General features: G+C 59.8%; 49 protein-coding genes, 1 tRNA gene and 7 pseudogenes. 35 read left to right on the top strand and 22 right to left on the bottom strand.

The genetic code is table 11. From position 1 onward, the window contains the following. The 3 genes from J6497_RS31610 to J6497_RS31600 form a co-directional block, all read left to right on the top strand. Window positions 1–976: TraB/TrbI/VirB10 family type IV secretion system protein (locus tag J6497_RS31610; protein ID WP_225708134.1), on the top strand; the 976-nt coding region annotated here is incomplete at its 5' end. Between the two features lie 5 nt (window positions 977–981). Beyond that, window positions 982–1,215: a DUF2274 domain-containing protein gene (locus J6497_RS31605; RefSeq protein ID WP_225708133.1), complete on the top strand. Its 234-nt coding sequence runs from the start codon at window positions 982–984 to the stop codon at window positions 1,213–1,215. A gap of 530 nt (window positions 1,216–1,745) precedes the next feature. Beyond that, window positions 1,746–1,955 carry a helix-turn-helix domain-containing protein gene (locus J6497_RS31600; protein WP_225708132.1) on the top strand — a complete coding sequence of 70 codons (210 nt, stop codon included), beginning with the start codon at window positions 1,746–1,748 and terminating at the stop codon, window positions 1,953–1,955. Between the two features lie 515 nt (window positions 1,956–2,470). Here the strand turns inward: J6497_RS31600 and J6497_RS31595 are convergent. The 3 genes and pseudogenes from J6497_RS31595 to J6497_RS31585 all read right to left on the bottom strand — a co-directional run. Beyond that, entirely contained in the window at window positions 2,471–3,487 is a 1,017-nt protein-coding gene (locus J6497_RS31595) for an integrase core domain-containing protein (protein WP_225708131.1), read from the bottom strand. Between the two features lie 241 nt (window positions 3,488–3,728). Continuing rightward, window positions 3,729–4,007, bottom strand: a complete 279-nt coding sequence (locus tag J6497_RS31590) for a hypothetical protein (protein ID WP_225708130.1) — start codon at window positions 4,005–4,007, stop codon at window positions 3,729–3,731. 299 nt (window positions 4,008–4,306) lie between these two features. Next, window positions 4,307–5,131 (bottom strand): annotated as a pseudogene (locus J6497_RS31585) (transposase); the annotation flags it as partial. Window positions 5,132–5,472: 341 nt separating this feature from the next. Here J6497_RS31585 and J6497_RS31580 point away from each other — a divergent pair. The 3 genes from J6497_RS31580 (at window position 5,473) to J6497_RS31570 (ending at window position 7,892) form a co-directional block, all read left to right on the top strand. Continuing rightward, on the top strand, window positions 5,473–6,285 hold the full coding sequence (locus J6497_RS31580; RefSeq protein ID WP_225708129.1) for a nickel-binding protein: 813 nt from the start codon (window positions 5,473–5,475) through the stop codon (window positions 6,283–6,285). An 820-nt stretch (window positions 6,286–7,105) separates the two neighbouring features. Next, window positions 7,106–7,543, top strand: coding sequence for a hypothetical protein (locus tag J6497_RS31575; protein ID WP_225708128.1), 438 nt, complete (start codon window positions 7,106–7,108; stop codon window positions 7,541–7,543). Window positions 7,544–7,565: 22 nt separating this feature from the next. Further along, window positions 7,566–7,892, top strand: a complete 327-nt coding sequence (locus J6497_RS31570) for a hypothetical protein (RefSeq protein WP_225708127.1) — start codon at window positions 7,566–7,568, stop codon at window positions 7,890–7,892. A gap of 103 nt (window positions 7,893–7,995) precedes the next feature. Here the strand turns inward: J6497_RS31570 and J6497_RS42205 are convergent, their stop codons facing one another. The 6 genes from J6497_RS42205 to J6497_RS31540 all read right to left on the bottom strand — a co-directional run bounded on the left by J6497_RS42205 (window position 7,996) and on the right by J6497_RS31540 (window position 11,069). After that, the gene (locus J6497_RS42205; RefSeq protein ID WP_225708126.1) at window positions 7,996–8,280 is read right to left on the bottom strand and encodes an integrase core domain-containing protein; all 285 of its coding nucleotides are present in this window, start codon (window positions 8,278–8,280) and stop codon (window positions 7,996–7,998) included. 69 nt (window positions 8,281–8,349) lie between these two features. Next, window positions 8,350–8,583, bottom strand: a complete 234-nt coding sequence (locus J6497_RS31560) for a hypothetical protein (protein ID WP_225708125.1) — start codon at window positions 8,581–8,583, stop codon at window positions 8,350–8,352. A 353-nt stretch (window positions 8,584–8,936) separates the two neighbouring features. Beyond that, window positions 8,937–9,116: a hypothetical protein gene (locus tag J6497_RS31555; RefSeq protein WP_225708124.1), complete on the bottom strand. Its 180-nt coding sequence runs from the start codon at window positions 9,114–9,116 to the stop codon at window positions 8,937–8,939. Between the two features lie 76 nt (window positions 9,117–9,192). Beyond that, complete coding sequence (locus J6497_RS31550; protein WP_225708123.1) at window positions 9,193–9,459, bottom strand: hypothetical protein; 267 nt, start codon at window positions 9,457–9,459, stop codon at window positions 9,193–9,195. 303 nt (window positions 9,460–9,762) lie between these two features. Continuing rightward, the gene (locus J6497_RS31545) at window positions 9,763–10,257 is read right to left on the bottom strand and encodes a DUF3455 domain-containing protein (protein ID WP_225708122.1); all 495 of its coding nucleotides are present in this window, start codon (window positions 10,255–10,257) and stop codon (window positions 9,763–9,765) included. 194 nt (window positions 10,258–10,451) lie between these two features. After that, the gene (locus J6497_RS31540; RefSeq protein ID WP_225708121.1) at window positions 10,452–11,069 is read right to left on the bottom strand and encodes a hypothetical protein; all 618 of its coding nucleotides are present in this window, start codon (window positions 11,067–11,069) and stop codon (window positions 10,452–10,454) included. Here J6497_RS31540 and J6497_RS31535 point away from each other — a divergent pair. The 4 genes from J6497_RS31535 (at window position 11,068) to J6497_RS31520 (ending at window position 13,208) form a co-directional block, all read left to right on the top strand. Then, on the top strand, window positions 11,068–11,502 hold the full coding sequence (locus J6497_RS31535) for a hypothetical protein (RefSeq protein WP_225708120.1): 435 nt from the start codon (window positions 11,068–11,070) through the stop codon (window positions 11,500–11,502). The genes J6497_RS31540 and J6497_RS31535 overlap by 2 nt on opposite strands. A 79-nt stretch (window positions 11,503–11,581) precedes the next feature. Continuing rightward, window positions 11,582–12,073 carry a cupin domain-containing protein gene (locus J6497_RS31530; RefSeq protein ID WP_225708119.1) on the top strand — a complete coding sequence of 164 codons (492 nt, stop codon included), beginning with the start codon at window positions 11,582–11,584 and terminating at the stop codon, window positions 12,071–12,073. A 153-nt stretch (window positions 12,074–12,226) separates the two neighbouring features. Further along, entirely contained in the window at window positions 12,227–12,601 is a 375-nt protein-coding gene (locus tag J6497_RS31525; protein ID WP_225708118.1) for a hypothetical protein, read from the top strand. Then, entirely contained in the window at window positions 12,579–13,208 is a 630-nt protein-coding gene (locus J6497_RS31520; RefSeq protein WP_225708117.1) for an amidohydrolase family protein, read from the top strand. Before J6497_RS31525 ends, J6497_RS31520 begins: the two co-directional genes overlap by 23 nt. 371 nt (window positions 13,209–13,579) lie before the next feature. Here the strand turns inward: J6497_RS31520 and J6497_RS31515 are convergent, their stop codons facing one another. Further along, complete coding sequence (locus J6497_RS31515; RefSeq protein ID WP_225708116.1) at window positions 13,580–14,215, bottom strand: NrsF family protein; 636 nt, start codon at window positions 14,213–14,215, stop codon at window positions 13,580–13,582. Continuing rightward, window positions 14,199–14,807 carry a sigma-70 family RNA polymerase sigma factor gene (locus tag J6497_RS31510; protein ID WP_225708115.1) on the bottom strand — a complete coding sequence of 203 codons (609 nt, stop codon included), beginning with the start codon at window positions 14,805–14,807 and terminating at the stop codon, window positions 14,199–14,201. Before J6497_RS31510 ends, J6497_RS31515 begins: the two co-directional genes overlap by 17 nt. A gap of 375 nt (window positions 14,808–15,182) precedes the next feature. Between J6497_RS31510 and J6497_RS31505 the strand changes: the two genes are divergently transcribed. The 6 genes and pseudogenes from J6497_RS31505 to J6497_RS31480 all read left to right on the top strand — a co-directional run bounded on the left by J6497_RS31505 (window position 15,183) and on the right by J6497_RS31480 (window position 21,422). Continuing rightward, window positions 15,183–16,256: a type III polyketide synthase gene (locus tag J6497_RS31505; RefSeq protein WP_225708114.1), complete on the top strand. Its 1,074-nt coding sequence runs from the start codon at window positions 15,183–15,185 to the stop codon at window positions 16,254–16,256. A 4-nt stretch (window positions 16,257–16,260) separates the two neighbouring features. Beyond that, window positions 16,261–16,998 carry a methyltransferase domain-containing protein gene (locus J6497_RS31500; protein WP_225708113.1) on the top strand — a complete coding sequence of 246 codons (738 nt, stop codon included), beginning with the start codon at window positions 16,261–16,263 and terminating at the stop codon, window positions 16,996–16,998. Next, entirely contained in the window at window positions 16,995–18,113 is a 1,119-nt protein-coding gene (locus J6497_RS31495; protein ID WP_225708112.1) for an NAD(P)/FAD-dependent oxidoreductase, read from the top strand. Before J6497_RS31500 ends, J6497_RS31495 begins: the two co-directional genes overlap by 4 nt. Before the next feature lie 86 nt (window positions 18,114–18,199). Further along, the gene (locus J6497_RS31490) at window positions 18,200–19,759 is read left to right on the top strand and encodes a DHA2 family efflux MFS transporter permease subunit (RefSeq protein ID WP_376708300.1); all 1,560 of its coding nucleotides are present in this window, start codon (window positions 18,200–18,202) and stop codon (window positions 19,757–19,759) included. A 161-nt stretch (window positions 19,760–19,920) separates the two neighbouring features. Beyond that, window positions 19,921–20,346: pseudogene (locus J6497_RS31485) on the top strand (alpha/beta fold hydrolase); the annotation flags it as partial. Between the two features lie 578 nt (window positions 20,347–20,924). Further along, on the top strand, window positions 20,925–21,422 hold the full coding sequence (locus J6497_RS31480) for an integrase core domain-containing protein (RefSeq protein ID WP_225708111.1): 498 nt from the start codon (window positions 20,925–20,927) through the stop codon (window positions 21,420–21,422). Between the two features lie 242 nt (window positions 21,423–21,664). On the opposite strand, the gene J6497_RS31475 is transcribed toward J6497_RS31480, so the two are convergent. Continuing rightward, complete coding sequence (locus J6497_RS31475) at window positions 21,665–23,497, bottom strand: tetratricopeptide repeat protein (RefSeq protein ID WP_225708110.1); 1,833 nt, start codon at window positions 23,495–23,497, stop codon at window positions 21,665–21,667. A 571-nt stretch (window positions 23,498–24,068) separates the two neighbouring features. On the opposite strand from J6497_RS31475, the pseudogene J6497_RS31470 reads away from it, so the two are divergent. From J6497_RS31470 to J6497_RS31435, 7 genes and pseudogenes are all read left to right on the top strand, one after another. Continuing rightward, window positions 24,069–24,356: pseudogene (locus J6497_RS31470) on the top strand (SDR family oxidoreductase); the annotation flags it as partial. Between the two features lie 986 nt (window positions 24,357–25,342). After that, a complete protein-coding gene (locus J6497_RS31460) occupies window positions 25,343–25,852 on the top strand; it encodes a MarR family winged helix-turn-helix transcriptional regulator (RefSeq protein ID WP_225708108.1) in 510 nt (169 codons plus the stop codon). Window positions 25,853–26,135: 283 nt separating this feature from the next. Beyond that, entirely contained in the window at window positions 26,136–27,143 is a 1,008-nt protein-coding gene (locus tag J6497_RS31455) for an HlyD family secretion protein (protein WP_225708107.1), read from the top strand. Between the two features lie 19 nt (window positions 27,144–27,162). Continuing rightward, window positions 27,163–28,704, top strand: coding sequence for a DHA2 family efflux MFS transporter permease subunit (locus J6497_RS31450; RefSeq protein WP_225708106.1), 1,542 nt, complete (start codon window positions 27,163–27,165; stop codon window positions 28,702–28,704). A 62-nt stretch (window positions 28,705–28,766) separates the two neighbouring features. Then, window positions 28,767–28,994 (top strand): hypothetical protein, encoded by a 228-nt coding sequence (locus J6497_RS31445; RefSeq protein ID WP_225708105.1) that lies wholly within the window; start codon window positions 28,767–28,769, stop codon window positions 28,992–28,994. A gap of 54 nt (window positions 28,995–29,048) precedes the next feature. Beyond that, a complete protein-coding gene (locus tag J6497_RS31440) occupies window positions 29,049–29,264 on the top strand; it encodes a hypothetical protein (protein WP_225708104.1) in 216 nt (71 codons plus the stop codon). A gap of 121 nt (window positions 29,265–29,385) precedes the next feature. Further along, window positions 29,386–29,460 (top strand) — tRNA-Gln (locus tag J6497_RS31435). Window positions 29,461–29,756: 296 nt separating this feature from the next. On the opposite strand, the gene proA is transcribed toward J6497_RS31435, so the two are convergent. Beyond that, the gene (gene proA / locus J6497_RS31430) at window positions 29,757–35,717 is read right to left on the bottom strand and encodes an anti-phage protein ProA (RefSeq protein WP_225708103.1); all 5,961 of its coding nucleotides are present in this window, start codon (window positions 35,715–35,717) and stop codon (window positions 29,757–29,759) included. Between the two features lie 160 nt (window positions 35,718–35,877). Here proA and J6497_RS31425 point away from each other — a divergent pair, with 160 nt between their 5' ends. The 6 genes and pseudogenes from J6497_RS31425 to J6497_RS31400 all read left to right on the top strand — a co-directional run. Next, window positions 35,878–37,104: a metallophosphoesterase family protein gene (locus tag J6497_RS31425; protein WP_225708136.1), complete on the top strand. Its 1,227-nt coding sequence runs from the start codon at window positions 35,878–35,880 to the stop codon at window positions 37,102–37,104. After that, window positions 37,101–40,559, top strand: coding sequence for a YhaN family protein (locus J6497_RS31420; protein ID WP_225708102.1), 3,459 nt, complete (start codon window positions 37,101–37,103; stop codon window positions 40,557–40,559). Before J6497_RS31425 ends, J6497_RS31420 begins: the two co-directional genes overlap by 4 nt. Window positions 40,560–40,777: 218 nt before the next feature. Further along, complete coding sequence (locus tag J6497_RS31415) at window positions 40,778–40,993, top strand: hypothetical protein (RefSeq protein WP_225708101.1); 216 nt, start codon at window positions 40,778–40,780, stop codon at window positions 40,991–40,993. Continuing rightward, window positions 40,990–43,491, top strand: coding sequence for an AAA family ATPase (locus J6497_RS31410; protein ID WP_225708100.1), 2,502 nt, complete (start codon window positions 40,990–40,992; stop codon window positions 43,489–43,491). Before J6497_RS31415 ends, J6497_RS31410 begins: the two co-directional genes overlap by 4 nt. 179 nt (window positions 43,492–43,670) lie before the next feature. After that, on the top strand, window positions 43,671–43,940 hold the full coding sequence (locus tag J6497_RS31405) for a thermonuclease family protein (protein WP_312010395.1): 270 nt from the start codon (window positions 43,671–43,673) through the stop codon (window positions 43,938–43,940). 9 nt (window positions 43,941–43,949) lie between these two features. Beyond that, window positions 43,950–44,172, top strand: a pseudogene (locus J6497_RS31400) (SOS response-associated peptidase); the annotation flags it as partial. 245 nt (window positions 44,173–44,417) lie between these two features. On the opposite strand, the gene J6497_RS41365 reads toward J6497_RS31400, so the two are convergent. Beyond that, window positions 44,418–45,995 carry a winged helix-turn-helix domain-containing tetratricopeptide repeat protein gene (locus J6497_RS41365; RefSeq protein ID WP_283845428.1) on the bottom strand — a complete coding sequence of 526 codons (1,578 nt, stop codon included), beginning with the start codon at window positions 45,993–45,995 and terminating at the stop codon, window positions 44,418–44,420. A 194-nt stretch (window positions 45,996–46,189) separates the two neighbouring features. Between J6497_RS41365 and J6497_RS31385 the strand changes: the two genes are divergently transcribed. Both J6497_RS31385 and J6497_RS31380 read left to right on the top strand, forming a co-directional pair. Beyond that, a complete protein-coding gene (locus tag J6497_RS31385) occupies window positions 46,190–47,413 on the top strand; it encodes an MBL fold metallo-hydrolase (RefSeq protein ID WP_225708099.1) in 1,224 nt (407 codons plus the stop codon). A gap of 180 nt (window positions 47,414–47,593) precedes the next feature. After that, window positions 47,594–48,838, top strand: coding sequence for an ABC transporter substrate-binding protein (locus tag J6497_RS31380; protein WP_225708098.1), 1,245 nt, complete (start codon window positions 47,594–47,596; stop codon window positions 48,836–48,838). Window positions 48,839–49,074: 236 nt separating this feature from the next. Here J6497_RS31380 and J6497_RS31375 read toward each other — a convergent pair. From J6497_RS31375 to J6497_RS31365, 3 genes and pseudogenes are all read right to left on the bottom strand, one after another. Then, window positions 49,075–49,440: pseudogene (locus J6497_RS31375) on the bottom strand (potassium channel family protein); the annotation flags it as partial. A 229-nt stretch (window positions 49,441–49,669) separates the two neighbouring features. Further along, window positions 49,670–49,876: pseudogene (locus J6497_RS42200) on the bottom strand (hypothetical protein); the annotation flags it as partial. A gap of 943 nt (window positions 49,877–50,819) precedes the next feature. Then, window positions 50,820–50,969: a hypothetical protein gene (locus tag J6497_RS31365; RefSeq protein WP_225708097.1), complete on the bottom strand. Its 150-nt coding sequence runs from the start codon at window positions 50,967–50,969 to the stop codon at window positions 50,820–50,822. 146 nt (window positions 50,970–51,115) lie between these two features. Here J6497_RS31365 and J6497_RS31360 point away from each other — a divergent pair, with 146 nt between their 5' ends. Beyond that, window positions 51,116–51,469, top strand: coding sequence for a hypothetical protein (locus tag J6497_RS31360; RefSeq protein WP_225708096.1), 354 nt, complete (start codon window positions 51,116–51,118; stop codon window positions 51,467–51,469). A 527-nt stretch (window positions 51,470–51,996) separates the two neighbouring features. Here the strand turns inward: J6497_RS31360 and J6497_RS31355 are convergent. From J6497_RS31355 to J6497_RS31340, 4 genes and pseudogenes are all read right to left on the bottom strand, one after another. After that, window positions 51,997–52,170, bottom strand: a complete 174-nt coding sequence (locus tag J6497_RS31355; RefSeq protein WP_225708095.1) for a PRC-barrel domain containing protein — start codon at window positions 52,168–52,170, stop codon at window positions 51,997–51,999. A 733-nt stretch (window positions 52,171–52,903) separates the two neighbouring features. After that, window positions 52,904–53,101, bottom strand: coding sequence for a hypothetical protein (locus J6497_RS31350; RefSeq protein WP_225708094.1), 198 nt, complete (start codon window positions 53,099–53,101; stop codon window positions 52,904–52,906). Then, complete coding sequence (locus tag J6497_RS31345; RefSeq protein WP_225708093.1) at window positions 53,098–53,304, bottom strand: hypothetical protein; 207 nt, start codon at window positions 53,302–53,304, stop codon at window positions 53,098–53,100. Before J6497_RS31345 ends, J6497_RS31350 begins: the two co-directional genes overlap by 4 nt. A 784-nt stretch (window positions 53,305–54,088) precedes the next feature. Then, window positions 54,089–54,367 (bottom strand): annotated as a pseudogene (locus tag J6497_RS31340) (hypothetical protein); the annotation flags it as partial. A gap of 410 nt (window positions 54,368–54,777) precedes the next feature. Here J6497_RS31340 and J6497_RS42195 point away from each other — a divergent pair. From J6497_RS42195 to J6497_RS31325, 3 genes are all read left to right on the top strand, one after another. Further along, window positions 54,778–54,981 carry a hypothetical protein gene (locus J6497_RS42195; RefSeq protein WP_376708299.1) on the top strand — a complete coding sequence of 68 codons (204 nt, stop codon included), beginning with the start codon at window positions 54,778–54,780 and terminating at the stop codon, window positions 54,979–54,981. A gap of 101 nt (window positions 54,982–55,082) precedes the next feature. Further along, window positions 55,083–55,235, top strand: a complete 153-nt coding sequence (locus tag J6497_RS31330) for a hypothetical protein (RefSeq protein WP_225708091.1) — start codon at window positions 55,083–55,085, stop codon at window positions 55,233–55,235. A gap of 797 nt (window positions 55,236–56,032) precedes the next feature. Next, window positions 56,033–56,278 carry a DUF1330 domain-containing protein gene (locus J6497_RS31325; protein ID WP_225708090.1) on the top strand — a complete coding sequence of 82 codons (246 nt, stop codon included), beginning with the start codon at window positions 56,033–56,035 and terminating at the stop codon, window positions 56,276–56,278. 758 nt (window positions 56,279–57,036) lie between these two features. Here the strand turns inward: J6497_RS31325 and J6497_RS31320 are convergent. Then, the coding region (locus tag J6497_RS31320; RefSeq protein ID WP_225708089.1) for an MFS transporter at window positions 57,037–57,339 on the bottom strand (303 nt) is incomplete at its 5' end.

Raw genomic sequence — 57,339 nt, 5'->3', positions numbered from 1 at the left:
CGAGAACGAGAAGAAGGCGGGGGTGGCTGGCGCGTCTGAGGCCGGCTTCCGCACCAATCCGGAAGAGGATGCCGAGCGGGCAGAGCGGATCCGGCAAGCGCGCATCGCCCAACAGGCAAAGGAGTCGGGGTTGTTTTTCCGGCTTTCGGAGAAGCAGGAGAAGCGGAAACAGGCAAGTACGGCGGACGTTGCGGCCAACCCAGCGTCTGCCTTCCGTCCGCCGGCTGCCGATGCATCGTCGTCTGCTGCCGAGTTGGCACAGACGACGCGGGCAATGGTTGACCGCTCCGGCGAGATCGTTCCCTCATCTCAGGCGCGGAAGCTAGCCTTTGTCGGAGCGAAGGCCGACACCGAGACCACCAATCCTCATGCTCTTGTGCCGGCACCGTCCACCTACGCGGTGATGGCGGGATCGATCATTCCGGCGAGTCTTGTGACGGGTCTGAATTCAGACTTGCCCGGCGCCACCATCGCTCAGGTCACGGAAAACGTCTATGACACGGTGACGGGCGAGCATCTGCTGATCCCCCAAGGAACGCGGCTCGTCGGCAAGTACGACAGCGTCGTGGCTTTCGGCCAGAAACGGGCACTTGTGGTTTGGTCACGATTGATCCTACCGAACGGCAACTCGATCGTGATCGAGAACCTGCCGGCCACCGATGTCGCTGGTTATGCCGGCCTTGAGGACGAGGTTGATTTCCACACCTGGCAGTTGCTCAAGGGCGTGGCCCTGGCGACCCTGATAGGGGTGGGGACCCAGCTTTCGATCGGCAACGACGAGAGCGATCTGGTCAAGGCGCTGCGGGAGAGCACGCAGCAGACGACCAATCGCGCCGGGCAACGGCTGGTCGAGCGAGAGCTGGACGTGCAGCCGACGATCACGGTGCGGCCCGGATGGCCGCTGCGGGTGATTGTTTCGAAGGACCTGATGTTGAAGCCCTATCAGGAGGTTCAAACCGCGGCGAAGGGAAAGTGAGTGACATGAAGCTTGCGAAGCTTCCCGATCGGACGCCGGTCAGGATGAATATTGTACTGACGCCCAGCCTTGCGAAGCGGCTGCGCGAGTATGCTGATTTCTATGCTGAGACGTACGGCAGCCGGGAGGAGGTCGCGGAGCTGATACCGTTCATGCTGGAAGCATTTCTTGATAGTGACGTGGGGTTTAAGAAAGGGAAGAAAAGAGCTGACGATGCAAAGTCTCCGGCAAACGATTGATGGGATTCGATACGACGGTACTGAGCTAAGCCCCGGTGCACGCCTGCGCGAGTGCGGTTCTCACGTATTCGATGGCTGACTCCAGTGATCTCAAGAGCCCATGCAGTTCGCTTGTCGATGCTTCCTCTAGTCGAAGGTTATCCGGGCGAACTGTCTCTGAAACCAAACGATCTATTGAGGTGACCGAACGCGATCTCAACAAAGCCAATCCAGATGAGCCGACGATTTGAGACACTATTTCGCCGGATGGACTAACTGTGCTGACTAAGTCTAGGCCGGATGCGATTTCCTGCTCAAGTACATGAACGGGAAGTTCAACACATGCCAAAACGTAGTCCATCCCTTTAGCCCGATAACCAATGCGAAAGGACTGCCCGTCAGGGGAAGCATGGCTTAGGGAAACGCGGTCGACGAACGGTTCAACCGACGGAGCTTGCTCATTGACCATCCGAAACACCACACATCAAGTGCCCCTACAATACCTAGTATACTAGGTGGAGATCAAGTGACGTTTAGTGCCGTCATGCCGCATGAAGTTGCGGCGGGTGGTAGCCAATAACATTCGGACTCTACGACGGAAAGGCGGCCTTTCCCAGGAGGAATTGGCTGATCGCGCTGGTCTGAATCGCAACTATATCGGAATGATCGAGCGCGAGGAAAATTCGCCGACAGTTGACGCTCTCGAACAAATTTCGGACGCGCTTGGGATTGACCCTGTTGTCCTATTCCAGAACCGCTAGCAAAAGCAGAGCCTCCTCCTCCCCTTGCAGGGCGGCGTCACGTCAATATTCCCGCGTGTCAACTTTCCACGCCGCTACTGACACTTTGTCCGGTGGGACAGCGTCCATCTGATATTCAAATCCTGCCCGATGTCCGAATGCCGTCAACGGGCTTTGATGAAAGAACGGGCGGCGCAGCACCCGACTCCGAAAAGTCCCTCGGTTTATCTCCGTGTCTGTCAGCAAACGCGGGATGGTCCCGGAGGTCGGTCGCTCAAACGTATAGAGAACAACTGTCGAGTTCGAAACGAGCGCTTAGCGCGATGCCACCCTATGCTGGGCTTCTCCTGATATCGAGAACGTTGGGAGAACAGAGCGCGGTTCCAAGATGCCTAAAACTTTAGCGATCTCATCTATATATAGCGGTTCGAAATAAAATGTGCAGCACATCTTGCGCCTTCGAAGTTGCCACCCATGTCAATAGATGTGCGCCCATCCGACCTTCAATCGAGGGTGAGGGTGTGTATACCGAAAACCTAAACACGGGCGTAGCGGTGGTGAAGTCCGCCCAGGATGGCGCGTGAATCGATCACACCGGTTCGCTGAACCAGGCGGCAGACCGGCGAATCCTTGTCCAAGGATCGATGCGTTCTGACACGCTTGTAATAGTCCGCATAGCTTCGCAGGATTCGGCGCAGATGCGCCTCGCCTAAGACAATGATGTGGTCCACACACTCACGCCGGATCGATCCGATCAGCCGTTCGGCAAACCCATTCTGCCAGGGCGCGGCTGGTGCGGTAGGCTTGTCCCGGATGCCCATGGCTCGCAATCGGCGCGTGACGACGCTGCCATAGATCCGGTCGCGATCGCGGATGAGGTAGTGCGGAGCCTCATCCCAAGGAAATGCCTCCGTGATTTGATGTGCCACCCATTCGGCCGTCGGATTTGCGGTGACGTTGATCCAGACGAGATCTCTGCGGCCGAGCCGGACGATGACGAAGACATAGAGCAGGTCGAAACCGATCGTTGGAACAACAAACAGGTCCATGGCGGCAATGTCCGGCGCGTGGTTACGCAAGAACGTCCGCCATCCCGGGCTTGGTGGGCAGCGTCGTTTGACCATGTACTTCGCGACGCTCGACTGCGCGACCTCAAACCCGAGCTTGAGCAGTTCGCCATGAACACGCGGAGCTCCCCAAAGCGGATTCTCCATACTCATCTGCCGGATCAATACGCGCAGCTCGGTGTCGATCTGCGGCCGCCCTCCCAGTGAGCGCGACTTCCAACGCCAGTAGCGGCGAAAGCCGGCCCGATGCCAACGCACGAGCGTCTCAGGCCGAATGATGGTGAGGACGTGCAGGATTGACGGAAACCAGCGATACAGCTGAATGAAGAACCAGCGATCCTGGTTCGTGAGCCGGACGCGACCATGCAACCTCCGCCGCAAGACAATCAATTGATGTCGCAGCACCGCGTTCTCCGCTTCGAGCCGCAACTTCGACTTGAACGGCGAGGCGAGGACGGCCAGAACGAAACAAAGCAGCCCGATCATTCCGCCAGCTTAGGCGATTCCAATACGTCATCAACACGGATTAGGTTTTCGGTACACCCAGGCGAGGTGCAGCGCGGCTATTAGGCTCCAACGGACAGTCCGCACGCCGGGCGTGATAAAGATCTGACGGGTGAGCGAGCAAAGAAGTTTTCTCATGAATGTACGGTCATTCGCGTCAGCAGCAAAAAGGCCCGGCACACATTACGTTGCCGAGCCATTCCTTTTGCCTCGAAGATAGAGCTTACTTCTTCTTAGTCGCGGTGGAAGTACCGGTTGTTGTCTGATGGCCCGGCGCGTATTCAGAGGCACCCGGTCCGGTAGATTTCGCTCCGGCCTTCTTGGCGCTCTTCATCTTGTGGCCCGGTGTATATTCCGAAGCGCCCGGACCCGTGGACTGCTGGCCGGTTTCCTGTGCTTTCTGCATCTGCTCGCCGGGAGCGCTCTTCGTGGTCGGCGACTGCGCGAACGCAGACGAAGCGAACAATATGGTGCCGGCGACGATCAAGGATTTCTTTAACATCCGATTTCTCCGCAGTGGTGGATGGGCGCCAGTCAACGTTTCAAGAATTCCACACGTTCCATTAAAAGGAGAACAGGTACCTGAACAGCCGTTCAGGTAGGCGTCGCGGGCCCACGAACCAGCTCGGGCGGCGGCTCGTGGCAAAGCGCCTAACTCCTTGCGATGTCCCCAGTTGGCCCGAATGCGAAGTCCGGGCTGTTTACGAGAATGTCTGGTTGGCAGGGATTCCGTTGAAAAAAGCCGACAGTAGTTTCGTCGCGACCACTGGCTGTTCCGCGGACGAGTTGGCTTGCTGGGCCTCACGCGGGCGTCAGCGCAGGCATCGGGATCAGCTTGGCTATCTTACGAAGGTTCTGAGCGGTGGCAGCGAGGATGAACTCGTCACGCGCGCCGTTCGGACCCCTTAGTCGCAGCCGATCGAGCTTGAGAATGCGTTTGAGATGCGCGAACAGCATCTCGATCTTCTTCCGAAGCCGGCGCGAAGTGCGGCCCTCCCATGATCTTGCGATCTCGCGCGCCATGTCGCGAGCACCCTCGTAGATCGAGCGCGGCACTTTCCGGGCGGGAGTGTTGGGGCAACACCTGCTTCTCAGAGTGCATGCTTGACAATCGTGCTTGCTCGCACGGTAGAGGATCGTCGCATCATCGTTTACCGGCGTTCCTGTGGTGGTGAGGATTTTGCCAGCGGGGCAACGATAGACGTCCTCGGCATGGTCATAGGTGAAGTCCCCGCGCGAGAAGGTCCCATCGGCGCGGGCCGACTTGTCGAAGACGGTCACGTGCGGCTCGATCCCATGCTCGTAGAGCAGCCACCCGAGCATCTCGGCCGAGCCATAGGCGCTGTCGCCGAGAATCCGGCCCGGATAAAGGTCGAACCGTTCGAGCGAGCGTTGGATCATGCGCTTGGCGGCCAACACTTCCGCCTGGCGGATCGCCGTAGTCGCCTCGACATCGACAATGATGGCGTTCTCGACGTCGACCAAGTAGTTCGTCGAATACGCAAAGTAGGCTTGTCAGCCATGCGCGCCCGTCCAGCGCGCCGCCGGATCGGAGGGCGACACGAACTTCGGCGTGACCTCGGTCGCAGCACCGAACGCGGCATCGTCAAGAACGGCAAGGTACTCCGAGAACTCATAGAACAACGCAGCCTATTCGACTTGCCGATGCCCCATCATGACCTTCAGTCCTGCCAATTAGACAGACTGAATCACTGATATCTCTGCGTCGCAATAGCCGCCCTTTTCAACAAAATCCAGGTAGACCGGACATCGTGCCGCGGCGGCTGCGACAGCCGGTTTTGGACCCAAAGCGGCCATTACGCGCAGGAACTGTCCCGGCTTGGGCTTGCGACTGCCCCTCCAAAGCTTTCGCCCAAGCTGTTATGTTAAATGGCGCTCTCGGCGAAACACCAGACTTGGCGCAGATTTCAATCGCGTCCGTCTGAAGAACGGGTGGAGCAACGGCAGTGCCAATTTTTCTCGACCGACACGATCTCTCCGGCCTGACAGCTTCCGATATCGCGGAGGCACACCGAAAAGACTTGGAAGTGCAGGGGCAATACGGAGTTCGTTTCTTGACGTATTGGTTTGATGAATCGCGCGGTACGGGCTTCTGTCTCATTGACGCACCAGATATCGAAACTGCGATGCGGGTTCATGACGAAGCTCACGGCGACGTGGCCAAAGATGTGATCGAAGTGGACCTCTCAGCCGTCCAGGCGTTCTTGGGGAGAGTGTCTGATCCAGAACCGAGCGGCGAGGCAAATAACGTCACATTCGATTCGGCCCTGCGGGCCATTATGTTCACCGACATCGTCGGCTCTACCAGCATGACAGAGCGTCTTGGCGATGCACGGTCTGTGGAGATGGTTCGGGCACATGACGCGCTGGTTCGCCGCGCATTAAAGGACAAAGGTGGGCGTGTGGTGAAGCACACAGGTGACGGCATCATGGCATGCTTTTCGGACGCGACGGCCTCCGTGCAATGCGCCCGCGCCATCCAGCAAGCGTTTGAAGCCTTCAACTTAGCAAGTAAGGAGAAGCTTCGAGTGCGAATTGGTATTGACCTCGGAGAACCGATTGCGGACAGCAACGATCTTTTTGGTGCGACCGTTCAACTGGCTGCTCGTTTATGTCAGTTGGCCGAGCCCGATGCCATTCTTGTATCAAGTGCCGTTCAGGATCGGATCCGAGATCGTTTGCATGTCATAAACATTGGTCTTTGCCATCTCAAAGGCTTCCCGCAGCCCGTTGATGTATACGGAATCGAATGGCGTTAAACCCTGCGCTGCGATGAGATATCGAATGGCCCAACTCGGAGTGCACCAGGAAAGCTGGCAAAGAATAGGAGGTGAAAGTCCCCCACGAGGAAGGTTTAGCCAACCGCCCCGACCCCGAGTGATGCGCGGCGTCCCGCGAGGGCCGACGTGAAGCGTTCACAGGGGAGACCACGGGCCAAATATTGAGCTGCGAAACGGGTCTAATTCCGAGGTGCCGATCTTATTCTGAGAAAGAGAAGGCAACATCGTCCCATGGCGAATGGCTTGCATGGGACGAACCTCGCGCAGTCGGAGACCTTGTGCACGTGGAGAAGTTCTTTGCACGGAACCTGGGAGGTCTCATCCATGCCCGGCCTTGTGTGCCGGGCCGGCTCGGGAAGGCGACAAGCCGCACGCCGAGCATGTACGTGGATGAGAAGTCGGATGAGGCCATAGTACCTGCGAAGCGACTGAACAAGGGGAGGCAACTCTCGGCGGAAGTCGTGGAGGGAAGGGCCTCACCCAAGGGGAACAGCCGTCAGGCGGCCGCGGTTCGGACACTGAGCCGAAATGCCGCGTCGATCCGAATGATGGCTGCGCGTCGGGCGACGAGCGTGACTAAATCGTTCATCGCACGACGTCTGACCCGAGGGAGGAGCCCGGTGCGTTAGCAGCGCACGCCGGGATCTGTGCGGGGGGCGAGGAGAAATCCTCGTCCCTACCGCGACCCTCTATTGAGGTCTGCTATTGCGCCGCTATCAGGACCTCATACGCCCTGATCTGCGGCGCGAGGTTGGCGCCGAGAATGACCTCAGGGCGGTAGGCCGAGATCTCGACTAGCTTGCTGTCGCAGGCTATGCAGATCCGCCAGAGTCCCGCCCATGGTCACGGCATCGTGCGGGAAAAGCTGCCGGCACTGGAATCGTGGTGGAAGAAAACCTATGGCTACGGATTTGAAGGATTCACCGACAGCGAAGCCAAATACCTCGCCCGATTCAACTCGGTTGATGCCGTCCGAGATCGAATCGCTCCGGCAGGAGGTGCACAGGAGGGACGCTCAAATGCGCGCGATCATAGCGGCCCGGAAAAAGCAAAAGGCGGCGGAGTAGACGCCTCCCACATCGATGATGGTGATCAGCGGCCACTCGGGGTGGCTGTACTCGCGGCGCTTCATGGGCGTAGCTTTCGGTTGCGGCGGTCGAGGACGGTGCAGGCGTTGTTGATCTGGTCGAGGTACTTGGTATGTGTACCGAAAACCTTATCCGAGTTGATGAGGTGACGGAATCGCCTAAGCTGGAAGAATGATCGGGCTGCTCTGTTTCGTTCTGGCCGTCCTGGCCTCGCCATTCAAGTCGAAGTTGCGGCTTGAAGCTGAGAACGCGGTGCTTCGACATCAGTTGATTGTCTTGAGGCGGAGGTTGCATGGTCGCGTCCGGCTCACGAACCAGGATCGCTGGTTCTTCATTCAGCTGTATCGCTGGTTTCCGTCAATCCTGCACGTCTTCACCATCATCCGGCCCGAGACACTCGTGCGGTGGCACCGGGGGCCGGCTTTCGCCGCTACTGGCGTTGGAAGTCGTGCCCACGGGGAGGGCGACCGCAGATCGATACTGAATTACGGGCGCTGATCCGGCAAATGAGCATCGATAATTCGCTTTGGGGAGCGCCGCGCATCCACGGCGAACTGCTCAAGCTCGGGTTCGAGGTCGCGCTGTGTGTACCGAAAACCAGCTACACCCGAACGTAGTGGTGGTGAAGACCGCCGAGGATGGTGTGTGATTTGATACTTCCGGTCCGCTGAATCGGGCGAACAAGCGGCGCGTCTTTGTCCAACGACCGGTGCGTTCTTACGTCATTATAATAGACGGCGTAGCATTGCAGGATCCGACGCAAATGCATCTCGCCCAAAACAATGACGTGGTCCACACACTCACGCCGGATCGATCCGATCAGCCGTTTTGCAAAGCCATTCTGCCAGGGTGAGGCCGGCGAGATAGGCTTGTCCCGGATGCCCATGGCACGCAGTCGGCGTCTGACGACCGCACCATAGATCCGATCACGGTCCGGAATCATGTAGCGCGGAGCCTAGTTCCAGGGGAATGCCTTCGTTATTTGACGCGCGACCCATTCGGCGTTCGGATTTGTTGTGACGTTGATCCAGACAACGTCCCTGCGGTCCAGCCGGACGATGACGAAGACATAGAGCAGGTCGAAACGGATCGTTGGAACCGCGAACAGGTCCAGGGCGGCAATGTCCGGCGCGTGATTGCGCAGGAAGGTCTGCCATCCCTGGCTGGGCAGTCCCCGCCGCTTGACCATGGCATGATTCGAGGCTCCCGGTTGGGAGCTTGGATCACGGCCCTACTACCGACCTCAACACGGCCTGCTTGTTGCTTGTCGCCAGCCCGGCCTCGAACGTCCGCTTTCGGGACCACGCGGAAGTTGGCCAGGACAAAAACGTGCTGACTCGGTCGAAAATGACCCACAAGAGACATACACGAGGCGCAGCATTGTCTAGCAGTGCGGATTGGTATGCTCTCGTATATGACCGCCCGCGGCAAGTGCGACCGGGCCGGAGCAGAGCTGCGGTGATGGCTCTCTCACACAGAGGAGTCCGGTCTTGCCGCTGACAACGGCGAGCCAGATTAGCGCTTCACCGAGACGGGTCATCGCTAATCGATCGGCATCGGAGTGATCGCGACACCGTAGGCGAAGATCAGGGCTAGCACTACGGCTGCGGCGTATTCCCACCATCGCAGCGGCCTCTCTCTCACGCACCGTATGGCTGCCACGATAACGCCGCAGACAATGATGCAGGCCACAATCAGGGTGATGAAGTCTGTGAGTCTCATCAACGCTTCCAGCAGCCACTTACGAACAGCAGGAGACCGATGATCGCGGTGGCCATCAGGAATGGGGTGAGTGCGATCATCGCAGCTTCCCCTTTGCCAAATCGTATTGGTCGAACACGATCTCCAAGCTCGTTTCGCCCTCGATAATGATGTCGCTGTCGAGGGCAGGGATCGCGCAGCCAGCGCGCTCGACTTCGATGCGAGCGGGGTTGAAGTCTTCCTCTAAAAAGTCGGCGGCCATGTGCATGGCGTCGATCATGTCCGAAGCGTTGAACATGAAGAGCAGTTGGCGTTCGTCTTCGATGACGTACCAAATCCTGTAAGCAAAACGTTCGCTGGCCATTGTTGCCTCCGGAGTTGTTCGCCTGATGCCATGCGCGCGTTGCAAGACAGCGGCTAGGTCTGCGGGAACCACCAGGGTCGGCCCTGGGAGGTGAGTTTGCCTGCGGTTGCCCAGTAGCCGACTGAGCCGCTAACGTTCGCTTCCAGATGTACAGCGAACCGAGTGTCGGGTAGGCCGTAACGTCAGCTTATGACTGCATTCTCCGGCGATCCTTGAGAATGGCGAATATGTCCACCTCTCAATAATGCATGGGCGCTGGTTCTCGCCTGGCCGCGCAGCGCCGAGCCGCTACTGCGAACATAATCACTTGTAGAAGATGTAGTCAGCCGTGTAACCGACCCGCCGCTCAGTTCCGGGCCTCGGACACGCGCCGGTTGGGCCGACGCCTCCGGAGGTGTTGACCCGTTGCACGAAATGCGCGCCGGCAAGCACGCCCGATCCTGAGGATTCTGTCGACAATAGCAGCCAGGAGATTGCGTCCGCCTTCGGAGCGGGCTCGCTTGCTAAAATCTTGCCGACGATCTTCGAGCCATCGGGAGCTTCCCAGGTCGGACCGGCATAGTGCTTGGCGAACCATCTACCCTGCGCGTCGATAAGCTCGGCCTCAGGAGCCTTGAAGCCCCATTCGTTTGCACCCCCTTTGGCGCCGCAGACGTATATCTGAACGCCCTTCGCGGCGTACTTTCCGATCAGCAGGCTTTCCTGCGGAGGCACAAGTTTGGCCGGAATGTCCTGAGCGACCGCAGAACCCGCGAAAAGCGCAAGAACAGCAAAGGAGCATAGCGAGCGGGTGAGCATGGAGTTGTCCTCCTCGCAAGTGCAAGGTGTTCGATGTTGCGGGCTGTCGTCCCCTTCGGTTCCTACTCACGTCGGCGACGATGGCCGTCCGACCCGGCCAGATGGTTCCGCCTTACTGAGACGATGCACCGAATAAGGTCGCCTCCAGCTGCGGCGGCATTCCGTAGACACTTTGACTGGTTAGCGAATGCGGCTCACATCGGCGGCGTGATGCCGTCACGACCGGCCAGAACGCGTTTAGACAACAGAGTGCCATCGCTCTGCTTTGCGACGAACGCAATGATCCTGACGCCAGCCTTCAGTTCGCTCCTGGTGCCATCCACAAAATCGACGATCGGCGTATCTGGTGAAACGACGACTTTCTTTTCGCCGTTCTTGTATTTGACCGTGAGGGACTTGCCATCGTTGGCATCGACTTCCTGTGCGACGGTCGCATTGGTCATCGTGCTGTTCGGGCGCAAGTCATACTGCCGAAAGCCCTCGGCGGTGCCACGCGCTGATTCAGGAAAAATATGGATAGCGATCGCCTTCTGGCTACCATCGGCCAGGGGCATTCCGGTGACGCCGATGTAGGAGCCGGGCTTCACGTCGGCGAGCGTGGTCTTGACGAGACCGGTGACGACCACGTCGTTCGCCAGGCCGATCTTCTGTGTTGTGCCGTCGCGCGCAGTGACGGTGAGGTTGTTGCCCTCGACGCGTTCGATGGTTCCACGGATCCGGGATGGTCCTTGCTGCTGCGCGGCGGCAGGAACAACGTTCAGTAGAGCGCACGAGATAGTGGCAACGAGTAGCTTTGCAGTGATGTTGCGCATGGATGTCTTTCCGCTGGGCTGGGAAGGCGGCGCCTGTTCAACCCCTGCTTTGAAGATCGGGTTTGATCGTGTTGTCGAGTTTGGACACCGCGTACCAGGGCGGCTTCAAGTGTCACGCATTCGCAGTAGTTCGCCTGGCGAAAATCGCTGCGACAGTGGATCCCTGTTCAACGTAGAGGGCCGCTGCCTTTTTGCGGCCGATGCCATCGTCAAACAATTGAGCAAAGAGTCCGCTTGCGGGCGATGCTGCGACTATCCCGGCTTCTTCATCGATCAAACTCCGTGGTTGATTTCGGCTGGAACGTTACCTTCCCTAGAACAGTTCGGCCGAAGGGTACGCAGCGCAACACCGTCACGGATTAGTGACACGGCCTCATGCAGAAAAAAACTACCGCGTACCTGTATGGATTCGTTTAATGACAACGAAGTGTAGGATGTGAACTAGCGAGAATATATCTGGTCGGACGCTATGCGTGCCGAGCGTCAGTAGCGGAACAGGTAGGTAGAACGAGATGAATCAAAAAGATCGTCCGAACAACTTTTCAAACAGTCCGCGTGAGGACGAGTGGTCGGAGGTTACGCGCGGAGAACGCTATCTCATCCGCACAAGTTCAGAAGACACGGACGGTGCCTATTCGATGCTAGAGATTGTCGCGGACCCCCGAAACGGTGTGCCCATGCACGTTCACGATAATGAGGAGGAGCACTTCATTATTCTGGAGGGTAGAGCATTCATCGCGAATGGAGACAGTCGAGTGGAAGTCGGTGTCGGTTCGTCCATCACCATCGGCAGAGGCGTACCTCACGCCTGGTGCAATCTTTCGGAAGACGTTCCGCTGCGCATGCTGGTGCTCTTCAGCCCCGGAGGACTCGAAGAACTGTTTCGAAGGAACGCAGGGACTGAGCCCGCCGACATGATCGCCCTGGCCGAAAAATTCGGCACCCGGATCACGGGCTCTGCGCTGTTCGACAACCTTTACACGATCTCGTCGCCCCGTCCGTGAGGGCGGCGTCAAGTTCGGTAACGCTTGCTTCAATGAAGGTCCCACCCTAGTCGACCGGCCCTGCGGGCGTACTTATGCACGTCCAATGGATCCGCGTGAGATCGCGCCTCGTACCAGGTCGATATTGGCATGGCAATGCTCTGGAAAAGCTACATGACAAGCGAATTCGGCCGTCATCAGTCCGGTAGCTGCACCTGCTGTTATTTGTCGCGGCGGGGCTTCGTCGGCGGCGCCGCCGCGCTTGGGTTGACGACCGCCTTGTCCGCGAAGCTATCAGCAGCCGCACCGACCGCAACGCTGATCGACACCCATCACCACTTCTTTCCACCGGCCTACCAGAGGGCGTGGCTCGAATGGGAAGATGCACGCAAAGTTCCGCACTTCCTCTCTCAGGTTGCGTGGTCCAAAAGCAAGGCGATCGAACAGATGGACGAGGCGGGCATCCGAACTGCGGTGTTGTCGATCGCTTCGACCCCCGGGCGTCTGGTTCGATCTCGATGCCGAGATGGCCAGCCAAATGGCCCGTGACTGCAATGACTATGCCGCCGAATGGATGCGCGAGAAACCCGGCCGCTTTGGACTGTTCGCGACTCTGTCGATGATCGACATCGACCGAACGCTCAAGGAAATTGAATATGCGTTCGACACATTGAAGGCAGACGGCATCGGCCTCCAGTCGCGCTACGGTGACAAGTGGCTGGGGAATCGCAAATACGAGCCGGTGTTCGATCAACTCAATCGGCGGGGCGCCGTCGTATACGTTCATCCCCTCGTTGCCAACTGTTGCGGCAACCTTAGCGTCGGCACATTTCCTGCGGTCATTGAAGTTCCACACGACACGACGCGATGCGTCACCAGCCTCCTGCTCGCCGGCAGCTTTGCACGCTGGCGCCAAATCCGGTGGCTATTCTCGCACGCCGGCGGAACAATCCCGATGATGGCGGGTCGTATTGACGCCTTCTATGGGAAACGCCCGAATTCGAAGGAGTTCGCGCCCGAGGGAATCATCGGCGAACTGCGGCGGCTCAATTACGATACAGCCAACGCGACCAGCGCGCCGACGATGGCGGCTCTGACCAAGCTCGTGCCCACGTCTCAAATCACCTACGGGACCGATTATCCCTATTTGGATTAGGTCAATTCAAGGATTTGGAAGAGGTTGATCTGTCCGTGACCGAATTGGGGTCCATCGGCAGCGGCAATGCCACGCGCCTCATTCCGCGACTTCAAAACTAAGCGCACGGAACAACTGCAACTCCTGGGCGCGCACTTCCGATGCTATCCGCTGTCCGCCTGCGGCTGCTCGGCCGGGCGGTCAGGCCTTTAATTTCCGACGCCGGACCCTCGGCAAACTGCTCTGGCTGCTTATCCCCGAGGGATGGGAAACTGGCGCACTCAGTCGGACAGAAGCCCGGCAATGCTGCGGTGCTCGAAGATCAAGCGAATCGCTGCGCCCGCGGAGCAGTTCGGACCCAAGTTGTAGCGACACCGACTCAGCGCCCCATCTCACCAACGCAGGACACGGTGCCCCGCGACGGCGCCAATGGCCGCCATGATGGCGCAGGCCACTGCGTACCAGATCGCGACGAAAGCCATGCCGTCATTCTTGCAGGCGACCGTATAGGCCAGGGCGCCGACAGACGCGGCAAGCACTCCAATGACTGCTCCCGCAAAGAGAGGCTGCGTCGGCGCGCCTCTCCGCATGACGACGAGGAAGGTCAGGATCATGGCTGGCAGCGAAAGAAAAAGAATGGAGCCCACGCAGAGGGCAACGGCAGTGTTGGTCCTTCCCATGATCGGAGAAGCGGTTGGATCGAATATGACGCCCAAAGCCAGCAAAATGACCGCTGGCAATATAGTGTATAGCGCGGTCGCTGACGCGCCGGGCGTCGCGGCATAGAGCGCCACGACGGACGACCCGACCACCAATGCGACCGTGTAGGCAAGCTTGAACGCGAACGGCAGGCGGACCGCCATATCGGCGAAGTCTTGGCGGATGCCGATGACCGAAAAGACAAGAACGAGCGCGCAGGCAAGTGACGCGGCGCCGGTGATTGCAAGGACGGCCTGGAGGGAAGCGCTGCTCCGCGGCCTGCCAGCCGCGCTCGCAAGGGAACGAATGAGATCATCGGTTCTTGTCATGCTCGTCTCTTGAGGGTGGTTCGATCGCCGGACCAGGTTCTGCAGCGCCCAGAAGGCGCCTGATCGCGCGGTGCAGCGTCATCCGAACTGCGCCCTCGCTGGTCGCAAGGCCCCGGGCGACATTGCGGACGGATGCGCCTTCGATCGCGATCGCGCGGACGATCTTGCGTTGACTGACGGGCAACACGGCAAGATGCCGATCCACTTCCCACGTTGAGCAATTGGCCTCGTCGGCGGGCGACTCGACCATTTCGAGCCAATCCACAAGGGGCAGATCGACACGCCGCCGCGTGTCACGTCGGCGCTGGCGCATGAAGTCGATGAGCTTGTAGCGAGCGATCGCGTGCAACCATGGCAGGAACGAGCGCGCCGGATCCCACGTATCCCGCTTGCTGTGCAAGCCGATAAGTATCTCCTGGACCAAATCTTCAGCCTCATGCCCGCCGAGTCCCACGCGAGCGAGACGCGGCGCAAGCGACCGACGCAGCGCAGTCGCAACCTCTTTGAGCATGCGCTCATATGCGACGGCTTCGCCGCGCCGCTCGGCGCGCATGGCCTCCGCCCAGCGCTGCTCGCGCTCTTCTACGGTCATCTATTCGGCTCTCGCCATCCCACTCTTACAGACTCCACAGGTATTATTTCGCCCGCGAAATTCGGGTCACAGCTGCGTGAGATAGTTGCGGAAGCCACAATTCGCTCGAATGCCTCATAGGAGCGCAATGGTGCAATGGTTCGGCCTGCTTGGCCGTTTAACGCCTATGGAGCAGCCAAATAACTAGGCAATTTTGTGAGCCCACGTCGGGCTACTGATCCGCCCCGGGCGCGGTGGCTTTCTAACGGTTCAAGGAACCGGATCGCAATCGTGACAAGACGGGTCTCATCGCCAGGCGCAATGATCCCATCGGCTGGTGTTTCTCATCCGCGCGGCGCTCACCCATCGCGGCGGTCTCGAACGGAGAACTGCACCTTGCACACAGCATACGTCAATCGCGTCGCGACGGCGGTGCCGCCCCATGACGTTCATGATGCCTTTCGCAGGTTCGCACAGTCGCTGCTTGACGACGACCGACGCAATTCGCGCCTCTTTCAGCGCATGGCCGATAAGTCGGGAATTGAGCACCGGTATTCGTGTCTCGCGTCCAGCGAGTTGACGGAAGATGACCGCGTCCGTAGCAAAGGCTTCTATCCGCGCAGCAATTTCCCCGACACGGCAGTGCGGATGCGGCGGTTCGAACAGCACGCGCCGGCGCTGGCGGAAGCCGCGGTCGATCGTTTGCAGCTTGGAGCGGAGCGCGACCGCATTACCCATCTGCTGATAACCTGTTGCACCGGCTTCTCCGCACCTGGCCTCGATCTCGAACTCATCGAGCGCTGTCGGCTTCCGAGCACGGTCGAACGTACGACAATCGGATTCATGGGCTGCTACGCCGCCATCAATGCGCTCAAGCTCGCGCGTCACATCGTTCGCTCGGAGGCATCCGCGCGAGTGCTGATCGTCAACCTTGAGCTTTGCACCCTGCACTTAAAGGACACGACCGACCTGGAGCAAATGCTATCGTTCCTTCTGTTCGGCGACGGGTGCGCGGCATCTATCGTGAGTGCGGATCCCATCGGCGCCGTCCTCGACAGCTTCCACGCCGTGCTGGTGCCCGGCACCCGCGGGCTGATCACCTGGAATATCCGCGAAGCCGGTTTCGACATGGTGTTGTCGGGAGCCGTCCCTGCCGCAATCCATGACGGCTTACGCGAATACGGAAGCGAAATTCTTGCCGGGGCATCCGTCGCTTCGATCGATCTTTGGGCCGTGCATCCCGGTGGCCGCACCGTACTCGACGCGGTCGAGCGCGCTCTCGGCCTGGCGCCGGCGGCGTTGACGTCGTCGCGCGATATCTTGCGCCGCTATGGCAACATGTCCTCTGCAACCGTCATGTTCGTCCTCGATAACCTGCTCCGCTCGGGCGCGCGGGGCCGTACCGGCTGCGCGATGTCGTTCGGACCCGGATTGATCGCGGAGACTATGCTGTTTCGGACTGCGGCCTGATCCCATGAACACGTTCCCCAAAACAAAGGCGGCCCCGCGCGATCTGTCTCGACGCAGCGCCGAGTCTGAATGGCTCGACGGTGCCGATGCAAGCGCCCAAGAGTTGGCACTGGTGCTGCGCGATCTCGCCCGTTTCAATAGGGTGATGCTTGGGCATTGGCCGGTGATCGATTGGTTGCGCCGCGCCACCAAGGACGCAGGCAGGGAAAGAGCGCTGACCCTCGTTGATGTCGGCTGCGGCTATGGCGATCTGCTGCGGGCAATCCGGCGCTGGGCGCGCAAGCGCGGCTTGACGATCAGGCTCATCGGCCTCGACCTCAACCGCGAGACCGTCCGCATCGCGCAAGCGGTCACCGACGATGCCGACGAAATCGACTATTGCGTAGTGGACGTATTCGATTTCGCGCCACCTGCGCCGATCGACTTGGTGGTTAGCAGCCTGGTCACGCACCATATGTCCGACGACCTGATCGTGAAATTTCTACGCTGGATGGAGGGGACGGCGCGCAAGGGTTGGCTGATCTACGATCTGCAACGCCACCCGGTGCCTTATTATTTCATCGGCGTCATGGGTAAGCTGACGCGACTGCACCCAATGGTGATTCATGACGGCCGCATTTCCGTGGCCCGTTCGCTAACCCGAACGGAATGGCTTATGCGAATTGACGAAGCCGACATCGCACGCAATGCGGTGCGGTTGCGCTGGTTCCTGTTCCGCTTTGCCATCGGGCGGCTGCGATGACACGGACCGAAATCGTCATCATCGGGGGCGGCCCAGCAGGTAGCGCAACGGCCTCTGGTCTGGCTGCATTGGGTCGCGACGTCGTGCTGATCGAGCGCACGGCTAAGCCGCACAACAAAGTATGCGGCGAATTCCTCAGCGTTGAGACGCAGGTGCAGTTGCGGCGGTTAGGCCTCGATCCGTCGGCGCTCGGCGCGGTGCCGATCGAGCAGGTGGCGGTCTATTCTTCCAGCCGCAGCGTGACTTCAGCGCTGCCATTCCGCGCACTATCCCTATCGCGCTATCGGCTCGACCATGCCCTGCTGCAAGGCGCGCAAGACAGCGGCGCAAGATTGAAACGCAACGCGGCGGCGAAGTCGGTGACGCCGGCTGGCTGCGGATGGAATGTACTTTGCGATGACGGTGAGACGATCTATGGCCGCCATATCGTGTTGGCGACCGGGAAGCTGGGTCTGCGCGGTGTCGACGACTCGCGCGACGGCTCCCTGGTCGGCCTAAAGATGCATCTGCGGCTGTCGCCCGTAGCCCGCCGCGTGATCGAGGGCCAGGTGGAACTCTTTTTCCTCGACGACAGCTATATCGGTCTCGAACTGATCGAAGACGGCATCGCCAACCTTTGCCTCGTGCTGCCATGCGCCACCGTGGCCTGGCTTGGGCCCGGCTGGCCGGCCCTGCACGTCTATTTGGCCTCGGTGCTCCCCAGCTTGCGCGAGCGGCTGGCGGGCGCCGAACCGCTCTGGGACAAGCCGCTCGCCGTGGTCTGTCCCGCCGGCGGGCATCTTCATCGGGAACGGGGACTCGCTATCTATCGCGTCGGCGACCAGCTCGCCCATATCCCGCCATTCACTGGCGACGGCCTCGCCATCGCGCTCGCGTCCGCGGCGCTGGCGGTCGACCACATTCGGCTCGGCCGTCCGCCCGACGTCTATCTGGCAGCGGCGCGGCGACTCACGGCCGTTCCCATCCGGTTGGCAAGCATCATCTCCGGCCTCGCCAGGAGCAGCGGAGGGCGCAATTTGATGTTGGCGGCGGCGGCCTGCGCGCCCGGCCTGATCGGGACCATCATCCGGCGAACCCGGTTGACGCTCCCGCAGAGGGACTTTGAGGCTGACTGAATGAGCGCACATCGCGACTTGGCAATTCGTCCCTCTTCATGTCGACAACCATGCCCGTTGGCGCTCGCCACGCCGTGCGGAAAGCTATGACGGTGGCGCGCACCGAATTGGCCCTGACGGCGATCAGAACATGGGTCGGCTTTGGTTTGATGTGCCTTGGCATGTTCATGGCGATCCTCGACGTCCAGGTCGTCGCAACGTCGCTGCCGACCATCCAGAACGCCCTTGCGATCTCTCCTGAGGCGATGAGCTGGATCCAGACGTCCTATCTGATCGCTGAGGTGATCGCCATTCCGCTCACTGGCTGGCTCACGCGTACGCTTTCGATGCGCTGGCTATTCGCCGCCGCCATCGCTTTTTTCACATTGGCATCGATCGGGTGTGCTGCAAGCGATAGTTTCGCGATGCTGGTTTCGTTTCGGGTGGTGCAGGGATTCGCCGGCGGAACGCTGATTCCGTCAGTATTTGCCGCAGTATTCATCTTGTTCCGGCCGCGCACGCAGGGCATCGCAACGACGATTGCTGGAATCATGGCGGTGCTCGCGCCCACGGGCGGACCTGTCGTCGGGGGCTGGATTACGCAGGTGTATTCCTGGCATTGGCTGTTTCTGATCAACGTCGTTCCGGGGCTGATTGCTTGCGTCGTGGCGCCAACCCTCCTGCCTCGGGAAGATACAAACTTCGAAGGAGCCACACTCGACGGCTTATCTCTGTTTCTAATGGCGGCCGCGCTTGCATGCCTCGAGGTCGGGCTCAAGCAAGCGCCGCGAGATGGATGGTTCTCCTCCATCTGCATAAGCTTGTTTTCCCTTAGCGCTCTCACCGGCGGGTTCTTTGTTTGGCGAACGTTACGAGCCGCCCATCCCATTGTGCAGCTATCCACATTCAAGGATCGTTCTTTCGCAATCGGTTGCGTGTTGAGCTTTTGCTTGGGAGTCGGTCTGTTCGGTTCCGTGTATCTCATGCCGGTTTTCCTCGCGTTCGTCCGGGGACACGATGCATTGGAAATCGGTTCGACCATGCTCGTCACCGGCGTCGCTCAGCTTGCGATCGCGCCACTTGCAGTGGCGCTGGAGCGCCGAATTGACGCAAGAGTGCTGACCGGTCTGGGCTTTGCTCTGTTTGCACTTGCATTGGGCCTGAGCACATTCGAGACACGAGACACAGACTTCAGCGAGATGTTCTGGCCGCAGGTCATTCGAGGCGTTGCAATCATGTTTTGCCTGTTGCCGCCGACGCGTTTGGCGCTGGGAGCGCTGTCCGAAGCGGAAGTGCCGGATGCGAGCGGTCTATTCAATCTTATGCGTAATCTGGGTGGCGCGATTGGTATCGCACTGATCGACACGATTCTGTACGGACGAACAAGCATCCACGCGGACGCCCTCCGAGGCCGGCTCTTAGCGGGAGACATGACCACCGCAAAAGCAATTGGATTGGACCCAAGATTGTTCGCGAGCGGACTATCCGGTTCGCTAACGCCAAACGCAGAGGCCTACGTGCGGCCAATGATCGAAAAGGCTGCTTTTGTCTTGAGCGTCAATGATGCATGGGCGATGTTGGCAGCGTTCGCGTTGCTGGGCGTATTGCTTGTGCCGTTGGCGTGGAGAGCAGAGCAGGCGTCAGCAATAGCGATAAAAGCAAACTGAAAGAAAGAGAACTCGAAAGCATAGTCTCAGAGATAATCTGGCCAAAGCCATCCAAATTTATAGCTCCACAATCTCATATCTGCCCGGCACGGACTCATTTTCCACGTCGCCAACCCAAGCCCTCCCATTCGCCAGCTCGCGACTACGCAAAGGGAACTTCCATGAATAGCCAAGATGACCTTGAGCAGAGGTATCCAATCAATCGACGTACTTTCGTGAGCATGGTGGCTGCCGGGGCGGCAAGCGCACTTGTCCAGGGCACCACAGCCGCCGCGCAGCCCGCCCCGAAAGCCCGAAACGTCGTCCTGGTGCACGGACTATTCGCCGACGGGTCAAGCTGGTAGGTGATTGCACGATTGCAGGCAGCGGGACTCAATGCCACGGCCGTGCAAAACCCACTGACAACGCTGCCTGAAGCAGTAGCCTCGGCCGAGCGTGCGCTGGCGCGACAGGATGGTCCGACCGTCCTGGTTGGACATTCCTTCTCTGGAATGATCGTGACCGAGGCTGGAGTTCATCCGAACGTGTCGGCTCTGGTCTATGTGGCGGCGCGGGCGCCGGATGCGGGCGAGGATTACACCGCCCTTGTCCCTATCGTAAATCCAATCCGCTGGCAGTTGTTCGAGAATCGGGCGATGCTGCTGCTCGATGTTTGATTTGTGCAAACTGATCGTTGGGACAGTGATCGATCTGCTGCGGTCGCGCGCAATGCTCGAGGCGGAAATTTTGATGCTGAGGCAGCAAATCAATGTGCTGCGGCGTGCCAATCCCAAGAGGCTTCGATTTGCGTCGATTGACCGGCTGATATTGGGAGGTATCTGCCGGCTGTTTCCCAAGATGTATGATACACTTGCAATTGTCCGACCCGATACCGTGATCCGCTGGCACCGCGCCGGTTTCAGATCGTATTGGCGCTGGAGATCGCGACGCTGTTGCGGTCGACCAACGGTGTCGATGGAGATTCGCCGGCTGATCCGCGAGATGAGCCTCGCCAACCCATTGTGGGGAGCACCGAGAATCCATGGCGAGCTTCTCAAGCTCGGCATCGACATTGGCCAGACCAGCGCAGCCAAGTATATGGCGCGGAGGAGGGGCCCTCCCTCGCAGGGGTGGAAGACGTTCCTTCGCAACCATGCGGATGGCATTGTCGCCATGGACCTCTTTGGTGCCGATAATCTCGTTCCGGCTGCTCTATGGATTGCTGATCATGGGCCACGGCCGGCGGCAGATCCTGTGGGTTGCAGTAACCACGCACCCGACGGCCGAATGGATCGCCAATCAGCTGACGGAGGCGTGTGGCTGGGAGCAAAGCCCGCGTTACCTGATCCGGGACCGCGATGGCGCCTACGGCGAGATATTCCTGCGTCGGGTTAGATCCATCGGTATTCGAGACCGCCCGACGTCTCCGCGTTCACCCTGGCAAAACGCCTACGCCGAACGGCTGATCGGCTCGATCCGCAGGGAATGCATTGATCATGTCGTGGTGTTCGGAGAACGCCATCTGCGCCATGTCCTGCTGTGCTACATGGACTATCATAATCGCACGCGCACTCACTTGGCGTTGAACAAGGACGCGCCGATATCACGCGCCGTCGCGACAGCCGGACGCATTATCTGCCATCCGATCCTGGGCGGACTGCATCATCAATATGGCAGGATTTGATTTGCGGTAGGCACAGGTCTCATCGAGGACCCCGCTCACGTCCGGTTCGTCAATGCCCTCATCGTTAGTCTGGTTGCACTCGCATGGCACGCCGGCGCCGCACTGACATCGCCGGATGTGAATCGGCGTGGGGTCCGGGTGCCGATCGGCGTTACAAGCGGTTGATCGACTTAGATTCTGTCGGTCAATGTTCGGCGCCGTTTCACACTTCAGGGCTCAGACCGTGATACCGATGCGGAGCTTCAGAGATTTGAAATCTGCAAAAGCCTGCGGTCGCCGATCCAGGTTCTGGTAAGATCAGCCTCGGCCTTGCGCACCGCGGTCGTGTTGCCGCGTGACTTATACAGCTCCGCCAGTCCGTAGTACGACCAGCCGTTGGCTGGCGCGCGACTGAGCGCACGCTGAAACTGTCTCTCCGCGTCAGCGTAGCGGCCTGCCTGCAGCAGAGCAGCAGCAAGAGACTGTCGGACCGGATAGTACCAATAGGGGGGTTCGGTGTAGGGCAGCGCGTCCTGTAGTGCAGCCGCTCGGTCGAAGCGCACGATGGCGGTGCGGTAGTCGCCCTTAGCCTGGGCCACGCGCGCCAAAATCAGTGTGCGCGCGATGCGAAGCACCTCCTGCGCCGGGACGTTTGACTCCTTCAGTAACTTGAAATCTGCATTGCGCTCTAGCCTGTCGATTGCATCGGCGGCGGCCGACGCGCCCGCGAAGTCACGGCGCGCTACGAGAGCTACGCCGCGCATGTAGAGCCACACGGCCTTGACATAAGGGACGGCGTCTCCAGGATCGGGCAGTGCCAGGATAGTCTCAGGCGTGCTGAACTGCGCATGTGCGAAATAAGGTGCCGCCTTGACTGGCTGTGCTATGGCAATACCATGGGCCATCTCGTCTGGAATGAGCTTGCGGAGCTTCTCCGCGGCGGCGATCACGGTCTGACCGTCGCGGGCCATCTGCGCCGACGCCATCACAAAGTGCACGTTATGCGGATAGTAGCCGAGCCTATAGACGCCCATCGGTGCGTTAGTGTCTGACAGGTATTTCTCATCGACCTTGACCGCAGTCTTGTTGTCTTCAAGCGCGTCCAGATAGCGACCTACCCGATAGTAGATGTGACTTGGCATGTGCACGAGATGGCCTGCATCGGGGATCGCGCCGCGCAGTCGATCAGCATACGGCTCGGCGCGCTTGGGCCGGTCCGAAGCCTCGACGGCATGGATGTAAAAGTGAATTGCGCCGGGATGATTTGGATTGCGAGCCAGCACGCGCTCTAGTATCGGCACAATTGGCACGCTTTGCGGGTTCGGTTCGCGGCCGCCGGGCTTCCAGTAGTCCCAGGGGCTGAGATCCATGACCGCCTCGGCATACAGTGTGGCGATTTCGTCATCGTCGGGGAATTCCGTCGCAACCTTCGCCATTTCCGCCGCGTAGGCTTTGTCGAATGGCGCGCGGGCACCTTTTGGATCGCTCCCGTAGCGCACTGTGAGAGCGCCGATCATCGCCTGCTCGCGCGGGCTCGCTTTGCCGGCGAGCGCCTTCGCCCTTTGTGTGGCAACGTAGGCGGGCGCGACCGCGTCCTCCTGCATCGGAAGATTGATGTTGGGACCGAGCACCAGCGCCTCGCCCCAGAAGCACATCGCGCAGTCAGGATCGAGCTTTTGCGCCATGCGGAACGCGCGCTGCGCCTCGCCGTGATTGAACGCATAGGCAAGACGCAGGCCTTGGTCGAAATAAGCCTGGGTGCGGCCGTTTGCGGTCGTGATCTTGTAAGAAACAGAGCCGAGACCGTCCCACAATGGCGGCTCAGTTTCCGCGAATGCCGGCGCGGAGCTGGCTGCGCTCATCTCGGCGCGTGGCACTTCGGTCTGCGCTAGGCGAAGCATCAGGTTCGGCGAGCCGGTTGCGGTCGGCGCGCGACAGACCGGAAACTCCGGGCCAACGAATGTTGGTGTATCCACGACGGTTACGCCCGCGCCTGCAAGAGTAGCGATGTTCCCGGACAGCAGTGTCAGTACAGCGCCGCCGAGCGCCACAACTCCCGCGGAAACCAGCGTTTGCGATCGCGTCAATGCCGCCATGTCGGGCTCCAAGATCGGACTGAAGAGAAAATCTGACTAATCTGATTTCCGGGTCGAACTGGGCCGGGATCGAAGAACATCCCTGAACGCGAATTTTGCGACCTTTCCGACCCTTCTGCAAGACACCTGCAAATGTTGGCGACGCTGCAGACACTTGACCGTCGGCGAACGGCGCCTCTGAGCGGTGTAGCGGCGCTGCACATTTGCGCTTGAGGTCCAAACGCTGCGCTCGCCGAAATGTCCGTTTGGTGGCAACCGGACTCGATTTCTGTCAACCGGCTGTCAACCGCGTCAACCTTGTCAACCTAACTTTTCGGACGCGGATCGCCGCGATGCGAACTCCCCGCGCATCCGGCCCAAGGATGCCACGGATAAAGAAGCTCGTGCTCCGCAATCCCGTGGGCGTTCCGTCGTCGTGTTGTACAACGACATCAGAACGCATCGGTCGTTGGATAAAGACGCGCCGGTCTGTCGTCCGGTTCAACGGATAGGAAGCATTAAATCACACCCCATCCTTGGCGGGCTTCATCAGCACTACGTGCGGGTGTAGCCGGTTTTCGGTACACACAGCTATCCGGGATCCAGCGTCTATTCGATGACCAAGGCGACGGTGGCCGTCATGGTGAAGGGAATCGCGGTAGACCTTGCCCCGCGCGGTATCACCGTCAACAACGTCCAGCCGGGACCAACGCGCACCGACATGACCGCAGAACACATTGACGGGCTGACGCCGATGATCCCGCTGAAGCGCGTCGGCGACCCCGACGAGATTGCGGGCCTTGTCGCGTCTCTGGCGGGCCGTGAGTCCGGCTACATGACTGGCGCCAGCCTGACGATCGACGGTGGGCTGGCACTCTAGGCTTCTCGGATTAAGCAGCGGCCGGCCTTGAATGGTCCGCCATGGCGAAGGCTGTCATAGTTAGACGTATCGGAGCAAAGCGAGGCGTGGTTGCCAAGGTGGCCATCAAAAGGCTGACGTTCGTCTATTGATCTGCAATCACGCTGATCAGGCCCGTGCATTATGCGATTAACGACGGAAAGCTTCTCGAAAAGCGAGTCGCCGGAAGCAACCCAACCGTCGAACGACCACTGATCCTGAATGTGAGGCTATTCGCCTCGGTCGCTTGGCGGACTCAACCGCGACAACCAAGCTCATCGCGACAATCCCTCGAGTTGTCGTTGCCTGTCCCGATTATCTCCAACGCCATGGCGTTCCGGCGACGTCAGCTGAACTCGTTCAACATCGGATCGTCGGCGGGAGGGCCGCCGCGGTTCCGACGGGCTGGATGTTCGAGCGCGACGGAAAAGAAGAAGTGATATCGCTAGAACCGCATTTCTCGACCAACGAGAACGAGGGCGCCTTGCCGCGGCTGTGGCCGGCTTCGGGATCTCCTCGATAAGCGGCTGGGCGTGCAGCCGAGAGTTGGAGGACGGCTCGCTCGTCCGGTTATTCCTCGGTTGGAAGACGGTCGGCATCCCTGTGCACGCCTATTTTCCGATGGGTTCAGCGACGCGCGCCGCCGGACGGGCGGCCGTCGACCATCTGGTCGCCGAGTTCGGGCGGAGTGCGGACCCCCTTTCGTCTCGATCGCTCGCGCTCCGACAGCACGCCTCGCTTCATCGAATGTGCCAAGTGAGCTGTGTGCCAAGCGACCCGACCGACGGGCAATTCGGGTATGCGTGTCATGCGTTGATTGCCCGTCTTGCCAAGCTGCCGCAGCGTCGAAGCCGCCGGCAGCGGGCCTGTCCCTTCACGATGGTGTGTGTGTACGGCTCGCACGCTTGTTTTTTTCATAAGCAAGCTTATCATTTTCGTAAGCAAGCTTATCATAAGCTTACGCAGGAGTGTCGGCCGTGCAAGTCGAACCCTTGGAAGTCGAATCTTTGGAAGTCGAATCCCCCACGCTTGGTTTTCTGCTGCACGAAGTCGCGCGGCTGCTCCGGAAACGGTTCGAGCAGATTTCCCGCGAATCCGGCTTGACGCGATCGCAATGGCAGGCGCTGGCCTATCTCGATCAGAACGAAGGCATCAACCAAAGCGGATTGGCGGAACTGCTCGACGTGGAGCCGATCACGCTTTCACGCATCCTGGACAGGCTGGAGGCCTGCGAACTGATCGAACGACATCCGCATCCATCCGACCGGCGCGTCCGGATCCTCCGGCTCATGCCGGCAGCCCGGCTAAAGCTGATGCAGGCGCGCAGGCTCGGCGAGATGGCCCGTCGCGAGGCATTGACCGGCCTGTCCGAGGCGGAGGGTTTGCGCCTGCTGGAGACCCTGAAAATTCTGAAATTCAACCTCACCGAAGCGTGCGGCTCTTCGGTGGAAAAGCAGAAGCGAGCAAGTCATGGCTAGTACCGGCGACGCAAATCCCAAACGACTCGGTGCCGACGCCGAAAGCGCTGGTCCCCAAGTCGGTTCACAAGTCGGATCACAAGTCGGCTCACAAGGCGCCGGGGACAAGGTCTATCGTTTGACGCGCCATCCGCTGGAAGCAACGGACGCTTCGGATACGAACGCAATCGCCAAGCCTGTCGCGAAAGAGCGGCCGGATGATCGCAAGCCGTCGGGCGAACCGCATCATTTGCCTGCGCCGGCCGCTCCGCGAGCCCCGAAAAAATCCCGCAAGCGGATTCTGATGTTTGCGTTGCTGCCGGTGGCGCTGGTCGTCGGCGGCTATTTCTATGTGACGGGCGGCGCCGTGATGTCGACCGACAATGCCTACGTCCAGGCCGACATGGTCGGAATATCCACCGACATTTCGGGGATTGTCGCGAACGTGCTCGTTCACGACAACCAGAAGGTCGCCAAGGGCGACGTGCTGTTCAAGCTCGACGACCTGCCGTTCCGGCTGGCGCTGGATCGCGCCGAAGCCCAGATCGGAACCACGCGCAACGATCTCCTTGCGCTGCAGGCCAGCTATCGCAACATGCAGACCCAGGTCGAGCAGGCAAAAATCGACGTCGATTTCAACAACGTCAACTTCAAGCGCCAGCAGCAGTTGATCACCAACGATTTTACCCCGCGGGCGACTTATGACGCGGCCCGCAATACGTTGCAGGCATCGCAGCAAAAGCTGGCCTCGCTGCAAGCGCAGCTTGCCGGCATCGCCGCAAACCTGAACGGCAATCCGGATGCGCCGATCGAGGATCATCCGCGCTACAAGGATGCGGTGGCCGCGCGCGACGAGGCCGCGCGCCAGCTCTCCCATACCGTCGTCAAGGCACCCTTCGCCGGCATCGTGACCAATGTGCCGTCGTTACAGCCCGGCCAGTATCTCGCCGCCGCGGCGACGGCATTCAACATCGTGTCGAGCGATCACGTCTGGGTTCAGGCCAGCCCGAAGGAGACGGAGCTGACTTATGTAAAACCCGGACAGAAAGCCACCATCGATGTCGATACCTATCCCGGCCAGCACTGGGTCGGCACAGTCGACAGCATCAGCCCCGCGTCGGCGTCGAGCTTTTCGCTGCTGCCGGCCGAAAATACCAGCGGCAACTGGGTCAAGGTCGTTCAGCGCATTCCGATGCGGATCCGGGTCGACAATGTGCCGGGCAAGCCGCCGCTGCGCGTTGGCATGAGCGTGGAGTTGTATGTCGACACCGGACACGAACGCGGGTTGCCAAGCTTCATAACCGATCTCTAGGAATCGTCAGGAGGCTAGGATGAGTGAGGCCGCCCGAGCCGACTCTCCCCCAATCAACCGGCCTGCCGTCACGGCGTGCGTGATCCTCGCGGTGATCATGCAGGCATTGGATACCACGATCGCCAACGTGGCGCTGCCCTACATCCAGGGAAGCGTTTCGGCGAGCTCCGACCAGATCAACTGGGTGCTGACATCCTATATCGTGGCGGCTGCGATCATGACACCGCCGTCGGGGTTCCTCGCCAACAGATTCGGCCGCCGGCGCGTCCTGATGGGGGCGGTCACCGGTTTCGTTGTCGCGTCCGTGCTGTGCGGCATCGCGCAGTCGCTGACCCAGATCGTGGCGTTCCGCCTGCTGCAGGGCTTTTTCGGCGCGGCGCTGGTGCCGGTGTCGCAATCGATCCTGCTCGACATCTATTCCCCTGAGGAACGGGGGTCGGCGATGGCGCTGTTCGGCGTGTCCGTGATGGTCGGGCCGGTGCTGGGCCCCGTGATCGGCGGCTGGCTGACGGACCATTACACCTGGCGCTGGGTGTTCTACATCAATGTGCCGCTTGGCGCGCTGGCCTTTGTCGGCGTTTCGTTCTTCTTGCGGGAAACCAGAACCAGCGAGGCCGCCAAGCTCGACTGGATCGGATTTGGCAGCCTGAGTATCGCCATCGCCGCCATGCAGGTCTTCCTCGATCGCGGTTCGCAGCTCGACTGGTTTTCTTCCCTTGAGATCCTGATCGAGGCCGTCGTTGCGGTATCGGCGTTCTATGTCTTCCTCGTCCACACCTTCACGACTGAGGATTCCTTCGTCAATCCAAGACTGTTCCTCGACCGCAACTTCACGGTGGGAATGCTGTTCATTTTCATCGTCGGCATCACCTATCTGGCTTCGCTGGCGCTGATGACGCCCTTTCTGCAAACGCTGATGGGCTACCCCGTCGTCACGGCCGGGCTCGTCATGGGCCCGCGCGGTGTGGGGACCATGGTTTGCATGTTCGTGGTCGGCAAGCTGATCGGGCGCGTCGATACCAGGGTGCTCCTCATGATCGGTCTGCTGCTGACGGCGTGGGCCATGTATGACATGACCGGCTGGAATCCGAATGTCTCGCAATGGACGATCGCGGTGACCGGGTTCATCCAGGGCGCGGGACTTGGATTCCTTTTTGTCCCGCTTACCACCGTGACCTTTGCCACGCTTGCCCCGGAGCAGCGGGCCGACGCAACCGGCCTGTACAACCTCTCGCGTAATGTCGGCTCCAGCGTCGGGATCTCCGTCGTTTCCTATCTTCTGGTCAGGAATGGCCAAATCAACCACGCCATCATCGGAAGCTATGTCACGGCGGTCAATCCCGGATTTAGAGACAGCGTCATCGCGCACGTATGGAGCCCATGGACCGCGTCAGGGCGGGCGGCCCTCGACCAGGTCATCCAGAACCAGGCTTCCATCATCAGCTACATCGACGACTTCAAACTGATGATGATCCTCTCGCTGTGCGCCCTTCCTCTCGTGCTGTTGCTGCGGCGTGCCGCGTCGGAGGGAAGCGGCGACCATGCGGTGGTGATGGAATGAGGCGTCATCCCGGCTCTGCATGGAGCCGTTGGGCTGGTGGACCAAAACGAAGGAAACGAAAAATGAAAAAAATTCTACTGTCCCTCGCGATGCTCTCGAGCCTGTCGACCGAGACCTTTGCCCAGCATGCCGGCAGCGACCAGGACCAGAAGGCTTGCACCCCCGATGTACAGCGGCACCGCCGCAAGGTGATGGATCAAGGCGATTTCACCATTCTGGCCTGCCTGAAGGAGAATCGCACCAGGCTGCATCCGGCGTGCCGCGATGTGCTGATCAGGCACGGGCAATAGCAGGCGATCAATCAAGAAGAACGGTAGTCGATTGACCTCACATGGAGCGCCGCCATGCAAAAGCCCGCGCCGAAAGAATCTGGAGCCGACCTGATCGCAACCATGAGGCGGTTACTGGATGTGGCCGCAGCGCAAGTTGCTGAACGGGATCCCACGCCCGCGACCAAGGCCAGGATGGCGCAACGGATTGTTCAGTTAACCTCGGAAGGCGTCACGGACCCCGAGGTGCTGGTCGCAGCCGCGATCGATGAGGCAGGGGAGTCCGAATAGATAACACTTGGCGTTATCCTGGTGTTCGAGGCTGCGACCGCACCGCCGCGTCGGTCAATGCAAGCAATTTTTGCATCGTGTTTTTGGAAAGGGGGCAATCGACCGTCCCCTAGCGCCCCGCTGGGGCGTAGCCTGGCGGTAAGGCAGCGGATTTTGATTCCGCCATTCGGAGGTTCGATCCCTCCCGCCCCAGCCAGTCAGTCCGGCGTTCGGCCAGTCTCCCCGGCAAACGCGCGAAAGGGCCGGAAATACCGGCTTTTCGCGCATTTCAATTCGTCTCCAGGCTCCCATTTCGCCGATCTTGAGGTGGAAATCGCCGAAAGTCTCCGGCCATGTCCGCGAAAATTCCCCTTTTACGGAGACTCTTGGCGGAGACTGGTGCGATCACGACTGCCGCCTGACGGCGGCAGTCGATTTCAAACCTCCGACTACTTCAACTTCAATCTGATCGGATTCGTCGGATGTAATCATCATTATTTCCATTGCGGCCATCTAGACGCCAAGCGTCCTCGCGCGGGAAATCGCCTCCTGCAGTCGCTCCCGGGACGGCGCGGCAAGTCTTTCAACCTGCATGAGACGCGCATATACCAAGGGCGGATCTTCTTCCTCCAGGACGGCAGGATAGGTAATTACGAAATCCGTGAGTTCGGCGATTGAAATATCCGCCAGACTGCGGCGGTGATCTGGTCCTTGCGGCCTGAAGGGCACGCGAGGAGCGGCACTGCCGGGATTCCAAAGGAATGTGCCGGATGTCTCCTCCGTGCGATCCAATCCTCTCAGATGAAGCGCGATCTGCTCGCGGATGCGGGCGCCGGTACGGAGCCAGCCGTGTGCTCTTGCCACGCGTTGAGCGAGCACATCGTCCCGGACTGGTGCCTCCGCAGCCATTACGGCATCGACCATCGCCTGAAGCGTGGGCCGATAGGAGAATTCAAAAAAACAGTCTGGATCGGCCTTGATGCCGGACAAATCCGCCGGGGCAAAGAGCGTGTCTGCCGATTTGGTCACTGACCCTGGAAGCGAAGCGACTTTTCGCTCGCCAGTCTCGGGTGGCACGGCAAGTGACGCATCAGGCTTGACATCTTTCTCGCCGGGGGGATCGCCGTGATCTTTCATGGGAAAACCATCCGGATCCGAGGATAATGGCTGAGTGCCGAAATCGGAAGGCTCGGCTGAATCTTCATCTGGCACGCCTGTCTGAAGTGATTTCGACGCAGCCGCAGCTGCAGCCCGGCTTAAGGCCAATGCCTCATTCAGGGCGAGATGGATTCGCTCGATTGCTTCTTCAGCGTTGAACCACCAATCCGTCGACCATATCCGCAGTATGTTCCAGCCAAGACCGCGGAGCACCTGTTCACGTACCTTGTCGCGGTCTCTGGCGGTGGCTGAACTATGATAGCTCGCACCGTCGCATTCTACGCCGGCAAGATAGAGTCCGCCGTGGTCCGGATGGCGTATGCCGAGGTCGATGCGGAAGCCGGAGACGCCGACTTGGGGGACGACCTCCCATCCGCGTCGCGCAAGTTGCGCGGCAACCGCTTGCTCGAAGGGCGATTCCATTTCCCCGAGAGAGCCAGCATCCTGTGCGGGGAGCGCGATGGCGCCACGCGCCGCATAGTCCAGAAACGCCTTGAGATCCCGCACGCCGATTGCTTTGCTCCGGCTGAGATCGATGTCGTCGGCTCGGATTCCCGAAAAGACCTTCAACTCGCTCCTGGCTCGCGTCACGGCGACGTTTAGGCGCCGTTCGCCACCGTCGTTATTTATCGCACCAAAAGTCATCGGCAGTTTTCCTGCTGCGTCGCGGCAGAACGTGATTGAGAAGTAGATCACGTCCCGTTCGTCGCCCTGTATGTTCTCCAGATTCTTGACGATGACCGGCTCGATGCGATCGTCGGCAAAAAACCATTCCAGTTCCGGGTTTTCGCGCCTCGCATCATCGAGAAAGTCCTGAATCAAGGTCTGTTGCTGAACATTGAAAGTGATGACGCCGATCGTGGGCCGTGTTTCCTCCGGCAGCGCAAGCCATGCTTCCAGTTTTGAGCGGATGTCGGATGCAATGGCGCGTGCCTCGTCGCGGTTGGTCCGACTCTTGCCGCGGTCATAAACGCCGGTCGGCACGAAGTTGAGCGACACAGCCTGATCTTGCGTTACCGGACTCGGGAACGTGATCAGATTATTGTCATAGTAGTGCCAGTTTGAGAATGCGATCAGCGATTCGTGACGGCTTCTGTAGTGCCAGCGAAGGTGCCTGACCGGAAGGCCCGATGCCTTTGCCTCGTCGAGAATACTTTCGAGGTCGCGATCGAGTTCGGGCACGCTGTCATCGTCAGCGTCTGCGCGTCCGAAGAAGTTTGTCGGCGGGAGCTGCTTAGGATCTCCCACGACAATCGTCTGCCGACCTCGTGCGATGGCGCCGACCGCGTCCCAGGTGGCGATCTGCGATGCCTCGTCGAAGATCACGATATCGAACAGGGGCTGATTGGTGGGAAGATACTGTGCGACGGAAAGTGGCGACATCAATACGCATGGCGCCAGCTTCCCGAAGCTCTCCGGCATCGAGGCGATCATTTCGCGGATGGAGCGGCTGGGCCGCTGCAAACCTATCTGGTGTCGCAGGATACCCAGCTCGGATTGTCGCGGTACGGATTCCGAAGATGGCAAGCCATGGGCCAGCGAGCTGATTACCTTCTCGCTCGCATGCGCGCGGACAAGGTCATCGATTGCCCCGAAATCCGCGATGGCGTGCTCATGCTCGAACCGCCGAAACTTCCGCAGCTCGCGACTGTCGTCGATTGCCAGTGGCAGCCACCATCTTGCATAACCGAGCCGAAACGCGCGCGCTGTTTGGTCAGGAGGCACCGCGCCGCTCTCGATATCGGCAACTAGAGGCGCGAGGCCTTTCGCAATGGCGCGTGTGCGAACGGCGCACCACGACGACCAGTCGCGAAACAAGTTGCGGGATTGCTCGAGCTCATCCATCCGCCGAGATAGAATCTCCAGGAAATCATCGCCGTCGTGATGCTGAAGGGGAAGGCCGGCCAGTACTTCGAATTCTCGAATGGCATCCAAAAGTGCCTGGTATTTTGCGAGATACTCAGTGGCAGCCGTGATCTGCGGCCGGTTGACCTGACCGTTCAGGCCGGCCGCAATGCTGGCGGCGACGTTTTGTACATCGCCAGCAAACTCGCCGAGCTGGACTAGTGACGTGCGCAGCCGTTCCGCTTTCTCCAGATGTTGGGTAAGCGCCCCACAATCGGTGTCGAGGCCGGCAAATGCGAGCGGAGCCCCGGAGATCGCGTTGCTTTCGATCTCGCGGTGAGTCATCTGCAGTTTGCGAAGAATCGCCAGGTCGGTCATGGGATCCGCAGTCTTGGCGCCGGCGTAAGATCCCAGTAGCCGCCGGATGCGACGTGCGGCAAGCCAGGATTTCGGCCAGATCGCTGCGCCTGCCTCACGCCAGTCGCGCTCGATATCGTCAATCGGAATCCGCGCGATGACATCAGGAGTATAGCGCGCCGAAAGGCCGGTCTCCCCGTCGCGATAGGTTGCGATCGCCTTTTCGAGATCAGCAACGGCTCGCGTAAGTACCGCAAAGTCCCTGTGCAGGATGATGGTGTGGTCCTCGCCTGAGGTTGCGAGGACGTCACGGGCGAGATCGGCAAAATACTTCAGCCCTTCGTCCCGAGAGTCTTGCAATCCGGCAAGACCAAGGCGAGGACTAAGGGCGGCCAGGGCCGTCTTGGCGGAGGCCGCGGCGCGTCCGAGCGAGCGGGCCGTCGCGATCAGCTTCTCCTGCCACGCGCTCGTCCATTCTTCGACCTGCACCAGGCGCAGAACCGGTCGCACCTTCACGGCGGCATAAGTGAGGCCAAGGCGATTTGCGAGATCTTCGAGCTCCGCGTAGCCGGCCGCGTCGTGTGTGTCCTTCTCAGGCCAGCTGAACGTCGGGGCATGATCCTGATGGCCCAGCGTTGCGATGCCCATGGCAACATAGGGTGTCAGCCTGTTGAGGGCCGGTTCGTGGAGTGCTGCGACGTAGGCATTCAGTTCGTCGCGCCGGATCTGTAAGCGCTCGTTCAGCGTGACCCATTGTGACGCTTTCTGCGTTCCGCGTTTCTCCCAGGAATCTTTCAACTGGCTGAAGAAGTGCTTTCGATCGGCCTTGCTCGAATGGAGTTCGAGACAATGGTCGGCGAGGCCGTGTTCGCGCAGGCGTCGATAGACCACATCCAACGCTGCGGTCTTTTCCGCGACGAAGAGCACCGTCTTGCGCGCGGCAAGACACGCTGCAATCATGTTGGCGATCGTCTGGCTCTTTCCGGTCCCCGGCGGTCCGACGATCACGAAGTCACGGCCCTGCGCGGCCGCGAGGCTGGCAGCGATCTGCGAGGAATCTGCTGGCAAGGGCATGACGATTTCGGCAGAGGCGTAATGGCGATCGATATCGTTCTCGTCTGGGAACGGCTTGTCGCCGCCTTCAAAGGCGCGCTCCGGAGTATCGATCAGGTGCTTGACCACGCGGTTCTGCCGCAGTGCTGCGACGCGATCCGTCAGATCTTTCCACATCAGGTATTTGGCAAAGGAGAAAGTCGACAGAGCGACGTCGTCGACCACTTCGAACCCAGGCACATCGCGTACGGCGCGGCGCATGTGCTCCAGCACTTGCAGCACATCGATGCCCTTGCCGTCCTCCGGGAGGCCATCCCGAAAGTCCGGCAAGTTCAGGTCGAATTCGCGTTTCACGAATTGCAGGAGGGTGGCATTGAGCCGTGGCTCATCTTCGTGAAACTTGAGGCGAAAGCGATCGGACACGCCGGATCGATCGAGCTTGACCGGCAGCAGGAGAATGGGTGCGCGATAGATGCGTTGCTCGCTTGGGGTCTTCTTCCATTTCAGGATGCCGACGGCAAGATAGAGAGTATTCGTGCCGCCTTCAGACAGATCGCTTTTGGCTTGGCGATAGAGATCAGTTAGGCGCGCGAACAAATCCTTCGGCTCGAGCATCGACGACAGTTCGTCCCGCTGCAGCGCTTCCGCGGCGAAGCCTCGATGGAGATCCTGTCCGCGGCGGTCACGATGCAGTCCCGGGTCGCGATCACCCAAGGGGTTCTGCTGAGGCAGCGAGATTAGCCTGATTGCGGCGTTGTCGGCCAGCCGGTCTTCGAGGTAGGCGACGTCGGGGCAGACAAACGGTACGGCCCGCTTGCCCTCCGAAAAATTCAGGAGCCTGTTGCGTAGCGACAGGTCGAGCAGGCGGGTTTGCCATCGTTCGATACGGCCGGCCGGTGTCGTCGGCTTTTGATCGACCGTATCGGCCGGCATGAAATCAGGCTCGGACGGAAGCGGGATCTCCGAGGGTTCTTCATGATCTTCCGCGCTATCGAATTGTCGGGCTTCATGCGAGGCCAGAGGCATGATGCCTGCGGACCTCGACCGTGCGACGTCGATCGCCGACACGAAGCGTTGCGAGGCGTCCTCCTCGAGCTTGGCCTCGCTCGCCTTTTTCGCCTGCTCGAACGTCATTGCCGGCCGATGCGTGACCCCGGTGGTCTCAAACACGACCAGTTCGCGTGCGGCGACCCCCTTGCGTATTTCGGCTACATCCTCTTCGACCGTCTTCGGCATCGTGCGCTTGACGAGCCATACGCCGGCAAATGCGTGGCCATCAAGCATCACGACCACGGTGTTCAAACCGACAGCCTCCAGAGCGGCGGTGAACAGAAGTGTCGTGTCGAGGCAGGTGGCGATCGAATCGTGTACGACCTTGCTTGGCCCGCGGACCTTCTGTCCCCGCGATTCGAAGCTCGTCGGCGGTTCGGCGTAGTGAATGCCGAACCCTGCGACCGCCGAATAGACCGCTGCGGCGAGCATGTATGCGCGCTTCGGATCGTCGCTCTGATAGCCGTCCAGCGCCGATGAATGACCGTGCGCAGCCAATCGTTCGGCTGCCGACCGAAGCACCCGGAATATGGCGGGATCGTTCGGCATGATGAATGCCGGCAGCAACTGCCCCATGTCGGGGACACCGCCCCACTCGTCGCGCGCCAATAGTCGCACCGGCACAAGTGTCTCAGTTAGGACGCGCTCGCCCTTCATCAGTCGCAGCGCAATGTCGCCTCGTTCGGCCTCGTCAAGCCCGGCGAGGTAAGCTGCGTCGAGATCGATGCGCCGATCCGACAGCGTGACATCGTCGCCTGCGCCGATGCGGTCGATGGTCCAGCTCTTGGCGCGTAGAAAGGCAGGGCTTGCCGTCAGCTCCAGCCGAACGTTTTCAATGCTGTCAGCGGTTGCGTTTTCGATCCGGATCGAACGTATCACCGGGATCGAGTTCTGATGCGATGCAAATGTGAAGGTGGCTGCGAGGTCGGCCCTTACGTGCACGCGCGCATCCTCGACAGGCGCACTCACAGCATCGCCGCCGTCGGCGCATTCAATTTCAAATTGATCCATTGCCCCAGCCCAAAGGAATAATCTCGTGGATATCTCGATACCACTACCTTGATCGCAAGCAAACTTTCTATTTAAAAGGGTCAATCCTAAAAACACTCGGGTTTTCAGGTGTCAATTTCCCGCTGAGGCCGTAGGTGCCGACGCGCCAGCGTTGGACATAATGCGCTTCACCTTCATTCACGCCGCCGATCTGCACATCGATAGCCCGCTCGCCGGCCTAAGTCTCAAGGACAAGGCAGTCGCCGATCGCTTTGCCCAGGCCGGCCGGCGCGCCGTGGAGGCGCTGGTTGAGGAAACGATCTCGAGCAAAGCGGCCTTTCTTATCATTGCAGGCGACATCTTTGATGGCGACTGGAAGGATGTAACCACGGGACTCTTCTTTGTGCGCGCGATCAGTGCCTTGCACCGCGGAGGCATTCCAACGTTCATCGTTAAGGGCAATCACGACGCAGAGAGCGTGATGTCCCGCGAACTGCCCTATCCGGAGAGCGTGACGACATTCCGCGCCGGCAAGGCGGAGACTCATACGTTGGATCATTATCGGGTTGCCCTGCATGGCCGAAGCTTCCAGAACCGGCTCACCGCCGAATTTGTGGAGACCTATCCGGCCCGCTGTGACGGTTGGCTCAATATCGGCGTCCTGCATACGTCCCTCGATGGAACGCGCGGCCATGAGGGATACGCTCCGTGCACGGTCGAGGACCTCACGCGGTTCGGCTACGACTACTGGGCGCTTGGTCACGTCCACGCCGCCGAGATTGTCAGCCGCGATCCATGGATCGTGTATCCTGGCAATCTTCAGGGAAGGGGCGTGCGCGAAACCGGAGCCAAGGGCGCAGTGCGCGTCACCGTCGATGACGGTCGCATCGTGGATGTATCGCCGGTGACGCTGGATGGCGCGCGCTGGGCTCATCTGTCGGTCGACGTCGCCGACATTTCCACCGATGCCGAATTGATGTCGCGGATCGGGGCTGCCATGGCCGATGCACATACCAAAGGCGAGGGGCGCCCCCTTGCCGTGCGGGTCACGCTAACCGGCGCCACAAGCCTTCACGGTCATCTCGTCGCACGGCGTGAGGCGCTGCAGGACGATGTTCGCGCGAACGGGTTTCAACTGTCGCCTGACTGCTGGGTCGAGCAACTCAAGGTGAAAACAAGCTTGCCCCCGCAGGCTTTAGCAGCCCTATCGCCCGGCGAAAGCCTGAATGTGGATCGCTTGCTGGCGGAAGCTGCGGCCGACCCGGATTTCGCTGCCATTCTCCTTGAACTGACTGAGCTTCTGAAGGCCAGGCTACCGAAGGACCTTCATGACGAATATTCTCAATTGGACACCCTGAAGACCCTGGCGGCAGATGCGCGCGCGCTCCTTGCGGGAGAGCTAGCGTGAGGATCGAGCATCTGGTTCTCGAACGATACGGCGTCTTTTCAGATCGCAAGCTGTCGTTTCATCCCGAGGCGGCGCTTCATGTCGTTCGCGGCGCGAACGAGGCAGGAAAGACGTCCGCCTTGTCGGCAATCAGCGATCTCTTGTTCGGGTTCAGCGCACGCACCGATTACGACTTCCGGCACGACAGCAAGACTTTGCGGATCGGCGGCTGCCTTCGCCACTCCGACGGGCGAACGGTCACGGCGCGTAGACGCAAAGGAAACAAGAACACTCTTGTTGACGAGCATGATCAGCCGTTGCCCGATGACCGACTTTCGTTCATTCTCGAAGGACTGTCACGTGAATCGTTCAACCGTGAATTCGGTCTGACTGCACAGGCGCTACGGGATGGCGGTTATGAATTGTTGAAGGCTGGAGGAAGGCTGGCTGAGACGCTGGCTGCAAGTTCAGCGGGAATGGCGGCGCTGTCGCGTGTCAAAGAGCGGCTGGAGGGAGAGGCCGATGACCTGTTCACGCCGCGCCGGTCCGCAAACAAGCCGTTCTATGTCGCTGCAGAACGCCGCGACAATTCCGACCGTGCACTTCGCGACGCGATCGTTACGCGGGACGCCATTCGGCAGGCGGAAAGCGCTGTGCAAGAGGCTAAGGCGCGTCTGGATGCATTGAGCACCGAGCACGACCAGGCCGGCGCGTTGTTGGTCCGCTGGCGCCGGACGTTGCGCGTACGCCCGCATCTCCTGCGGCTGGACAACATAGGGATGGAGCTGGCGGTCCTCTCGGCCTTACCGTTGGTTTCGGAGCAATCTCTGTCTGAGTGGCGGGCGGCACTCAACGAACATGGAGCCATCAGCAACGAGATTGCCGCGCTCAAGGCGGCGGGGGCTGCCGACGAGGCCGAGATTGCGACCATGGCGGTCGATGAGGCCCTGCTTTCCCAAGGTGCAAAGATCGACGGGCTGCGCGAAGCCCTAGGCGCCGTGCGCAAGGCAACCGAGGATTTGCCCCGCCGCCGCCTCGCGCGCGATCAGGCGCAGGGGATTCTCGAAGAGGCGGCGCGACGGCTCGGGCTGCCTTCGCATGTCGAATTGCTGGAGAGACTGCCGACCGATCCGGCTTTGGCGCTGGCCCGCGATCTCATTGAGCAAACACGGCGCGCCGAAAAGGCGATCGCCGATGCGAACCTTCGCGGAGCACGCGCGCGGCAGGAGTACGACGACTTGGCCATTGAGGATGCAAAGTCCGATCTGGTCGATATCGAACATCTGCGTCAACGGTTCGACGCGCTCGGCGATGTCCCGGCGCAGTCGGAGCGGCTGCGCCGCGACGTGGCCACGCTGAACGCTGAGATGCGAGAGCTGACCTGCGCGGTTGCGTCGCTCGATCCGCCGCCAGGTGAACTAGAGCAGCTTCACGGGCTGGCGTTGCCAGATGCGGCTGCGATCGTAAAATACGCGCACCGTTCCCAACTGAACGAGAGCGAGGCAAAGCGCCTGCGCGATGCGATCGCCGCGACCGATGATATTATTTCGGCGACCAAGGCCGAGCTTACAAGACTGTCAAGCGCAGGCGCTGTGCCTACGCGAGCGGACCTGTCCCACGCGCGCTCCGAACGCGATGTGTCACTTGATGGATTACGCCTTGTGCTTGAGGGCGACAGCGACCAGCGCGCGCTTCGCTTCGAAGAGATCGTGCGCTCGTCACGTGATATTGACAGCGTCACGGATTTGTTGCTGGCCGACACAGGACGCGCTACGCGCCAGGAGGATGGGCTGGAGCGCCTTGCGGCCAGTCGCAACGCACGCGACAGCTACGCGGACAGGCTGACGAAATTGCAGGCCGATCTCGCTGCGGAGGAGGTCGACTGGAGGCATGCATGGGCTGCATCCGGCCTGGTACCTCGTGGTCCAGCTGATATGCTTCGTTGGCGCGAGCGGCTCGACGACGTCTTGTCGAAGCTTCGCAAGTGCGACTCGCAGAAGTTCGAAGTCGATGCACTCGCATCAAGCCTCGAGTTGGGCAAGGCGGCGGTGATCGCTTTTCTCGAGTGCGCAGGCCGCACGGCTGATCCCACGCTGGCGCCGGAGATTCTGTTTCGCGAGGCAAAGGCGCGATTCGACGAATTGCAGGCAGCGAGGGCCGACACGAAAGCACGATCCGTTGCAAAAAAGCGTGCGGAACGGGATATGGCGGAGGCCAAGGCCGAGGTTGAGGCGGCGGAGGCCGAACTGGCCGAGGTTCGCCGGAGGCTGTGGCCGGCAGCAATGAGCGGCATCGGCCTTTCTGAAGCGGCGACGCCGGCGGAAGCCGAGGCCGCGTTGGCTGTCTGGCAGTTTGTGGCAGTACCCAAAGCGAGTTACGAACGTGAAGGCCGCAGCGTTGATACGATAGGGGACGATCTGCAAGCCTTCGATCGCGACGTGTTCGGCGTACTGGATCGAGTCGCGCCGCAACTCAAAAGCGCATCAGCGCAGGAATCTCTTGCGCGCATTATGGAAAAACTCGGTCAGGCGCGACGTGACAGCGAAACCTGCCGGAGACTGCGCGAGAACGCGGCGAAGCGGACTGGCACTCACCAGGCTCTGCTTGCGAGGCGCGAAGCGATCGCGGCGGTGCTGGGCGATGCCCGTTCAAAGCTTGGTGTGGCCGATATGGGTGATCTGTCGGCCCCGCTTGAGCGCATTGCGATAAGGCATCGCCTTGAAGCTGATCAGGCGAACACGCGGCGGGAGCTGTACGTAATCGCCGACGGTCGCGATGAGGACACTTTGCGGCGGGAGAGGGAAAACCTGGACCTTGACGTGCTGCCGGGCGAGATCGAGCGTGAGACGGTGAGGCAAAAACAGCTACTGAAGGATATCGCAGACGCATCCGCCATTCACCATCAAGCCAAATTCGATCTCGAAGTACTGACGAAAGGGCGTAACGCCGCAGCAGCGGCGGCGGAGCGCGCCGAGGCGAACGCCGAGTTACTGTCGATTGCAGAACGCTGGATCCTGAAAGCGACGGCATCGCGGCTCGCCGCGCGCACGATCGAGCGTTATCGCGCCATGGTGCAGGATCCGCTGATTGCGCGTGCCGGATCGCTCTTCGCGTTGGCAACCGATCACGCCTTCGCCGGTCTGGGCATCGACTATAGCGAGGACGATCAGCCGGTCCTCATAGCAGAGAGGCATGACGCCGAGCGAGTGCCGGTCTCGGGCCTGAGCGAGGGGACGCGCGATCAGCTCTTTCTGGCGCTCCGCCTCGCTTTGTTGGAGCGATGGCCAACCGAACCGATGCCGTTTATTGGCGACGACCTGCTGGCGAGTTTCGACGAAAGGCGCACGCTGGCGACGCTCCGTCTGCTGGCAGCCGCGGGACATCGCCGCCAGATCATTGTGTTTACGCATCATCAACATGTCGTCGATCTCGCGAAATCCATCCAAGACAAGGTGATCGACCTCGTCGAGCTGTAGCTTGGGAATTCTAATCTCGGATGCTGTTTTGCGTCGCCCGATATTTTCGGCACTTTTCTGACTTGGCTCGAAGTTTGGCCGGGGTCCGTAATGTGCTGCAAAGCGAACATCGACCGAGCACGATTTCCCTCGCGATTTCAGACCCAATCTCGTAACCAAACGGCCGTGCCCAGTCGAAGCCCAGGGTTAGGCCAAGTTCGCGTTCTAAGGGGTATACGGTGGATTTCGACGCAACACTCTCATTTGACGAGAACCTTGCGCTTTTCCGGGCCGAAGTGGAGCAGCTCGATCCTGAATGCGCAAGAATCCTGTTCGACAACCTGGCCAGTTTAATCGGGGATGGGGATGCAGCCCGTAATCGCCGGGCGATTGAGGAGTTTCATCGGGCAGTGCTCGTTGCCGTTGAAGCACTGCCGGCGGCTCTTGCAACATGAGTCGATATTTCCTTACCTCGGCGGCGATTGAGGGCTTTCGCGGCATTAACAATGACAGCGATCCGTTGGTTCTGCGATTCAAGCCGGATGCCGTCAATTCGGTTCATGCTCCCAATGGCGTAGGCAAAAGCTCGATCTTCGAGGCATTGCATTTCGCTATCCACGGAACGGTACCGCGCCTCAAAGGTCTGCAGGATGTGGAGAAGGGTGATAGCTACGTCGTCAACAAATTCCATCCCCGCCAATGCGCGACAATCGCCCTGGTGTTCGGCAGTGATGATGGGGCGCCCGATGTGTCGATCACGGTTACGCGCCCGGCGCGTGGGGGGAGGGCGGTGTCATCGCCCTCCGGTCATCCTGACCCGACAGGGTTTCTGGCCAGCCTCCAAGAAGATTTCGTGCTGGTCGATTATGCCAGATTTGCCGATTTCATTGACTGTTCGGCGCTCGACCGGGGGCGGTCCTTCGCGTCGCTGGTTGGCCTGAGCCGCTATTCACGGCTGAGACAAGCTCTCGATGGTGCGCGGAACACGCGCAACATCAACACTGACTTGGGGCTGTCGGCCCTCGATAACGAGCTGACGACTGAAGCCAGATCGCTCAGCGGGATCGAGCGGCGCATGCTGGCTGCCTATCAGGAAGTTACCGGTGCGGCAGTCGCTGGCCTCCAGAATACCGCGCTCCTCAAAGCCGGCGTCACAGCGGCCCTGGTGGCTATGCCGCTGTTCGCGCCGCTGCTGGGCTCCAGCTCGGTGATGGACCTAAATTTTGACACAGCGGAATGGGCGATCGATCAGGAGGAAGGCGGCGCGGCGCGCAAGGTGCTTAATGAGCTGAATACAACCGTCACGGCCCTGGGCGCGCTTCAGGTAACGGCGGCGGAATCCAGTGACATTGATGCCCTAATTGCGCTCGCGGTCGCACGGGATGAGGCAATTCGTGAGGTCGGGGCAGCCTCGATTCATGCGCTGCTGAAGGATGCACTCGCGGTTGTCGTCGGCGAGGAATGGCACGATTCCCGTGTATGCCCGGTCTGTGAAGCGGCATCCGATGGGCCACTGAAAGACAAGCTGGAAGCCAAGATTGCGATCTATGATGAGGCGGCACGGCTCGATTCTGAACTAGCCCGGCAGGCGGCGGCAGCCGCGTGTATCGCGAAGCTGCGCCAGCTTGAGGAATATCCGGTGCTGGCGGTCGCGGCCGCGGATCGCGTCAGCGCAAGCCTGGCCCTTGCGACGCGTCAAGCCTCCATCGCCACGGGCGATCTTAAACGGGGCAAGGCCCAGCTCGCCGCGCTCGAAGGTCGCCGGGCGAGTGCGCTGACGAAAGCTCAAGATGAAATCGCCGATCTCCAGGCTACACTGCCGCCTTCTCTGGTGCAGGTGACGCGCACGCTCGGCCAAGCCAAGCAATTTCGGGATGCGGTGCAAGAGTATGAAACCAGCCTTCCCTTGGTGACGGCCAAGCGTGCTAAGCTCGCTCGCCTCAATCGCTGGAAAGCCTTTATCACAGTGGCTGCCCAAAGTTTTGCCACGGCAGAAACGGCGCTCGCAAATGCTCGGATTACCGATATCCAGGCGAGCTGCCAGGATTTATTCGGCCAACTGGTACGCGGTGGGCCCAACGTCCGGCCCACCCTCAGCCGGGCGCAAACCAGCGAGAACGTCGATCTCAAACTGGCGGATTTCTTCGGTCTGCAGGATCAGAGCGCGCGCGCCCTGCTGTCAGAGAGTTACCGCAACGCGGTTGCCGCCGCGATCTTCCTGGCGGCGGCTACCCGTCAGCGGGGGATGCCGCGGTTCATGGTGCTCGACGATGTAACCTCCAGCTTCGATGCGGGGCACCAATTCAAGCTGATGGACGCGTTGCGCAGTCGGCTGCGTTATGGGGCGATTGGCGGGGTGCCAGACGGGCTGCAATTCATCATTTTCAGCCACGATACCAGCCTGGAGAAATACTTTGACCGACTGAACGGCACTGCAGAATGGCACCATCAAAAGCTGCAAGGCATGCCCCCGAAAGGGCGACTGATGGTATCGGCACAGCAGGCGGACCGTCTCAAAACCCAAGCGGCGCAATATCTAAACGCGGGCCAAATCGACATTGGCGAGCCGTTCTTGCGCCAGTATCTGGAATACAAGCTCGGCCAGATTATTGCCAAGCTCGAAGTGCCGGTGCCGCCAGACTATGCCACGCGTGGCGACAAGCGTACCCTATCCACGTTCATTGAAGCCATCACCGAAGCGGTAGCGCTCTATCAGTCCGCGGGGCGCTGCGTGCTATCGGCACAGCAGATTGCAAATCTTCAGAGCCATCATGCCCCGTCGATCATGGCGAACTATGTCAGCCATTATGAAACGGGCGCAGGAACGCCGTTCAACGCCTATGCCCTGCTTGGCGTGTTGCAAAGCATTGATGATCTGGCCGACTGCTTCACCTGGGTTGATCCGGCGAATAATCAAAAGCGATTATATCGCCGGTTAGATCGCCAGAGATGAGGACAGCGGCTTAAGCCGCATTCCCCACGCCTAGCGCAGCAGCGTCAATCCACGGCACGACATTGACGCACCTGAGAGCACGCAGTTTTGCCGGGGCGAGGACAGCTTGCAGTACCGCTGCGGTGTGCAGGCGGAGAACGACCTTGACGCCTTTATCGCGAAGCGGCCGGTCAGACTGCATGCCGATCAGCCTGGACCGGTACGGGAGAACAGTAGCGACATGCTCGGTGGATGGCGCCGATATCGGTGAATGGCTGGTGCGGAACGGTCTAGCGCTGGACTGGCCGCAGCATTCAAAGGGCAAGTACAATGCTGCTCAACGCGACGCTGAATATATCGTCCGAGGGATGTGGAAAGGCAGCTACGTCGAGCCGTGGCTATACCGGGCCTTCATCCGAGCGGGGGGATGCCCGACCAATTGTTCAGACGATGCGAACGCTCATCAATAGGGCCACGGCATGTGCAATCTCTACAGCATCACCACGAACCAAGCCCGCGATCATCGCGCTGTTTCGCGCCATCAACAGGTACGTCGGCAATCTGCCGCCGATGCCGAGCGTGTTTCCCGACTATCCGGCGGCAGTGGTGCGCAACGATGGTGGCGAGCGCGAGATGGTCATGATGCGCTGGGGCATGCCACCTCCGCCACGGGCTGGCGGAGATCCAGTCACCATCATCAAGATTGAGTCATTAGCCTATTAGTGAATGCACCACTGTTCCATAACATCCGATGCGCGAAGCCGCGACCCTCTGCACCGGTCAGCAGCTCAGGCCTAAGCCCAGGTCAGCTGCCGGAGGAAAAGCTGACCTGCTTCAACCGCGCCGGGTCCTTCCGTTTTTGACCCGAAGCAGCCCTTCCCTCGCGGTACCGATGTTAGGAGAAGCTGACGTTCCGGGCGAGAGATTTGGGGCTGCGAGCGGTCAGTTTATTTCTCAGGTAGGCCCGCCTTGCGCAGGCCATCAAGGAAATGCTCGATATCTTCGGTGCGTTTGAACAGCGCCAGTTTCCTCTGCGTGCCATCGATCGTGTACTTCGGATCGATCCGCAGGATCTCGGCGGCTTCTGCGTGGGCCTCATCGAGCTGTTCGAGCTGCGCGAGGTTTGCGGCCAGCCAGACGTGACCTTGCCTCTTGCTTGGGACCCGCAACGCAAGTTCGCGGAGAGGAGGCAGCGCCTTCGAATACTCCCTCAGCGTATAGTAGGCGAGCCCCAACTGGCCCAGTGCCCACGGTGAACAAAACGGATCATAGCGTATGTGCGTCTCGATGACCGTGATGGCCCTCGCAGGCTCTCCCGCGCGGAGTAGCGCCATGCCGAACCACCAATCCGTAAAGTTCGGGTTCAGCGCAACAGCCTTCTCGAACTCGGCGATGGCTTGCTCATGCTGGCCTTCGAAGCTCAGCACGCCTCCGAGCTGGGCATGTGCGATCGACAGGTCGGGACCAAACTGAAGGGACTTTCGAGCGAAGCGATGCGCGCGTTCGAGCGCGGCAGGGTTCAGGTGGTCTTCATCCAGCGGCTGGGCCCAGGCAACTAGGTGAGTCTGTGAAAGCATGGCATAGGCGCGAGCGTAGTTCGGGTCGAGGGAAATGGAGCGATCAAGGAGACGTCGCGCTTCATAGAGACTGCGCCGCGCTTCGTGAGGGTCGTCCGCGTTGCGCGCCGACCAAACATCCGAAGCGCGCATCAGAAAATCGTGTGCCTGCCAGGTCGCTGGCGGCTTCAAAAGTGTGCGTTCGGCCTCGGCCTTGTTTACATGGACCATCAGGATCGAGACGATCGTACGGGAAACCTCATCCTGGACAGCGAAGACGTCCTTCAGCTCACGGTCGTAACGCTCGCCCCAACGCTGCGCGCCGGTAACGGCATCGATGAGCTGAGCGGCGATGCGGACGCGATCGCCCGCACGACGGATGCTTCCCTCGAGGACGTAGCGCACGCCGAGCTCACGGCCAACCTGGCGTATGTCCGGTGATCTGCCCTTGAACCGGAAGCTCGAGTTCCGGGCGATGACGAACAGCTCGGCGAACCGGGACAACTCGGTGACGATATCCTCGGTAATGCCGTCGCTGAAATACTCCTGCCCCTGGTCTCCACTCATGTTGGTGAAGGCGAGAACGGCGATCGAGGGCTTGTCTGGCAGGGAGGGATAGGGGGCCGACGGTCGCGAGCCGACCTCCGCCCCGCCGGCCTCTTCCTCTAGCACCGTGCCTACGAAGCGGATGCCTTTCCGAGGCACGGTCTTAATGAGGCGCTGCGCCTTGCCGTTGTCGTCAATCGCGCATCGTGCTGCGTTGATGCGGGTCGTCATGGCCGAGTCGGAGACGATCCGCCCCGCCCAGACAGAGGCGATCAAGTCGCCCCTGCTGACCACGCGCCCGCGGTTTCGGATCAGGTACTCCAGAAGGTCGAAGGCTTGCGGCTCGAGCCGCACAACGTCACCTCGTCGGCACAATTCTCGCCGGTCGGTGTCAAGCGCATAGTCCTCGAACTGATAGCGCATTCGCTGCTCCGGCAGTCTCGGCGGGCTCGCCATGGAAGCTAACACATGGATTGGCAGGGAAAAACAAGATGGCGGTAAGGAAAAAGAAGCCCTTCTGAAGGCGCGGACTACCGACCAGACGTATTCTCACGCATTTCAGGGCACTAGACTCCGGTGCGTTCCGAAAGCTTCTTTTGTTCGCGAGGATGAAAACGATGTGCAATCTGATCGGACATGCCGTTCGGCAAGCGCTCACCCGCCGTGGCTTCATCGTGGGAAGCGCCGTTGGAGCAAGCCTTATCGCGCCGATGATGTGCTCCGCAGTCGCAGGCGACGGCAGTCTGGACACACAAATTCAGCTCGCACAATTATCCGGAGACGCAGCGAGTGCGACCAGGCTTCTTTTGTTAGGCACTGCAGGTGGTCCCACATGGTGGCCCAATTCGGACCAGTGTGGCATCTCATCGGCCGTGGCTGTTGGCGACGCCTATTATCTCGTGGACTGCGGCGAGGGGGTCGGCAGACGCCTTCAGCAAGCGGTATCGCCGGCAAGTAGCCGGACCGTTACGGGCTCAAGCTTGAGAGCGCTCTTTCTGACCCATCTCCATTCCGATCATACGGTCGATTATCCGAATCTGTTGCTGTTCGGGCTGTTCACCGGGCTCGACCGCCCATCCTCACCCCTCAAGGTCTTTGGTCCGGGTCGGCGCGGCCAAATGGAGCCTATCTTTTCACTGCCTGGCTCTCCGACCCCCACTGCTCCAATTATTAGTCCCGATAATCCGACGCCCGGCACCAAAGATATGACGGGCTACCTTTATCAGGCGTTCGCGACAGATTTGAACGACCGAATGCGCGACAACGGTAAACGGAGCCTCGAAGCGTTGGTCGAGGTGCACGACATCAGTATCCCGCCAATTGACGGCTTCAAATCGCCCAATGAAACCCCCTCTCCCCAGATGGAGCCGTTCAAATTCTTTGAGGACGATCGCGTTCGTGTTTCCGCAACCCTGGTGGATCACGCTCCGGTCTGGCCTGCATTCGCTTACCGCTTCGACACTGACGATGGGTCTATCGTGTTCTCCGGCGATACGGCGCGCAGCGAGAATCTAATTAAACTAGCAAAAGGCGCAGACATTCTCGTTCACGAAGTCATTGTGACGAGTTGGGTCAATCGTCTCTTTCCGACGCCGCGTTCGGGCGCCGAAGAAGGCTTGATGCAACATCTGCTTAACGCCCACACGCCGGTTGAAGAGGTTGGAGGAATAGCTGAAGCGGCAGGCGTCAAGAAACTTGTCCTCAGCCACATTGTGCCCGGCAACGCTACACGAGAACAACTGCTGCCTGCAGGCAAGGGCTTCTCGGGCGAACTCGTCATTGGCCGAGACTTGATGCAGATTGGCGTCGGCCCGGCAGCGGCATCCACTCGAAAGGGGTAACCTTGGAAGTGCCTGACGGCGCCGTCCTCACCCAGCCCAACCGCGCCGGGCGCACACTGGCCTGGAAGCATTACATCGACGGTCATCCGCGCGTCCGCTGTTTCATACCGGGAAGCATGACGTGATTTGCCCTTTCAACACTGCGTCACATACGTCGCCTGCTGCAAAAGGAGGAGACTCATGAAGCGCGCACTCAAGGCATGCATCAGGACGTTTGGACTCTCCGGACTCATCCTCGCCGTCGCCTCTATGTCAGCCATCGCGCAAAAGAAATACGATCCGGGCGTCACCGACACAGAAATCAAAATCGGCAATATCGTGCCCTATAGCGGGCCGGCCTCCGCCTACGGCATCTTCGGAAAGACGATGAGCGCCTATTTCCGGATGATCAACGACAATGGCGGCGTCAATGGCCGCAAGATCAACTTTATTTCCTATGACGACGCCTATAGTCCGCCCAAGACGGTGGAGAAGGCGCGCCAGCTGGTCGAGGGCGATGGCGTCTTTCTGATCTTTGCAGGGGTCGGCACCGCCACCAATGCCGCGATCCAGAAATACATGAACACGATGCGGGTGCCGCAATTGTTTGCCCTCACCGGCGCCTCGCGCTGGGGCGATCCCGAGCATTTTCCATGGACCATCGGCTGGCAGCCGACCTACCGCGCCGAGGCGCGCATCTACGCGACCTACATCATGGAGCACTATCCGAACGCCAAGATCGGACTGCTCTTTCGGAACGATGATCTCGGCAGGGATTACATTCTGGGCCTGAAGGAAGTGCTGGGGGATAAGTTCGACAAGACGGTCGTCGTCAGCGAGGCCTATGAAGTCGGCACGCCGACCGTGGATTCGCAAGTGGTGGCGATCAAGACCGCGAAACCCGACATCTTCATCAATATCGCCTCGCCGAAATACGCGGCTCAGGCGATCAAGAAGCTCGCCGAACTCGACTGGCATCCGATTCACATCCTGGCCGTCGTGGGCGCGTCGATCGGTGCCGTGCTGAAGCCGGCCGGCCTTGACAATTCCAAGGGCATGCTCAGCGCCAACTCCGCGACGGATGTCACCGGCCCGCAATGGGACTCTTATCCCGGCATGCAGCGATTCCGCGCCTTCATGGCAAGGTATTACCCGGAAGCCGACAAATCTGATGGCTTCACGCTGGGAGCCTACAATATATCGACCAGCCTGGTGGAAGTCTTGAAGCGCTGCGGCGACGACCTCACCCGTGAGAACGTCATGAAGGTGGTCGCCAATCTCGATTTCGGGATCGACACCCTCCGTCCGGGAATCCGCGTTAAGACATCGCCGACCGATTTTTACCCGATCGAGCAGATGCAAATGCTTCGCTTCACCGGCGAGCATTGGGAGGGGGTCGGCCCCATCATCGACGGGCACGCGGAGCACGTGGCTCCCTCTCGGTAGGACGCGGAAGAGCGAATTAGGCTCGCGTTACCCGTGACTTCCGGTTTTGGCCCATCGCGACGGATTTGGCAGGTCTCGCTCAGGTCGCCTTTCGCGGGCAGAGCTGACGTGATTTGCTCGCCGTGAGCATTGCGGCTTGTGACCCATAGCGGGCAGATTGCGGAATTCGCCGTACAGAGCGGATTGCTGACGAGGTTTCAGCTTGGAGAATGTCGTGCTGCTCGCACACGGTTCAGCTACGTCGAACCTTCATCGGGAATATTTAGAATCGTGCCGCATGCCTTGCAATGCACGGCATCGCTATCGTGGCGCTGCAGGCCGCAAGTCGGGCAAGGAAAACGTACCTTGTTCGGGCTCAACAGTGCGCGGGCGAGATTGAAGAACAGCGTCACGCCGAAAATCATGATCACGACCGAGATCAGACGGCCGACCGTGCCTGACAGGGTAATGTCGCCAAAGCCAGTGGTTGTCAGCGCTGTGACGGTGAAATACAAGGCATCGGCATAGTTCGTAATCTGATCGTTTCGAGATTTTTGGGTCTCGTAAACGATCGCGGTCATAACGAAGATAAATACCGCGAGGTTGGTGACGGCAAAGATGACTCGAGCCGGCTTTTTCCTTGCGCCCGCGTAGAGCCGTGCTGACATAGAACCGGTACCGAACGCCGTTTTTGCTGGAGAAACTCGGGCTCATGAGATTGCCCTTGTCATCGTAGAGTTTGCCCTGAAGCAGGGCACCGCTTTTGGAAGATTTTATCCTGCGCCCGTTGGTGTTGGATTTGAGCAGATCCTGCACACGATCGAAGGTCTGCCGGTCCAGTATGGCATGGTGTTCACCCTCGAACCATTTGCCGCCATGATGAATCTCGCCGAGATAAATGCGGTTTTTCAGGAGATAGGCGAGGGGACCGTAGGTGAGGGGAATGCCGCCGTTGAATTTCGCGACCTTGGTGTCGCGGCTGTCCCTATCGTAAATCCAATCCGCTGGCGCTTGATCGGGAATCGGGCGATGCTGCCGCTCGATGTTGGATTTGTGCAAACTGATCTTTGGGGCGGTGATCGATCTGCTACGGTCGCGCGCAACGCTCGAGGCAGAGATTTTGGTGCTGAGGCATCAAATCATGTGATGCGGCGCGCCAATCCCAAGAGACTTCCATTTGGGTCAATTGACAGACTTATATTGGGAGGCGTCTGCCGGCTGGTTCCCAAGATGTATGATGCACTGGCAATCGTCCGACCGGACACCGTGATCCGCTGGCACCGCGCCGGTTTCGAAATCGCGACGCCGCTGCGGTCGACCGCCAGGGTCCCTGGAAATTCGCCGGCGGATCCGCGAGATGAGCCTCGCCAACCCGTGGTGGGGAGCGCCCAGAATCCATGGTGAGCTTCTCAAGCTCGGCATCGACATTGGCCAGACCAGCGTCGCCAAGTATATGGCGCGGAGGAGGGGACCTCCCTCGCAGGCTGCTGTTGTACATGAGCTACTACAACGCCACGCGCATTCACTTGTCCTTGAACAAGGATGCGCCGATATCACGTTCCGTCGAGACAGCCGGATGCATTATCTGTCGTCCGATCCTTGGCGGACTGCATCATCAATATGGGAGGATTTGATTTACGGTAGGCACGGCCGGAAGGCCCAATACATCTTTGCCGTGACCGCCGTTGCCACGCTTCCGTAGGGCTGCCGCTCGCTCCCGACCATAGGCCTCGCGGAGCAGCGCCAGAAACTGCGCCCTCTCGCTTTTGGAAAGCGCCCGCCATGCCCACCATGCTCGGTCCAGCTTAGTCACTGCCTTGCCTATCTTACGGATTTCGCAAGATTACCGCCGGAACAAAAATCGGAAAGACGAATCGCAAATATGCGAAAATTCGGGTCGTCCCGCCTACCCCCGGGATTACCCGCCCCAAAGTACCTTTCAAAAGCCCACTCACGGCCGCGCGGACGCCCGATGGCTGCCGGGCTTGGTATGATCCACGAACTACTCGTCGGACTGCTGTAGGTCCGCTTCCAGTTCTGCAACGATATCGCGTAAGAGACAGATTGCGAGCGGGTCAGTGACCTCGCGCTCCATCATGCGGTAGCGCATCACCATCCCTTGCAGTTTTTGCTTTTGCTCGCTGTCAGCCATTCGCGCTCCTTGCTTGAGGTGACGCGGGACAAGACTGATGGTTGCGGGGACTTGAAAAATATTCGGCAAAATCACGGCGGTTCACAATCCATTCAGGCCAGGGCCCCTACCCATCTCGGCGGGAAGCGCCAACGAGGAGGTGGGCTATGTCGAATGCTCGCGACGGCTTCGACGCTATCGCTATTGTTGTCGATTGGGTCAACGCCTGTAAGCAGTGTCGCTTGGATGATTTGTTGGACCTCTATGATGAGGCGGCTGCGGTCGAGTGCTGCGAGGGCGGAAGCTTTCAAGGCCGAGCCGCGCTGAACTGGTACTGGAGTCAAAGGCTCGCGGCATCCGCAGCCGATGCTTTGGAGATCGTCGCATTGATGCCCGAAGCGGATGGTGTTTCGCTCGACTACCGCGAATATGATGGCAAGCGCGTGCGGACACATTTCCGGTTTACAGATGCTGGAAAAATCCGGCTTACGGCCTGCGCGCCAATCAAAGAAGCCGCCTAGTGCGCCGGCTACCGGGCTGGCCCGTCAGAGACGGCCGTCCAGCCCAGTATTCTCGCCTTTCTTGTCCAATTCCAATTCCAGTGTCCAGGCAAAACGGCCCCAGCTCGGGGACGCCTGGAGCCGTTACAAGGCAAAGTCAAAGGGGAAGCGGCCCCGCCTCGTGGAGAACAGCAAGGGCCGCTCCCTCTCATTACGGGCGTCCATACAGACGCACATTGGCAATAGCCGCCTCTCTCCAATAGTTCCAATCGAGTGTGCTAAATCGGTTGGGCAAGATGTCTGGAACCGAAACCTTTCTAACCCATGTGCATTCCATGACAGGGCTTCGCAAGATGCGAGGCAGTCATGAACCCTTTCTCAGCGGGCGACGTGTTCCTGACCGTCGCCATTATGTCGACGACGTCTCTGATCGAAGTCGGCTTCTTCATCCTGATCGGAATGTTCTGAAAGGAACGCGCGCTGTGGGCAGCGAGCGGCCGGACTGCCAGGAACTAGTCCTCCGGGAACTTGATGGTCGAGACCGGCCATTACCCATCATGACCTTTGATCGAAATCCGAGGCCCGTGCAACTCATCCAGCCAAACGTTCTCGACCTCGCCGGCCTTTCCGTTCGTAAGGACGACGGCGATGCCGGTCAATTCGGATTGTGCCTCACCGAACTCATTCAAAATTTTTGATGCACGAAGCTTAACCGATGGCATTGCTCGCCCCTGTTCCGCCAAGCCGTCAGTGCTGTCCCAACTCGGCTTAACGGCGCGGCTTGTCCCAATGCTCGGCCGCTGGAATGGTCGATCGTGCCTGAGTTTCCAATTGTCGGAGCCGGTTGATTTGCGTTCTAACGCTCGGTGGCAATTCAGGCTCTGGTTTCAGCGACGCACGCAATCTCTCGCCGATCTCTCGAACAATGGCGCGGCTGTGTTTGTGGTCTATGTCAATGCGGTTGGGCATAACTGAGCCTCCTCCCGCCTGCGAGCACGGCTAGCATTCTAATTGGAACCGGAGACCGCCGCTTTTGGCTATCTGCGCGAGCGCTTGTTCTGAAAACAGCGGGTCCTTGGGGACCTTTGGCTATCCGCGACATGCGCCGTGTAGTTAACGGCGAGCGGCGGTCTCATAGCTTCCAAAATCGTGGCGGGAGCTTTCGTTCCTAATCTCTTGCCACAGATGATCCCTCGGAGCGCGTGAACCGCTTGGCCGTTTCAGGCCCTGCCACCCTGACAAGAAATCGTGGGCTCCTTCCGCGCCTCAACGAGCCGAATTACCGTCTTGCAGTTGGGGCACTCGTACGACGTGATCTCGTAGCCGTCGGCGATCGGCTCAACGGCGGCCGGCCGTCGCGCACCATCGCAACTCGTACATGTCAGCGTCGTCATCTAACGCCCCCTTTCGTCGCTAACCGAGGATAAGGCAGGCAAGGTCAGATTTCTTTCCGTACTAGTCCGGGGCTGTTGGTTCGTCGCGAGCGGCTTTCGCCTTGATCGCAACCCGCAACTCTGTGGCCATTTTCCGAAGCTGATCGGATAGCCTGGCGAACAATTCCCGCTTAATCGGATCGGTGGCAGGCTTGCTGATCAGGGCGCAGTCCTCGGCCTCCATCGAAAGCCGTTCGAGCGCTTCCGTCATGTCCTTCATGGTTGCTGATCCCGCCCATTGGGCTTGAAGACGGCGATGCGCCGGTCGAGCAACCAGAGTTCCAAGCCATTCTCATTCAGCAGGGACTTCGCGCGCTCTCTCGCTGTCTCATCGTCTGGACATTCCAGATCGAGCCGGTTCGCGACGTGGCCGGTCTCATCGTGGCCGGTCTCATCCAAGAGATAGGCGCGATAGGTCGCCATTGGTGCAATCCCCTCGAGCCAGGGAACTTAGCGCATTTCGGCGGCAACAGAGAACCAAAGTTGCGGCAATGCACCTAGCTGGTGCGGCGCGAACGCTGGAGACCACCGGATATCTGTCCGCTTGCCTCCACCGACTTTTTTGACTGCCCGCTTTTCCGATGGAGGTCAGATCACGCCCACAATGATGAAAAGTCCAATTTCAACCAGTAAGACCGCCCCTGTCATGGCGGAGACAAGAAACAGGTCACCCGGTGATAGCAACCGCATGTTTCGCGTCACCATTTCGAAGAAACGGCCCCTACATCCAGGGGGCAGGATGCTGGAGCCGTTTCTCGGAGATCCTTGACGCGTTCATCCGGCGCCAAGTGCTCCAATCTTAATCCGAATTTAAATTGCGTCCACATTTAATTTGGTTTAATTTATACGTTATTTATTTACTCTAGAATTTAATATTGCAAATATTCGAACGTCCGAGATTTACGGATTTCTCGGTCCGTTCTCGGGTGACATCGGACGCGGCTGGTGCACGGCGCCCGCCTCATTTTTTTGCTGATGAGTAACCATAGGGAATGATCCGAAAATTTTAGCGAAACAATTCAGCCGCCTCCACGTCGGTTTGCCGGAGGGCATGGATCATGACAGAGCGCCAGTTGAGAGACCGAGAAGTCGAGATCGTGCGCTATCGACTGTTGGAGCGGGAAGTCACAGATCCGCTTGCCACGTGTCTGCTTCACGCCATTATCGAAGAACTCGAAGCTGATCTGCAAAGGGATCGGGACATCGGTCAGAGCCGTCGTGAGTGTAGGCCGCGCTCATAGAGGTCAACCGACAAGCTGCCCGCAACACCATCACAATGTTGATCTCGCGCTCCAGTATCTTGGATACGATGATCGAAATGTGCGGCCCAAAGCGATCTATCCGCCACGCGCATCACGATCCTGAGCACATCGTCCGGCAACGGCCTCTGCAATGCCTTCGCCTCGTCCCACGGCGCGCGCATCCAGACGTCGCGCCCTGCGTCGGTCGCCAGGATCACCGGCATCGCCTTGGGATGGATCGGCTCGAAGTCAGGAAACCCCTAACTTTGCGTCGCTCAGCTTCCGCCGGTAGTAGCCTTGTCTCTCAACAGCCGACCTAATCTCGTCGCTGACTTTGACAACTTTCTTCTTGGACTTCCGCCATCGCCCCGACGTGCGAGTGGGGATAGGAAGCCCCTTACGAACAACGAGCAGATCGCGCTTTCCGCTCAAATAAACGTCGAACATATGCTACCCCCGAGCCAATGGATGTTATCGCTTCGGAGCAGAAGTGCGGGTTGCGAAAATACAACACCGAGCCGCTTGTTCGCGGTGTCACCGCAGGGCTCGGCGCTCCGACAATAGCAGTTGGCTTCCGCCTTGTGTCCTGTGAATAGTGGGGAGTACTCTCGGTGCTTCACAACCGAGCATTGTTTCGTGCTTGAGTGTCGCTCGCATGTCACGCGCGCATACCAACAGTTTGCTCGACCAATACGAGCAGGATGTGGACGAGATCGTCGCCGCCTGCAACGGTGACCTGCGTGGCGCTGTCAAAGCTCTGATGCTGGCGAACGAGCTGTTGGAACAAAGACTTTGGCTAATATGCGCAGAACTCGTTGACCGGCTGCCTGGTCATCCTGCGCAGAGGCCGTTGCACTAAGCTAGATTGGCTCCGCTTGGCATTTTCAGCAGCTTGGGCCGTAATTGCCAATTTGCCGTTCTCCTCTTGTCCCGCGTTGTCCGCCCAATGACGGTTGCACCGTGACAAAATCTCAGAAGATCACTTTCGACGAAATGCGCGAGTCAGGCCTGCGCGGCGTCCTGATCTACTGCCGCGACTACAAGTGCAGCCATCACGTCGCGATGCCTGACGATCGCGACCGGTGGCGCGATGATCTCAGGATCTCGAATTGAGTACCGCTTCGCCTGCGGAAAGTATCTCGAGGCGCTCGCTCCCTGCGCCAATTGGCCCCCGCGGCAAACCGCAATTCACCCGTCCCGTTTGCAGCTCCTAACAGCCCAAGGCCCGGCGCTTTAGGAACAGTTCTGGCTTGGGGGCCTCTCCTTTTCTCAGACACCCGCGATCGTGAATTTGGATATCGCGCGCCGGTGCTACGTTGCCGTTGAACGGCCAGAGGAGAGACGCCATGGTGCGGGATCCTTGGACGCTAGCTGCAACTCTGTTCGCGTTTGGCGTGATTGCCTGGGTTCTCGTAGCGGAGCGTCCGCAAAAGAGCTCGGTACGGCTGGAAACTTCCCAATCCTTAAGTGCCGATCCTGATTTGCGATTGATATCTGAGCGCAGCCCGTACATGCGGACAGAACGCTGACGAACCGCCGCGCCTCCCAGAGGTGTGCAAGACGATCTTCGACGAAAGGGCTCGCGGCGCCGATGGCGGGCGCCCACTGCTTCTTCATCAGCGTGACCATGTCCAACGACCCTTCGCGCCGACAGTATCAGCCGAAAACCGCATAAAGTTCATGCCTTGTTCACGTCCGGCTCCTGTCGCTTGGCCGAACTTGCATATTTTCCCAGTGCGTGCTGCCTGCCGCCGCCCATGCGACCACGCACCCGACCTTGTGCGATCCGAACAGCAGCTGCGGCGCCCGGTGTTATTGCACCGCGCAAAATGGAGGGCCTGTCTGAGCGCGACAAAATCTCTATGCTTCCGGTCGTGCCCAAAATCCTTGGGTCTCAGTTGGAGGCAACAATGAGGGCTGTTGTACTTTCTACATTAGCAGGTGCAGTAATTGGTGCGGCCGCCATCCAGGCGCTACATGCTCAGGCGAAGCCGCCCGTGTATATGGTCGCTATCAACGAAATCAAAGACGCTGAGGACTATAGAACCAAGTATCTTCCGACCGCTCAAAAGACGATCAAAGATCACGGTGGGGTTTACGTGCAGCAGGACAGGGAACGCAAATCGACGGTGGTTTCCCGAAGGGGCGGGTTGTGATCCTACGATGGGAGAGCTGGACGCTCAGAACAAGTGGCGTCACTCGCCCGAATACGAGGAGATCAGAAAAGTCGGTGAGAACTTTGCGCACTACAACGTCGTTGCCGTTGAGGGCGTAACCCAATAGGCGCGTGATCTCTATGATTGTCGTGAACCGCGACTGGCTACGTCCATATGACCTGCGAGCCCGGGAGCTGCGCATCTACAACGAACTGAGTGGTCACAGAGAGTCCAGCCCGCGGCCACGCCCGTTGCGGCGCTCGGATTCCTAGGCACTCCGGGCACCGCTCGGGCGTCGCCTGGCGTTGCCCCGGCAAGGGGGACGGCTCCGGCGCTGGGGCCTTAGGGGGCGTTGGAACGCCGGAGCCGCCTACTTGCTGCCGAGGACACCCGCGGGCTCTGTGGGAGGAGCCGCTCGCGGCAGACGCATTCCCATCAAGCCGAATCAGCCAGTCGCGACAAATGAAAGTTTTCTGTCAAAATGGGTACTGAGGGAGTGTAAAGCGGCACCTACACTACGTCTGCTTTAGAGAGCGAAGCGGAATCGTTGTCCTCGATCTGAGACTTACCGATTTTGACCCATCGCGTCGATCCTGGGATTGATCGAGAGTGCCGCTATCGAAGGGTAAAGCTTTTGGCTAACGCCGAGTGACTCTTCAGACGGAGAGTCGCTTTTCAGACGGTGCCAATCACGAAATTCAATATTCGTTTCGGGCCGAGGGATTGAGGAGAAGCCGACTGCCGAATCCGGCTCGTTTTCAATCGCCTAGTCGGCGCGGGCGAGCACCGCAGGCGGAGTTTTCAGGCCGAGAGCTCGGGATGAAGCGGAGGCGTTCAGGGTCGATGCGCACGCGCGGGTGACCGTACTTTGCGAGGTAGCAGATCGCCACCATCGCCGCGGCCAAGCCCGCGGCAGCGCCGACGCCGAGCGCCCAGCGCGGGCCGAACCGATCAGCGACCCAACCGACGATCGGCGCGCCAATGGGGGCGCCGCCCAACGCGATGGCGAGGAGGATCGCAATCACACGCCCGCGCATGACGGGCTCGGTCGACAGTTGCAC

It is taken from the genome of Bradyrhizobium cenepequi (assembly GCF_020329485.1).
Taxonomy (GTDB): Bacteria; Pseudomonadota; Alphaproteobacteria; order Rhizobiales; family Xanthobacteraceae; genus Bradyrhizobium; species Bradyrhizobium cenepequi.
The sequence above is the reverse complement of the archived record's forward strand: the minus strand, read 5'-3'. Positions and strand labels throughout refer to the sequence as shown.

Bases quoted from the DNA above. Each gene is read 5' to 3' on its own strand.
- J6497_RS31600 (WP_225708132.1), top strand. From the start codon at position 1,746: ATGAAGTTGCGGCGGGTGGTAGCCAATAACATTCGGACTCTACGACGG.
- J6497_RS31495 (WP_225708112.1), top strand. From the start codon at position 16,995: ATGACACGGACCGAAATCGTCATCATCGGGGGCGGCCCAGCAGGTAGC.
- J6497_RS31425 (WP_225708136.1), top strand. From the start codon at position 35,878: ATGCGCTTCACCTTCATTCACGCCGCCGATCTGCACATCGATAGCCCG.
- J6497_RS31380 (WP_225708098.1), top strand. From the start codon at position 47,594: ATGAAGCGCGCACTCAAGGCATGCATCAGGACGTTTGGACTCTCCGGA.
- J6497_RS31490 (WP_376708300.1), top strand. From the start codon at position 18,200: ATGACGGTGGCGCGCACCGAATTGGCCCTGACGGCGATCAGAACATGG.
- J6497_RS31325 (WP_225708090.1), top strand. From the start codon at position 56,033: ATGAGGGCTGTTGTACTTTCTACATTAGCAGGTGCAGTAATTGGTGCG.
- J6497_RS31555 (WP_225708124.1), bottom strand. From the start codon at position 9,116: ATGAGACTCACAGACTTCATCACCCTGATTGTGGCCTGCATCATTGTC.
- J6497_RS31550 (WP_225708123.1), bottom strand. From the start codon at position 9,459: ATGGCCAGCGAACGTTTTGCTTACAGGATTTGGTACGTCATCGAAGAC.
- J6497_RS31365 (WP_225708097.1), bottom strand. From the start codon at position 50,969: ATGGCTGACAGCGAGCAAAAGCAAAAACTGCAAGGGATGGTGATGCGC.
- J6497_RS31500 (WP_225708113.1), top strand. From the start codon at position 16,261: ATGAACACGTTCCCCAAAACAAAGGCGGCCCCGCGCGATCTGTCTCGA.
- J6497_RS31590 (WP_225708130.1), bottom strand. From the start codon at position 4,007: ATGTTAAAGAAATCCTTGATCGTCGCCGGCACCATATTGTTCGCTTCG.
- J6497_RS42195 (WP_376708299.1), top strand. From the start codon at position 54,778: ATGTCACGCGCGCATACCAACAGTTTGCTCGACCAATACGAGCAGGAT.
- J6497_RS31455 (WP_225708107.1), top strand. From the start codon at position 26,136: ATGTTTGCGTTGCTGCCGGTGGCGCTGGTCGTCGGCGGCTATTTCTAT.
- J6497_RS31450 (WP_225708106.1), top strand. From the start codon at position 27,163: ATGAGTGAGGCCGCCCGAGCCGACTCTCCCCCAATCAACCGGCCTGCC.
- J6497_RS31540 (WP_225708121.1), bottom strand. From the start codon at position 11,069: ATGCGCAACATCACTGCAAAGCTACTCGTTGCCACTATCTCGTGCGCT.
- J6497_RS31345 (WP_225708093.1), bottom strand. From the start codon at position 53,304: ATGGCGACCTATCGCGCCTATCTCTTGGATGAGACCGGCCACGATGAG.
- J6497_RS31440 (WP_225708104.1), top strand. From the start codon at position 29,049: ATGCAAAAGCCCGCGCCGAAAGAATCTGGAGCCGACCTGATCGCAACC.
- J6497_RS31445 (WP_225708105.1), top strand. From the start codon at position 28,767: ATGAAAAAAATTCTACTGTCCCTCGCGATGCTCTCGAGCCTGTCGACC.
- J6497_RS31355 (WP_225708095.1), bottom strand. From the start codon at position 52,170: ATGCCATCGGTTAAGCTTCGTGCATCAAAAATTTTGAATGAGTTCGGT.
- J6497_RS31570 (WP_225708127.1), top strand. From the start codon at position 7,566: ATGATCGGGCTGCTCTGTTTCGTTCTGGCCGTCCTGGCCTCGCCATTC.
- J6497_RS31405 (WP_312010395.1), top strand. From the start codon at position 43,671: ATGCCGATCAGCCTGGACCGGTACGGGAGAACAGTAGCGACATGCTCG.
- J6497_RS31545 (WP_225708122.1), bottom strand. From the start codon at position 10,257: ATGCTCACCCGCTCGCTATGCTCCTTTGCTGTTCTTGCGCTTTTCGCG.
- J6497_RS31535 (WP_225708120.1), top strand. From the start codon at position 11,068: ATGGATGTCTTTCCGCTGGGCTGGGAAGGCGGCGCCTGTTCAACCCCT.
- proA (WP_225708103.1), bottom strand. From the start codon at position 35,717: ATGGATCAATTTGAAATTGAATGCGCCGACGGCGGCGATGCTGTGAGT.
- J6497_RS41365 (WP_283845428.1), bottom strand. From the start codon at position 45,995: ATGCGCTATCAGTTCGAGGACTATGCGCTTGACACCGACCGGCGAGAA.
- J6497_RS31510 (WP_225708115.1), bottom strand. From the start codon at position 14,807: ATGACCGTAGAAGAGCGCGAGCAGCGCTGGGCGGAGGCCATGCGCGCC.
- J6497_RS31605 (WP_225708133.1), top strand. From the start codon at position 982: ATGAAGCTTGCGAAGCTTCCCGATCGGACGCCGGTCAGGATGAATATT.
- J6497_RS31560 (WP_225708125.1), bottom strand. From the start codon at position 8,583: ATGGTCAAGCGGCGGGGACTGCCCAGCCAGGGATGGCAGACCTTCCTG.
- J6497_RS31515 (WP_225708116.1), bottom strand. From the start codon at position 14,215: ATGACAAGAACCGATGATCTCATTCGTTCCCTTGCGAGCGCGGCTGGC.
- J6497_RS31530 (WP_225708119.1), top strand. From the start codon at position 11,582: ATGAATCAAAAAGATCGTCCGAACAACTTTTCAAACAGTCCGCGTGAG.
- J6497_RS31520 (WP_225708117.1), top strand. From the start codon at position 12,579: ATGGCCAGCCAAATGGCCCGTGACTGCAATGACTATGCCGCCGAATGG.
- J6497_RS31350 (WP_225708094.1), bottom strand. From the start codon at position 53,101: ATGAAGGACATGACGGAAGCGCTCGAACGGCTTTCGATGGAGGCCGAG.
- J6497_RS31360 (WP_225708096.1), top strand. From the start codon at position 51,116: ATGTCGAATGCTCGCGACGGCTTCGACGCTATCGCTATTGTTGTCGAT.
- J6497_RS31525 (WP_225708118.1), top strand. From the start codon at position 12,227: ATGACAAGCGAATTCGGCCGTCATCAGTCCGGTAGCTGCACCTGCTGT.
- J6497_RS42205 (WP_225708126.1), bottom strand. From the start codon at position 8,280: ATGGGCATCCGGGACAAGCCTATCTCGCCGGCCTCACCCTGGCAGAAT.
- J6497_RS31410 (WP_225708100.1), top strand. From the start codon at position 40,990: ATGAGTCGATATTTCCTTACCTCGGCGGCGATTGAGGGCTTTCGCGGC.
- J6497_RS31595 (WP_225708131.1), bottom strand. From the start codon at position 3,487: ATGATCGGGCTGCTTTGTTTCGTTCTGGCCGTCCTCGCCTCGCCGTTC.
- J6497_RS31475 (WP_225708110.1), bottom strand. From the start codon at position 23,497: ATGGCGGCATTGACGCGATCGCAAACGCTGGTTTCCGCGGGAGTTGTG.
- J6497_RS31385 (WP_225708099.1), top strand. From the start codon at position 46,190: ATGTGCAATCTGATCGGACATGCCGTTCGGCAAGCGCTCACCCGCCGT.